This is a genomic window from Trinickia sp. (assembly GCF_051953405.1).
Taxonomy (GTDB): domain Bacteria; phylum Pseudomonadota; class Gammaproteobacteria; order Burkholderiales; family Burkholderiaceae; genus Trinickia.
In genome coordinates this window covers 173,014-229,370 of record NZ_JBQCIV010000125.1, presented here as the reverse complement: position 1 = coordinate 229,370, position 56,357 = coordinate 173,014, and the positions used below count along the sequence as shown (strand labels likewise).

Annotated in this window: 54 protein-coding genes (2 of these 54 only partly in view); 33 read left to right on the top strand and 21 right to left on the bottom strand. The window is 61.5% G+C overall.

Annotated elements, in window-relative coordinates; all coding sequences use genetic code 11:
• The 5 genes from ACTHN9_RS22750 to ACTHN9_RS22730 all read left to right on the top strand — a co-directional run.
• Positions 1-937 carry the 3' portion of an MFS transporter gene (locus tag ACTHN9_RS22750; protein WP_440539030.1) on the top strand. The gene continues 263 nt to the left of window position 1, outside the view, so only the last 937 of its 1,200 coding nucleotides appear in the window; its start codon lies beyond the left edge, outside the window; it ends in the stop codon at positions 935-937.
• A gap of 915 nt (positions 938-1,852) precedes the next feature.
• The gene (locus ACTHN9_RS22745) at positions 1,853-2,530 is read left to right on the top strand and encodes a hypothetical protein (protein ID WP_440539029.1); all 678 of its coding nucleotides are present in this window, start codon (positions 1,853-1,855) and stop codon (positions 2,528-2,530) included.
• Between the two features lie 132 nt (positions 2,531-2,662).
• Positions 2,663-3,232: a hypothetical protein gene (locus tag ACTHN9_RS22740; RefSeq protein ID WP_440539028.1), complete on the top strand. Its 570-nt coding sequence runs from the start codon at positions 2,663-2,665 to the stop codon at positions 3,230-3,232.
• Between the two features lie 181 nt (positions 3,233-3,413).
• Positions 3,414-4,010 (top strand): hypothetical protein, encoded by a 597-nt coding sequence (locus tag ACTHN9_RS22735; RefSeq protein ID WP_440539027.1) that lies wholly within the window; start codon positions 3,414-3,416, stop codon positions 4,008-4,010.
• A 13-nt stretch (positions 4,011-4,023) separates the two neighbouring features.
• On the top strand, positions 4,024-4,434 hold the full coding sequence (locus ACTHN9_RS22730; RefSeq protein WP_440539026.1) for a hypothetical protein: 411 nt from the start codon (positions 4,024-4,026) through the stop codon (positions 4,432-4,434).
• 342 nt (positions 4,435-4,776) lie between these two features.
• On the opposite strand, the gene ACTHN9_RS22725 is transcribed toward ACTHN9_RS22730, so the two are convergent.
• Positions 4,777-6,144 carry an aspartate aminotransferase family protein gene (locus ACTHN9_RS22725; protein WP_440539025.1) on the bottom strand — a complete coding sequence of 456 codons (1,368 nt, stop codon included), beginning with the start codon at positions 6,142-6,144 and terminating at the stop codon, positions 4,777-4,779.
• A gap of 105 nt (positions 6,145-6,249) precedes the next feature.
• Here ACTHN9_RS22725 and ACTHN9_RS22720 point away from each other — a divergent pair, with 105 nt between their 5' ends.
• The gene (locus tag ACTHN9_RS22720; RefSeq protein ID WP_440539024.1) at positions 6,250-7,191 is read left to right on the top strand and encodes a LysR family transcriptional regulator; all 942 of its coding nucleotides are present in this window, start codon (positions 6,250-6,252) and stop codon (positions 7,189-7,191) included.
• Between the two features lie 16 nt (positions 7,192-7,207).
• Here the strand turns inward: ACTHN9_RS22720 and ACTHN9_RS22715 are convergent, their stop codons facing one another.
• Genes ACTHN9_RS22715 through ACTHN9_RS22700 form a run of 4 tightly spaced genes read right to left on the bottom strand, consistent with a single transcriptional unit; the run spans position 7,208 to position 11,749 of the window.
• Positions 7,208-8,017 carry a hypothetical protein gene (locus ACTHN9_RS22715; RefSeq protein ID WP_440539023.1) on the bottom strand — a complete coding sequence of 270 codons (810 nt, stop codon included), beginning with the start codon at positions 8,015-8,017 and terminating at the stop codon, positions 7,208-7,210.
• 58 nt (positions 8,018-8,075) lie between these two features.
• A complete protein-coding gene (locus ACTHN9_RS22710) occupies positions 8,076-9,437 on the bottom strand; it encodes an SEL1-like repeat protein (protein WP_440539022.1) in 1,362 nt (453 codons plus the stop codon).
• A gap of 46 nt (positions 9,438-9,483) precedes the next feature.
• Complete coding sequence (locus ACTHN9_RS22705) at positions 9,484-10,284, bottom strand: 4'-phosphopantetheinyl transferase family protein (RefSeq protein ID WP_440539057.1); 801 nt, start codon at positions 10,282-10,284, stop codon at positions 9,484-9,486.
• Between the two features lie 40 nt (positions 10,285-10,324).
• Positions 10,325-11,749: a class I SAM-dependent methyltransferase gene (locus ACTHN9_RS22700; protein ID WP_440539021.1), complete on the bottom strand. Its 1,425-nt coding sequence runs from the start codon at positions 11,747-11,749 to the stop codon at positions 10,325-10,327.
• Positions 11,750-11,946: 197 nt separating this feature from the next.
• Between ACTHN9_RS22700 and ACTHN9_RS22695 the strand changes: the two genes are divergently transcribed.
• On the top strand, positions 11,947-12,216 hold the full coding sequence (locus ACTHN9_RS22695; RefSeq protein WP_440539056.1) for a DUF1778 domain-containing protein: 270 nt from the start codon (positions 11,947-11,949) through the stop codon (positions 12,214-12,216).
• A complete protein-coding gene (locus ACTHN9_RS22690) occupies positions 12,213-12,701 on the top strand; it encodes a GNAT family N-acetyltransferase (RefSeq protein WP_440539020.1) in 489 nt (162 codons plus the stop codon). Before ACTHN9_RS22695 ends, ACTHN9_RS22690 begins: the two co-directional genes overlap by 4 nt.
• Before the next feature lie 65 nt (positions 12,702-12,766).
• Here ACTHN9_RS22690 and ACTHN9_RS22685 read toward each other — a convergent pair whose 3' ends face one another.
• The 4 genes from ACTHN9_RS22685 to ACTHN9_RS22670 form a co-directional block, all read right to left on the bottom strand.
• Entirely contained in the window at positions 12,767-14,653 is a 1,887-nt protein-coding gene (locus tag ACTHN9_RS22685) for a methyl-accepting chemotaxis protein (RefSeq protein WP_440539019.1), read from the bottom strand.
• Positions 14,654-14,849: 196 nt separating this feature from the next.
• A complete protein-coding gene (locus tag ACTHN9_RS22680) occupies positions 14,850-16,142 on the bottom strand; it encodes a DUF3422 family protein (protein ID WP_440539018.1) in 1,293 nt (430 codons plus the stop codon).
• 177 nt (positions 16,143-16,319) lie between these two features.
• Positions 16,320-16,658, bottom strand: coding sequence for a ferredoxin FdxA (gene fdxA, locus ACTHN9_RS22675; RefSeq protein ID WP_440539017.1), 339 nt, complete (start codon positions 16,656-16,658; stop codon positions 16,320-16,322).
• 79 nt (positions 16,659-16,737) lie between these two features.
• The gene (locus tag ACTHN9_RS22670; protein ID WP_440539016.1) at positions 16,738-18,141 is read right to left on the bottom strand and encodes a KamA family radical SAM protein; all 1,404 of its coding nucleotides are present in this window, start codon (positions 18,139-18,141) and stop codon (positions 16,738-16,740) included.
• Between the two features lie 299 nt (positions 18,142-18,440).
• Here ACTHN9_RS22670 and ACTHN9_RS22665 point away from each other — a divergent pair, with 299 nt between their 5' ends.
• The 7 genes from ACTHN9_RS22665 to ACTHN9_RS22635 all read left to right on the top strand — a co-directional run bounded on the left by ACTHN9_RS22665 (position 18,441) and on the right by ACTHN9_RS22635 (position 25,580).
• Positions 18,441-19,349, top strand: coding sequence for a LysR family transcriptional regulator (locus ACTHN9_RS22665; RefSeq protein WP_440539015.1), 909 nt, complete (start codon positions 18,441-18,443; stop codon positions 19,347-19,349).
• A 138-nt stretch (positions 19,350-19,487) separates the two neighbouring features.
• Positions 19,488-20,744: an MFS transporter gene (locus ACTHN9_RS22660; RefSeq protein ID WP_440539014.1), complete on the top strand. Its 1,257-nt coding sequence runs from the start codon at positions 19,488-19,490 to the stop codon at positions 20,742-20,744.
• A 416-nt stretch (positions 20,745-21,160) separates the two neighbouring features.
• Positions 21,161-21,874, top strand: a complete 714-nt coding sequence (locus ACTHN9_RS22655; protein WP_440539013.1) for a class I SAM-dependent methyltransferase — start codon at positions 21,161-21,163, stop codon at positions 21,872-21,874.
• Between the two features lie 303 nt (positions 21,875-22,177).
• Complete coding sequence (locus tag ACTHN9_RS22650) at positions 22,178-23,341, top strand: porin (protein ID WP_440539012.1); 1,164 nt, start codon at positions 22,178-22,180, stop codon at positions 23,339-23,341.
• Between the two features lie 401 nt (positions 23,342-23,742).
• Entirely contained in the window at positions 23,743-24,372 is a 630-nt protein-coding gene (locus ACTHN9_RS22645) for a cytochrome b/b6 domain-containing protein (RefSeq protein WP_440539011.1), read from the top strand.
• Between the two features lie 38 nt (positions 24,373-24,410).
• Entirely contained in the window at positions 24,411-25,205 is a 795-nt protein-coding gene (locus ACTHN9_RS22640; RefSeq protein ID WP_440539010.1) for a molybdopterin-dependent oxidoreductase, read from the top strand.
• Between the two features lie 156 nt (positions 25,206-25,361).
• Positions 25,362-25,580 carry a pentapeptide MXKDX repeat protein gene (locus ACTHN9_RS22635; RefSeq protein WP_440539009.1) on the top strand — a complete coding sequence of 73 codons (219 nt, stop codon included), beginning with the start codon at positions 25,362-25,364 and terminating at the stop codon, positions 25,578-25,580.
• Between the two features lie 72 nt (positions 25,581-25,652).
• Here ACTHN9_RS22635 and ACTHN9_RS22630 read toward each other — a convergent pair whose 3' ends face one another.
• Both ACTHN9_RS22630 and shiA read right to left on the bottom strand, forming a co-directional pair.
• Positions 25,653-26,423, bottom strand: a complete 771-nt coding sequence (locus ACTHN9_RS22630; protein WP_440539008.1) for an IclR family transcriptional regulator domain-containing protein — start codon at positions 26,421-26,423, stop codon at positions 25,653-25,655.
• Between the two features lie 77 nt (positions 26,424-26,500).
• A complete protein-coding gene (gene shiA / locus ACTHN9_RS22625) occupies positions 26,501-27,805 on the bottom strand; it encodes a shikimate transporter (RefSeq protein ID WP_440539007.1) in 1,305 nt (434 codons plus the stop codon).
• A 285-nt stretch (positions 27,806-28,090) separates the two neighbouring features.
• Here shiA and ACTHN9_RS22620 point away from each other — a divergent pair, with 285 nt between their 5' ends.
• Positions 28,091-29,227: a 4-hydroxyphenylpyruvate dioxygenase family protein gene (locus tag ACTHN9_RS22620; protein ID WP_440539006.1), complete on the top strand. Its 1,137-nt coding sequence runs from the start codon at positions 28,091-28,093 to the stop codon at positions 29,225-29,227.
• A 2-nt stretch (positions 29,228-29,229) separates the two neighbouring features.
• On the opposite strand, the gene ACTHN9_RS22615 is transcribed toward ACTHN9_RS22620, so the two are convergent.
• The gene (locus ACTHN9_RS22615) at positions 29,230-30,144 is read right to left on the bottom strand and encodes a LysR family transcriptional regulator (RefSeq protein ID WP_440539005.1); all 915 of its coding nucleotides are present in this window, start codon (positions 30,142-30,144) and stop codon (positions 29,230-29,232) included.
• A gap of 124 nt (positions 30,145-30,268) precedes the next feature.
• Here ACTHN9_RS22615 and ACTHN9_RS22610 point away from each other — a divergent pair, with 124 nt between their 5' ends.
• The 5 genes from ACTHN9_RS22610 to aroE are packed head-to-tail and all read left to right on the top strand — an operon-like array spanning position 30,269 to position 34,129.
• The gene (locus ACTHN9_RS22610; RefSeq protein ID WP_440539004.1) at positions 30,269-31,219 is read left to right on the top strand and encodes a ketopantoate reductase family protein; all 951 of its coding nucleotides are present in this window, start codon (positions 30,269-30,271) and stop codon (positions 31,217-31,219) included.
• The gene (locus ACTHN9_RS22605) at positions 31,216-31,608 is read left to right on the top strand and encodes a VOC family protein (RefSeq protein ID WP_440539003.1); all 393 of its coding nucleotides are present in this window, start codon (positions 31,216-31,218) and stop codon (positions 31,606-31,608) included. Before ACTHN9_RS22610 ends, ACTHN9_RS22605 begins: the two co-directional genes overlap by 4 nt.
• A gap of 2 nt (positions 31,609-31,610) precedes the next feature.
• Complete coding sequence (locus ACTHN9_RS22600; RefSeq protein WP_440539002.1) at positions 31,611-32,075, top strand: MaoC family dehydratase; 465 nt, start codon at positions 31,611-31,613, stop codon at positions 32,073-32,075.
• A complete protein-coding gene (locus ACTHN9_RS22595) occupies positions 32,075-33,286 on the top strand; it encodes a CaiB/BaiF CoA transferase family protein (RefSeq protein WP_440539001.1) in 1,212 nt (403 codons plus the stop codon). The genes ACTHN9_RS22600 and ACTHN9_RS22595 overlap by 1 nt, the downstream gene beginning before the upstream one ends.
• Positions 33,287-33,292: 6 nt before the next feature.
• Complete coding sequence (aroE, locus tag ACTHN9_RS22590; RefSeq protein WP_440539000.1) at positions 33,293-34,129, top strand: shikimate dehydrogenase; 837 nt, start codon at positions 33,293-33,295, stop codon at positions 34,127-34,129.
• Between the two features lie 4 nt (positions 34,130-34,133).
• Here the strand turns inward: aroE and ACTHN9_RS22585 are convergent, their stop codons facing one another.
• The 4 genes from ACTHN9_RS22585 to aroQ all read right to left on the bottom strand — a co-directional run bounded on the left by ACTHN9_RS22585 (position 34,134) and on the right by aroQ (position 37,689).
• Positions 34,134-34,802, bottom strand: a complete 669-nt coding sequence (locus ACTHN9_RS22585) for a TetR/AcrR family transcriptional regulator (RefSeq protein WP_440539055.1) — start codon at positions 34,800-34,802, stop codon at positions 34,134-34,136.
• A 122-nt stretch (positions 34,803-34,924) separates the two neighbouring features.
• Entirely contained in the window at positions 34,925-36,208 is a 1,284-nt protein-coding gene (locus ACTHN9_RS22580) for an MFS transporter (RefSeq protein ID WP_440539054.1), read from the bottom strand.
• Positions 36,209-36,346: 138 nt separating this feature from the next.
• Positions 36,347-37,219 carry a shikimate dehydrogenase gene (locus ACTHN9_RS22575; RefSeq protein WP_440538999.1) on the bottom strand — a complete coding sequence of 291 codons (873 nt, stop codon included), beginning with the start codon at positions 37,217-37,219 and terminating at the stop codon, positions 36,347-36,349.
• Positions 37,216-37,689, bottom strand: coding sequence for a type II 3-dehydroquinate dehydratase (gene aroQ / locus ACTHN9_RS22570; protein WP_440538998.1), 474 nt, complete (start codon positions 37,687-37,689; stop codon positions 37,216-37,218). The genes ACTHN9_RS22575 and aroQ overlap by 4 nt, the downstream gene beginning before the upstream one ends.
• Positions 37,690-38,002: 313 nt before the next feature.
• On the opposite strand from aroQ, the gene ACTHN9_RS22565 reads away from it, so the two are divergent.
• Both ACTHN9_RS22565 and ACTHN9_RS22560 read left to right on the top strand, forming a co-directional pair.
• Positions 38,003-39,922: a bifunctional sugar phosphate isomerase/epimerase/4-hydroxyphenylpyruvate dioxygenase family protein gene (locus tag ACTHN9_RS22565; RefSeq protein ID WP_440539053.1), complete on the top strand. Its 1,920-nt coding sequence runs from the start codon at positions 38,003-38,005 to the stop codon at positions 39,920-39,922.
• A 136-nt stretch (positions 39,923-40,058) separates the two neighbouring features.
• Positions 40,059-41,249 carry a porin gene (locus tag ACTHN9_RS22560; RefSeq protein WP_440539052.1) on the top strand — a complete coding sequence of 397 codons (1,191 nt, stop codon included), beginning with the start codon at positions 40,059-40,061 and terminating at the stop codon, positions 41,247-41,249.
• 72 nt (positions 41,250-41,321) lie between these two features.
• Here ACTHN9_RS22560 and pcaC read toward each other — a convergent pair whose 3' ends face one another.
• The 3 genes from pcaC to ACTHN9_RS22545 all read right to left on the bottom strand — a co-directional run bounded on the left by pcaC (position 41,322) and on the right by ACTHN9_RS22545 (position 44,305).
• Positions 41,322-41,708, bottom strand: a complete 387-nt coding sequence (pcaC, locus tag ACTHN9_RS22555; protein WP_440538997.1) for a 4-carboxymuconolactone decarboxylase — start codon at positions 41,706-41,708, stop codon at positions 41,322-41,324.
• A 35-nt stretch (positions 41,709-41,743) separates the two neighbouring features.
• On the bottom strand, positions 41,744-43,105 hold the full coding sequence (locus tag ACTHN9_RS22550) for a 3-carboxy-cis,cis-muconate cycloisomerase (RefSeq protein WP_440538996.1): 1,362 nt from the start codon (positions 43,103-43,105) through the stop codon (positions 41,744-41,746).
• 219 nt (positions 43,106-43,324) lie between these two features.
• Positions 43,325-44,305, bottom strand: a complete 981-nt coding sequence (locus ACTHN9_RS22545; RefSeq protein WP_440538995.1) for a LysR substrate-binding domain-containing protein — start codon at positions 44,303-44,305, stop codon at positions 43,325-43,327.
• 149 nt (positions 44,306-44,454) lie between these two features.
• On the opposite strand from ACTHN9_RS22545, the gene pcaH reads away from it, so the two are divergent.
• The 5 genes from pcaH (at position 44,455) to pcaD (ending at position 48,251) form a co-directional block, all read left to right on the top strand.
• Complete coding sequence (gene pcaH / locus ACTHN9_RS22540) at positions 44,455-45,222, top strand: protocatechuate 3,4-dioxygenase subunit beta (protein WP_440538994.1); 768 nt, start codon at positions 44,455-44,457, stop codon at positions 45,220-45,222.
• Positions 45,219-45,884 carry a protocatechuate 3,4-dioxygenase subunit alpha gene (pcaG, locus tag ACTHN9_RS22535; RefSeq protein WP_440538993.1) on the top strand — a complete coding sequence of 222 codons (666 nt, stop codon included), beginning with the start codon at positions 45,219-45,221 and terminating at the stop codon, positions 45,882-45,884. Before pcaH ends, pcaG begins: the two co-directional genes overlap by 4 nt.
• 134 nt (positions 45,885-46,018) lie before the next feature.
• Positions 46,019-46,708 (top strand): 3-oxoacid CoA-transferase subunit A, encoded by a 690-nt coding sequence (locus ACTHN9_RS22530; RefSeq protein WP_440538992.1) that lies wholly within the window; start codon positions 46,019-46,021, stop codon positions 46,706-46,708.
• A 10-nt stretch (positions 46,709-46,718) separates the two neighbouring features.
• The gene (locus ACTHN9_RS22525) at positions 46,719-47,357 is read left to right on the top strand and encodes a 3-oxoacid CoA-transferase subunit B (RefSeq protein ID WP_440538991.1); all 639 of its coding nucleotides are present in this window, start codon (positions 46,719-46,721) and stop codon (positions 47,355-47,357) included.
• Positions 47,358-47,471: 114 nt separating this feature from the next.
• Positions 47,472-48,251 carry a 3-oxoadipate enol-lactonase gene (pcaD, locus tag ACTHN9_RS22520; RefSeq protein ID WP_440538990.1) on the top strand — a complete coding sequence of 260 codons (780 nt, stop codon included), beginning with the start codon at positions 47,472-47,474 and terminating at the stop codon, positions 48,249-48,251.
• Here pcaD and ACTHN9_RS22515 read toward each other — a convergent pair.
• Positions 48,237-49,121, bottom strand: a complete 885-nt coding sequence (locus ACTHN9_RS22515) for an IclR family transcriptional regulator domain-containing protein (RefSeq protein WP_440538989.1) — start codon at positions 49,119-49,121, stop codon at positions 48,237-48,239. The genes pcaD and ACTHN9_RS22515 overlap by 15 nt on opposite strands.
• Before the next feature lie 203 nt (positions 49,122-49,324).
• Between ACTHN9_RS22515 and pcaF the strand changes: the two genes are divergently transcribed.
• From pcaF to ACTHN9_RS22500, 3 genes are all read left to right on the top strand, one after another.
• Positions 49,325-50,527, top strand: coding sequence for a 3-oxoadipyl-CoA thiolase (pcaF, locus tag ACTHN9_RS22510; protein WP_440538988.1), 1,203 nt, complete (start codon positions 49,325-49,327; stop codon positions 50,525-50,527).
• A 225-nt stretch (positions 50,528-50,752) separates the two neighbouring features.
• Positions 50,753-51,985, top strand: coding sequence for an AAA family ATPase (locus tag ACTHN9_RS22505; protein ID WP_440538987.1), 1,233 nt, complete (start codon positions 50,753-50,755; stop codon positions 51,983-51,985).
• A 6-nt stretch (positions 51,986-51,991) separates the two neighbouring features.
• Positions 51,992-52,552: an RloB domain-containing protein gene (locus ACTHN9_RS22500; protein WP_440538986.1), complete on the top strand. Its 561-nt coding sequence runs from the start codon at positions 51,992-51,994 to the stop codon at positions 52,550-52,552.
• A gap of 234 nt (positions 52,553-52,786) precedes the next feature.
• Here ACTHN9_RS22500 and ACTHN9_RS22495 read toward each other — a convergent pair whose 3' ends face one another.
• Positions 52,787-53,983 (bottom strand): hypothetical protein, encoded by a 1,197-nt coding sequence (locus ACTHN9_RS22495; protein WP_440538985.1) that lies wholly within the window; start codon positions 53,981-53,983, stop codon positions 52,787-52,789.
• Positions 53,984-54,356: 373 nt separating this feature from the next.
• Between ACTHN9_RS22495 and ACTHN9_RS22490 the strand changes: the two genes are divergently transcribed.
• Positions 54,357-55,724, top strand: a complete 1,368-nt coding sequence (locus tag ACTHN9_RS22490; protein WP_440538984.1) for a TolC family protein — start codon at positions 54,357-54,359, stop codon at positions 55,722-55,724.
• Positions 55,725-55,727: 3 nt separating this feature from the next.
• Positions 55,728-56,357 carry the 5' portion of an efflux RND transporter periplasmic adaptor subunit gene (locus ACTHN9_RS22485; protein WP_440538983.1) on the top strand. 420 nt of this gene lie beyond the right edge of the window, so the window shows 630 of its 1,050 coding nt (coding positions 1-630); it begins with the start codon at positions 55,728-55,730; the stop codon falls past the right edge of the window.

The following is a 56,357-nucleotide window of genomic DNA, read 5'->3' as shown; positions in this document are numbered from 1 at the left end:
CTATGCGATGGGCGCGCTGTCGAAGCCGCTATTCGCGGTTGCGCCCACGATCGGCGTCGTCGTGACGGCGCGCGTGATCGATCGGGTAGGCAAGGGCATACGCGGGGCGCCGCGCGATGCGCTCGTCGCCGATGTCACCCCTTCGCATTTGCGTGGCGCCGCGTTTGGCTTGCGGCAATCGCTCGATACGATCGGTGCGTTTCTGGGGCCGCTACTGGGCGTGATCGTCATGCTGCTGTGGGCCGATAACTTCCGGCTCGCGTTTTGGCTGGCGTTGATTCCGGGGCTGCTTGCGGTGGCGCTGTTGGCGCTGGGTATCCGTGAACCGGCACGCGATGCCGGCGCCAAGCGCACGAATCCGGTCCGCTGGAGCAACTTTAGGCAGATGAGCCGTCACTATTGGTGGGTCGTCGCAATCGGCGCGGTATTTGCCTTGGCGCGTTTCAGCGAAGCGTTTCTCGTGCTTCGGGCAATGGGCAGCGGTGTGCCTATCGCGCTCGTTCCGCTGGTGATGGTTGCGATGAATGTCGTCTACGCCTTGTCGGCATACCCATTCGGCAAGCTGGCCGATGAGGCGAGCCACAATCGAATCCTTCTCGGCGGGCTCGCCGTGTTGATCGCGGCCGATATCGTGTTGGCGCATGCCGTGCATTGGCCCTTCGTCGTGGTGGGCGTGCTGCTGTGGGGGCTGCATATGGGGATGACGCAGGGCCTGCTGGCGGCGATGGTGTCGCATACCGCGCCGGCGCAACTGCGGGGCACAGCATTCGGGTTCTTCAATTTGCTCAGTGGGGTGGTGACGTTGGCGTCGAGCGTTATTGCGGGGGCCCTATGGGATCGCGTCGGCGCGATGGCGACGTTTTATGCGGGGGCCGCGTTTTGCGGGGCGACGATGTTGATTTTGGTGGTGGCGCCCGCGCCGGGTGGGAGGGGGTAGGGAGTGTGGGCGGCTTACAAAACAACACACCCCACGAGCCGTCACCCTACACGAATTACGTTGATCACGTTAAATCACTATTTAACCAGAAGAGTTTTTAATTAATCGACTCGTTGCTTAGTGATTGCGATAGGATGGTTCGACTGTGCATAACGGGTCTGAGATAAATGGAACGGGGTGGGCTTTAGATGTGTCTTCTTAAATTTGGAAACTGTGCGAGAAGATTGGCTCGCTTGACTGCGATATCGGTGCTCCTTTGCAATTCCACAGCATTTTCCCAAGAGATGATTTCGTCGAAGGAAAGCTTGGAGCATGCCCTGGAGGGCGCGGTGACATGTCACTCAGATGCGCTCGGGGCGTTCGCTGGAAGCGAATATGCCGATGTTTCAGGCGAGACGACGCGAGGGATCGAGGTGTTAGGGGGAGCGGTCGTCCGCGATCCAGAGCAGGTCGGTGCGATCATATTTCGCTTGCCACCTGGTACGAGGGTTTTTTGGTTATGAAGCGCGCGAGGCGACGTTCTTTTCAGAGAGTACAATATTGTTTTTCGTAAGTTTGAAGGCTAATTCATCAGGGTTGAATAAATTGAACGCAATTCTAAAATTGCGTCCGATTCGAAGGGGGAATCCGGATGGGTATGGATATTTTGATAAGATTGACGTTGAATATATTAGAAAGTTGAAAAATGGCGGTGAGGATGAGGATTTTCCGTGCACAATTTTTAGTGGCGTGGAAAAGGGCGGTGGGGAGAATAACATTATAGCTGCCTGCCAAAATCTCGCCTGGTAAGGTGCTGTGAACCTGTTTGGCGTGTGTTCCGTTTTGCGGTCGTGGGCTGACCGGCATCACGTGCGCAGTCCTGTGTGAAGTCTATCGGAAGTTGCATCGTTTTTATTCCTCAGTGCGAATATTATAGTGACGTTCGAAATCAAATTTTCCGCCGTTGTGCTGCTTTTGGCGACGATCTTGTCGGCCCCAGCCCACGCGGCGGATCGTTCGGTAGCAATCGGGCCTATCCCCTCAATCGCTGGCGCATCCCCGGCCCTCCTGAAGACACTCCGCGCTTTGCGCCAGCGTCTTGAGTCGGATGCGCAAGACTGTATGGAAAGCGCAAGCGCGATGGAGGGACCGGGAAACTACCGGGGATCGATAAAGAAGGTGTTGGAAACCTCGCGACTGGTCTCGCTGGAGATCTCTGGCGAGACGATGTGCGACGGTGTGCATCCTTCCAGTTTTCGCTATGGAGTTGCGATCGATAAGAAAACGGGAGTGCGGATCAATTTGAGTCGAATTTATAATGTTGCAACTCGGGAGGATAAGCGAATTTTTCTTCGATCTGAACTTGTTGAATCGGTCAGGGAAAGCTATAAACGGCAAAACGCGACCGATGTCTCCTGTCTGGATGATTCGGATTGGGAAACGGGATTGACGAATTTTCCGTTGACCTTTTTACCCGAGCCCGATGGTTCGCTCGTTTTATATTATGCTGCCCCCGATATTTCGGGCGCATGCTTTCCGCCGCTGCATTTGAGTCGACGTGACATTGCGCCCTATCGCAATGCCGTCCGTGCCGGCAAGTACAATCTTCCTTGATGATCGGTTGGAATATGCGGGAGCGACGGTTTGCTTGCAGGGCTTAGATAGGGATGGTGTCGTTCGAGGAGTGGCATGACTACGTTCGGGTCTCACACGGGGCGGCAACGCGGCCGATCAAGGTGGAAACTAATGAATCTGTTGCGGCAAATCTCGTCCTGCTTGATATCTGTTTTCGTCTTTCTGTGTGGTGGGAACGGCTATAGTCAGGAGCCGAGAAAAGTATTTTCCGACGAGCATGTGGCGTTTTCCTATCCGGAGATTCGCTATTCAAATGTGCAATTTGGAGAGGTAACGGAGGACGGTTTCTATACCTACTACTTGAGCGTGAAGGGTTCAGACGCAGTGGATGTCCTGACCGTTTGTCGAGCGAGCCTTAGTCGGTGCGGTCAGGATACTGGCGCGGTCAAGCCGTATTGGTATAGCGGCGAGGGATCGTTGATGCTGTTTAGCGCGACAACGCCGGTCGAGGAAGTCGCGGTCGGGTTTGGCGAAGCGGCATACGAGGCCTTTCCTGGGTGTCCGGCGAGCGACAATGAGGGGCCGTCAGCCTATGGTGGCGATTGCTATGAGTTGGTTGAGGGGAGTCGCAATAAAACGCTGTCCATAACGTATTGGATCGGGGCACAATCGCTTCATCTGTCGAAATCGGAAGCCGTTAGGCGAGCAAGGCTGATTTTAAAGTCGGTTGTGGTGAAGTGAATTCAGTGGGGCTCGCGCCGTCCCCGCTGCCAATGACATCTATTCGCCGATCGGTGCGGCCGGGTTGACGTGCGGGGCACGTACGCGCCCGTTGCGGTAAGGTGTGACTAAAGCGCTCGCTCGCGCAACTGATAATGTGGGGTTTGTTGTTGTGTTGAACCTCGTCTGTACAAGGTGTCTCATGGGCTTCATGTCGGATTCGAGTAGGGTGACGGGGCCCCTTGGTTGGGGGCTGCTCTTGATGTTGTCTTTTAGCTCGTTTGTATATTCGAAGGAGACGATTCCATCGCGGAATGATTTAGGGCATACGCTAGAGCGTGCGGTAATGTGTAATGTGGGCGCTCTCGGAGTTTTCGACGGAAGCGAGTTTTCTGGTGGTCCAGGCGATGCATTGCACCAACTCGAGACGCTGGGTGTCGATGTTTCTATCGGCGGCGAAGACGATGGCGGCGGAATCCGATACCATTTCCCCGATGAAATAGACGTGTTCGGCTATCACGCAGTGAGCGCTCGTTATTTCTCGGAAAGCACTACTTTATTTTTTGTAGTCTTGAAGGTTGACGCGAAGAATTTTTCGGAAATTAACAAGATATTGAAATTGCGTCCGATCGAAAATGGAAATCCGGATGGATATGGGTATGTCGATGGCGTCGATGCCCGGTATGTAAGGAAATTGCGAGAGCCAGGTGTTGATTTTCCGGATACGATTTTTAGTGGACTGAAAAATAGCGGCGGACACAACTACATCGTTGTTGGCTGCCAAAATCTTGCCTGGTAGCGAGGCAATCAACATGAAAGAAAGTCACGTGTGGTTCTTGGCGCCGGTGCTCGCGTGGGTCAGCCTCGGTGTGTGCGCGAAGCCGACGTTGTCGTGCGATGCTGACAAGGGCAGTACCTCGCATTCGCTCGAAATTACCGAGAAGGACAGTGGGGCACCCGATTTCTCCTATCTTTCGAGTACGCCATCGCAAGGCGTTGCGCTGAATTGCATGATCGACTCGTCCCTCGTGAGCGGAGCACCCACGGTGTCCGGCAATACCATTATTTATTCCCTTGCTGGCGGTGACTCCTTGCGTATCACGAAACAATCGCACGGATACCGCCTCGATATGTCGAAGCTGGACGCGGCCAACTATTGCAGCGGCATCGTAGCCAAGCAGGTAATAGTTCTCGCCGGGAAGAAAAAATGCGAGGTTCAATGATCGGCGTCGACGGTCGTTCGCTGCACGGCACTGATAGACTACCGGCGCACTTGCAGGCAGTGGAAAGAAGGCGATTGTCGGCGTCAGCTTCGGCGGTCATTGGGCGGCCAAGCTTGCTCTGCGCGGCGAGGTGGATGGCGCCGTCGATTGGGGCGGTCCGATCGGGGCAACGCAGATGGACGCGAACCATGCATTGCGGCCACCCAATGGCATGACAGGAATCGGTGCCAATGCCGCACGCTTATCCGATATGCCGGACGTGGCCACCACGACGCGTCTGCTGGAGACGATTTTGCCCCGGCGCGTGTCCCGAACATCCTCACGCGCCGGGTGAACGCTTTATCAATCGACCTTACCCAACGCATCCGACAGCGCGCTCACCAAGTCGTCGATTTGCGCCCGTTCGGCGATGAACGGCGGGGCCAACTGAATCGTGTCGCCGCCGAAGCGGACATAAAAACCTTTCTTCCAACACTGCATCGCGATTTGGAAAGGCCGCAGCGCCGGCTCCCCGGGCTTGTGCTCGATCGTAATGCCCGCAGCCAAGCCGCAGTTGCGGATGTCCACAATATGGCGTTGGCCTTTCAGCCCATGCACCGCCGCCTCGAAGTGCGGTGCCAGCTCGCGCACTCGGCCAACGCCGTCTTCCTTCGCTAGCAGATCGAGTGCCGCGACGCCGGCCGCGCAGGCGATGGGATGCGCCGAGTACGTATACCCATGCGGGAACTCGACCAGGTATTCGGGCCCGCCCGCCGCCATGAACGTGTCGTAAATCTCTTTGTTCGCCACAACCGCGCCAAGCGGTTGGGCGCCGTTGGTCACCTGCTTCGCAAAATTCATGATGTCGGGCGTCACGCCGAAGAACGCCGCGCCCGTCATCGCACCCGTACGGCCAAAGCCCGTGATCACTTCATCGAAAATCAGCAAGATGTCGTGCGCCGTACAAATCTCGCGTAGACGTTGCAGATAGCCCTTCGGCGGCACCACCACGCCCGCCGAGCCGGAGAACGGCTCGACAATGACGGCCGCGATGTTCGAGGCGTCATGTAGCGCGATCAAATCCAGCAGCCGGTCCGCCAATTCGGCACCGTGCTCGGGCAAGCCGCGCGAGAACTTGTTTTCCGGCAACTGCGTATGCGGCAGGAAATCGGCATCGATCCCTTGCCCGAACAGCTTGCGGTTCGGGCCGATACCGCCCACCGAAATGCCGCCGAAGTTCACGCCGTGATAACCCTTCTCGCGGCCGATCAGGCGCGTCTTCGTCCCTTTACCTTTGGCTCGCCAATAGGCCCGGGCCATCTTGAGCGAAGTGTCGGCCGATTCCGAACCCGAGCCTGTGAAGAAAACATAGTCCAAACCCGCCGGGGTCAATGCCTTGATCTTGTTGGCCAGCTCGAACGATTTCGGATGCCCGAACTGAAAGGCCGGCGCATAGTCGAGCTGCGCGGCTTGGCGGCTGATCGCCTCGGTGATTTCGGTGCGTCCGTGGCCGAGCCCGCAGCACCACAAGCCCGACAGGCCGTCGAAGATTTTCCTGCCGTCGACGTCCGTGTAGTAGGCCCCTTGGCCCGCGACGACGATCCGCGGATCGGCTTTGAACTGTCGATTCGCGGTAAAAGGCATCCAATGCGCCTCGAGCCACGCAGCATCGGTGCGAACTTCGCCAGCGTCTTGCGCCAGCGCGTTTTTGATCTCGGTCAGATCGGTCATGTGCGGTCGGCGCGATGCGCCCCTCGAAAGTGGTGTGTGTTGCATATTGTCGATCCGCCGATTAGTCTCTTCGATATCGCAATATCAATCTTTACTTTCCAATCCATGCAAGTAAAACAAGCCAAGAGCCGCGCGTTGCTCGGACAGCTCAGCGACATGGATCTGCGGCTCCTGCGCGTGTTCAAGGCGGTGGTGCAATGCGGCGGTATGGCGGCCGCGGAACTCGATTTGAACATCGGCATTTCCACGATCAGCCGCCACGTGAAGGATCTGGAAACGCGCCTCGGGCTCGTGTTGTGTAGGCGCGGGCGGGCAGGGTTTACGCTGACGCCCGAGGGGCAGACGGTGTACGAGGAGACGCTGGTTTTGCTTTCGTCGATCGAGGCATTCCGCAGTCGAATCGACGGCATCCACGACAGGATGGGGGGCGAGCTGCATATCGCTGTATTCGACAAAACCGCCACGAATCCGCGTGCTCGGATCGGCGACGCGATCCGGCAATTCGTCGACGATGCCCCGGACGTCACCTTGAACTTCCACGTCGCCTCTATCAACGAGGTGGAACGCGGCGTGATCGACGGGAGTTATCAAGTCGGGATCATTCCGGCGCATCGTAGCTCAAAAAGCCTCGCCTATACGAACCTGTTCGATGAGCAAATGCTGCTCTATTGCGGCAAGGCGCATCCGCTTTTCGATACGTCGCATAGTCGATTGACGTGGAATGCCATTCGTACGCATGCGTTCGCGGGCCTCGGTTTTCATTCGCCGAATATGGAATTCAGCCACCGCGCGAAGCTGACGCGCCGTGCGACCGCCTTCGATCAAGAAGCGATCGCGACGTTGGTCCTATCGGGGCGGTTTTTAGGTTTTTTACCCGACCACTACGCGGAGAGTTTCGAGCAGAAGGGATTGCTGCGCGCCGTCGCGCCGCAGCGCTTCCATTACGAGTGCCGATATGTGGGACTTACGCGCCGCTCGCCGCGTCCGTCGCGCGCGGCGTTGCTGTTTCAGGCCTGCCTGGAAGCGGCGCATGCGGGATCGGGTTGAGTGCTGGCCGGTTGCCCTAACGTGCCGCTATTTCATCGGTGCGAATGCGGTCCCGCCGGCCCAGATGCATCGACGCACGCGCGAGCCCTAGCCCCAGCGCCGCAACGATGACGGTGACGCCCAATGCTTGTTCGAGGTCGACGAGCGCTAGCGACTCGGGGCTCGCGATGCGGAGCAAAAGCCACTTCGCGAGAAATTGAAATAGCAGAAACAACGCCGTCGCAACCAGGACGATTGCGCCCTCGCGGTACGCGACGGACAAATTCTTGCGAACCGCCATGCCTAGCGAGAGAAAAGGCACGGGCAGCCCAAGCAATACGATAAGCGTTAGCCAGAGCGGACTCCTATTCAAGAAGCAGAACAGCGTTAACGAATAGATGATGAGCGCACCGGTGGCATAGAACACCCCCGCAAAAAAGCCGCGTAGGGAGATCGGGGCCTTTTCCCTGCGCGGAAGGGAAAAATAGAGCCTTGCCGAAGGCGCCAGGAATAGCAGGCTCAATAGGATCGATCCGAACAGCAGGGAGGCGAGATACAGCGGGATCCCTTGCATATTGCGAACCGGGACAGCGACTATCCAACCCGCAAGTGCCCCGATCAGGAGGAGCCAACGAGACCCATTGCGTCCAAGCATCAGGCCAACCGTCGCGATTATCGTGACGATGACCTCAATACGGTAGTACGCCCACTGACCATGGGGCGATAGCCAGGAGCCGAGGTAAAGAGGGGTTCTGCCGACAAGCGGCGTGTCGAACGTCTTGATCATGTTCCAGATCGTCAGGAATTGGATGTATGCGATTCCTGTTACGGCGGCGGGTTTGCGCATGGGTGTCAACGAAGGAAGGAAGTGTCGAAGCCATCTACGGGCAGGGTCTGCCGATCGACTACGGGCCAAGGCCAGGCAGAAACGGCGCGTTTAAACTTAACGCCCGGACGAGTCCCGCCCGCCCTGGCGGTTCGGGCGCCAAATCGACGTCCTCGCCCACTTTCCAACGCTCGGCCGCGGCCTTCGCTTGCATGTACTCTTCGGCGGTCAGGTAAGCCGCATTGCCATCCAAGTTGCTTTCAGCGAACTTGTACCCTCGCGCGGCCGCAATCGATTCCCATGTGTAGCCGAGGCGCTCGTCTTTTTTGATGCCGAGGCCGGTCATGTAGGCCCAGCCCAATCCGAATTGCGCGTGAACATCGCCGGCCATCGCGGCGGGCTTGAGCCATTTGATTGCCGCGGCATAGTCTTTCGGGACGGCGATCCCTTGCTGGTAGATCAGACCGTACACCGATTGCGCATGTGCATCGCCGCTCTGCGCGGCTTGCCGGATCCACTTCAGGCCCTGTTGCGCGTTTGCGGTAACGCCTTCTCCCCTTATCAGGAGTCGGCCCACCGACACTTGCGCACCCGCGTTGCCATGTTCCGCGGCCAACAGGTACCAACTGTAGGCGGTGCTCAGATCCTTTTCGACGCCCGCGCCATGCTCGTAGAGAAATCCGATACCCGCTTCCCCAGCCGGCAGACCGCGTGCAGCCGCGCGTCGATACCACTGCATGGCAGCGGCATAGTCGGGCTTGCCGTCGACGCCTTCGTACAGGAGTGCCGCGAGATCGGCGAAGGCATTAGGTTCGCCTAAATCGGCGGCTTTGCGATAGGCCTGATAGGCCAGCTTCTTATCGACGGGGACGCCCAAGCCGCCGGCATAGCAGTGGCCTAGGTTCGTGAACGCTTGCGCAATGTTGGCTGCGGCCGCCTTGCGAAAATGAAGCACTGCCTGCGCATAGTCGATCTTGACGCCGGGCCCGCCAGTTTGATAGACGGCACCGATACTGTTTTCCGCCAACACGGAGCCAAGCGATTGCGCTTTATCGAAGTATTCAAGCGCTTTCGCCGCGTTGCGCGGCACGCCATTCCCGGCTTGATAAATGGAGCCGAGCAAAAATGCCGCCGAGGCATCCTTATCCGCCGCAAGACTGAGCCAATGGACCGCCGCGGTGATGTCGCGCGGTACGCCGAGGCCACGCATGTACAACATGCCCAAGCTCGTTTGCGCCGTCGGGTTGCCCGCGGCGGCAAGCGATCGATACTGCGCGATCGCCTGCGCGGTCTTGTTTTCTGGGAGCGCGTGTTGCGCGGCGTCGACGTCCGCATGCGCGAGTCCCGCGCCGACGAAGCCGGCAAGCGAAAGCAGGGCGGCGGCGAAACGACGCGAACCCTCGCGGAGATTGCGGTAACCCATAGCGCGGGAGACAGGCACGGTCATTCTTGTTGTCATGAGTGAAGTTAGACGGTCGTCCCTTCGGTCAAAGGGATTTCCGTACGACATCGAAGCCAACGTTTTCGTCGCAGACAAAGGGAATCGATCGCCGCACAGTGACGCGAGCGGTTGCATTCGGCCGGTTTTCAACGCAAAGCGCCGCGAGGCAATCCGCCGTGGGACGCCATTGCCAGAACGTCCAATGCCCGGGCGTATCGTCGAGATCGGCGTCGAACCGCACCCGCACCGGGCCATCGCCGCGCAAATCGAAGCCGAACTGATCGAGCGGCAGCGAAAGCCCCTTGCCGCGCGCCTTGATATAACTCTCCTTCAGCGTCCAGAAATCGAAGAAACGTCGAGGCTGTGCATCTGCCGGCAGCGATCGCAATTGACTCGCCTCGTCCGAGGAGAAGAAGCTATCGGCGATATCGAGCGGTGCTCTGCGGCTCAGGTCTTCGACGTCGATTCCGATATGGCGGTCGCGCGTCACGGCCAGTACGATCACGCGATCGGAATGCGAGATGTTGAAACTCAAGCCCGCGACGCCGGGATGGACGTTGGCGATGACGGGGCGGCCGAAAGACGTCGCGTCGAAGCGCCAATCCACCGGCCGGATCGGAACATAGCGGGACAGCACATAGCGGACGAGCGAGCGCGTTGCCAAGTAGCGGCGCCGGTCCTTGTCGAAGAAGAATTTCGCGTGCTTGTTGCGCTCCTCCTCGGTCAATAACGTATCGAATCGAGCGGCGAGGTCGGTGTCGGCCACTTGCTCGACTAAAGCGACCCAGATATCGACGTCGCCCTGAACGAGCGGCAATTGTTCGAGAATGCGGCAGCCTAATTCCATTAGCACTATGGGTTCGATCGATCGTTATTTGCCCGAGAGGTCAAGCGCCGCACAGCATGCGCAGTCGTGCAAGCCGAGCGGGGCGTTCCACCTGCTCGCCGGCGAGCCAACGCTGGGCCTGCGTGGCTTCCGTGCGGCTGACCGAGACGCCGTTTCCCAACGCCTCGCAGGGCACGAGTGTCGGGGCCTCGTCGCCGACGCAGCACGCTAGCGCGGCGGCCACCGCGGGGCTGGCGGTGCGGCGCGCGCCTTCCTCTACATAGCCGCCTGCCTGTGCGAACGGTGTCAGGGCACCGCTTGCGACGAGGTACAACAGATTCTGCAGGATGTCTCGCCGGTTATGGCCGCCGCTGCCGAGGCGCGCCACGATGTCGCCGATTCGCATCGAGCCGCTTTGCATCAACGTGCGCAAGTCGGCGATGAATTCGGTCTGGAAACTCAGCATGCCGCGCGGTATCGCGACGCGCGTGTCGATCTGCTCGATGTCGGACACGCAGCCGATCGGCAACGCTTCGAGATGGCGCAGCGCTTCGGCTTGCGACTGGCCCGCACGCGCACCGCGCACGAACACGTCGCGGCGAAATCGCCGATTGACGGCGTAGTCCTCAGCCAAATGCCGCAGCCGCGCATTCGGCATGGCTGCGATCGTCTCGGCGGCTTGGCGGTCCATCAGGAGTGCTGGGTGATTGTCCGCTAGCGTCGCACTGCCCGCGTAGCCAAGACCCGCCTCGGCCATTTGATCGATGACATCCACCGAATAATGGATCTCCCACGTGCCGTTCAGATATTCGTGGGCGAGGTAATCGATGGGGCTTTTCGCGAGCGCCGTCAGCGCGTCCGTGACGCTCGGATTGTCGCGAAAGTAGCGAAAGCTCGGATTGCCGAGCGCTTGCATGGCGGCAATCGCGCTGCCCGTGCGCGATTCGATTCCCCCTTGCGCCGCCTGCGCCAATTCGAGCATCAACTTGCGTAGCGGCGCTTCGGCCGACCAGCCCGGCTGGCAGTTGTAGCTCAGGTAGACGAGCCCGTTCTCGGCAAGCCGGCGCGAGATCAATGCCCGAACCACGCGCCGAACGTCGGCGTCTACCCAGCTATAGATGCCGTGCATGACGATGAAGTCGAACGTCGGCAGGTCTTGTTCGAGCAGCGCCTCGAAGCTGGCTTCGTGGAAGACGACGTTGCCGGCCCCGAGCTGGGCCGCGCGTCGCTGGGCCGCTTCGATGTGGGCCGGATTGAAATCGCAGGCGTGAAACTCGGCGTGCGGGAAGGCGGCCGCGTTGACGACGGTCGAATGGGCGAAGCCGCAACCGAGGTCGAGGTAGCGGAACGGCCGGTCCAGCGCCTTCGGCCGAGCGCCGCCCAGTACGCTGGCGTAGTTCAGCCACGCGGGGGACAACTCGCGATGGAAGCGGTCCGGGAACGTGACGTCGCTGAGGTAGCCGGAGGAAGGGGCGGGTGCGTGCATGAGAGGGAGGTTTCCGTTCCGGGCGAGCTTAGCATGGTGCGACAGACGGCAAGCGCGGCGAGGTTTGCCGGGTGGCGCGATGTCGGCAAATCGGGCGCCACGAGCGCGGGTGACAGACGATGATCCGGCAAATTTCCGTACGGGCCTTGACGGACCCGGCAAATTTCCGTACAGTCGCGAATGGGAGGTACAGAATTGTGACTACTACTCGTTTTGAGGCTCGGATCGAAGCGGAGATCCATGCAGTGATTCGGCGTGCCGCTGAAATTCAAGGGCGTACGATGACCGACTTCGTCGTATCGGCCGCCCGTGAAGCCGCGCAACGCGCGATTGCCGATGCCGAGGTCATTCGCTTGTCGCTAGTGGATTCACAGCGCTTTGCCGATGCTATTCTGTCGCCGGCCGAGCCTGTCGATGCGCTTAAGCGAGCACTTACCAATCACGATCGATTGTTGCGCAACGAATGAGTGCGGGACAACTTGTTGTTGCCGCACTCGGTTCTCTCCACGATCGTTCCCGCTTCGATTGTGGGACGCCTGCCCTCGACCGCTACCTCCGCGAAGTTGTTACGCAGGATGTCCGGCGACGCCTGGCCGCATGCTTTGCGATGCTCGACGATAACGTGGTTGTTGGCTACTACACGCTTTCGGCTGCCAGCGTGGCGCTCGCGGACCTCCCCCAGGCAGTGGCGCGCAAGCTGCCGCGGTATCCATCGATCCCTGCGATTCGCATGGGGCGACTAGCGGTCGACGCGAAGTACCGGGGGCGAGGATTAGGGGCCGCATTGCTCGCTAACGCGCTGCAGAGGGCCGCGAAGTCGGAGATTCCCGCGGTTGCCTTAATCGTCGACGCGAAAGATGAATCGGCGGCCGACTTTTATCGGCATTTCGGATTCATGCAATTGCTTGACGATCCGTTGGCGTTGTTTTTGCCGTTGGCATCGATCAAGTAGTCTTCACGCTAACGACCAATCTGCGCCACGGGAAGTCCCGTCGTGCCTCCCGTGGCGAACGCGAGTCAATCCAGCTTGAAGAAGCTCACGGTGGTATGCAGTTCGCGCCCCTGTGCTTTCAGCGACTGCGATGCGGCAGCGATTTCCTCCACCAGCGCGGCATTTTGCTGCGTCGATTGATCCATCGACGAGACCGCCTGATTGATCTCGTCGATCGAACGGCTTTGATCGTGTGCCGAGGCCGAGATGTCGGCAGTGATCGAGGCCACGTTGTCGATCGCGTGCGTCAGTTCCGCAATCGTACGGCCGGCCACATCGACCTGCTGCGCGCCGGCTCTCACGTTCTGCACCGATGCATCCAGCAATACCTTGATTTCCTTGGCGGCATTGGTCGAACGCTGTGCAAGATTGCGGACCTCGGAGGCCACGACGGCAAACCCGCGACCGCTTTCGCCCGCGCGCGCCGATTCGACGGCGGCATTCAACGCCAGAATGTTCGTCTGGAAGGCGATGCCTTCGATCATCGCGACGATACCCTCGATGCGGCCGGACTGCTCGACGGCGGTGCCCATCGTCTTCGCCGCGGTGGAGACGGCTTCGTTGCCGCGGCGCGCGACTTCCACTGCCCCTGCCGCGACGTTGTTGACGTTGGTTGCCTTCGCGGCCGTTTCGCGTACCGTGCTGGCGAGCTGTTCCATCGTTGCCGCGGTTTGTTGAATCGAAGCGGCTTGCTGCTCCGTGCGCGCAGACAGATCGCCGTTGCCCACGGAGACTTCGCTAGCAGCCACCTCGAACTCGCGGCTGCTCGCCATGACCTTGACCAACACGCCATGCAGTTTCTCGACGAAGGCATTGAACTGCGTCGCGAGAAGGCCGACTTCGTCGTGACTGTCCTGCGGCAAGCGTCGAGTCATGTCGCCGTCGCCGCTAGCGATCTCGCGCATGGAGCCGGCCAGGTGGCGCAACGGCGACGTCATGCGACGACCCAGCGCAATCGTGACCGCAAGCGCGATGGCCAATATCAGCAGCCCGCTACCGATCAACATGAGGGTCAGGCGATTGGCGCCCGCCATCATTTCCGCGTTCGGAACCAGTGCGTAGTACTTCCAGCCATTGTGCGGCGACGTGTAGACGTACGCGCGATAGGCTGTACCCTCCATGTCCACCGACGCCAAGCCATCGGGCGCATCGGCAAGTTGCTGATAGCCTCCGCCAAGACTCTTGAGTTCCTTGAACCCATGCGATTTGTCGCGCGGATCGAGTAAAACCTTTCCACTGCTATCGGCCACCATGACGTATCCGGTTTTGCCGAAATGGATGCTGCTCATCGCCTTCGCGAACGCGTCGAGCGTGATATCGGCTTCCACTACGCCGATGATTTCGCCTTGCGGGTTCTTCAATGTCTTGGAGAACGAAATGCACACTCCGCCCTCGCTCGCCGCATTGAGGTAGGGCGCGGGCCGGACCACCTTGTCGGGCGTGGCCATCGCCAACTGGTACCAGGGGCGGACGCGGGGGTCATAGTGGCCGCTCGGAAAGCTTTCGATCGGCCATTGCACGTAGCCGCCCGATTTTGTGCCGACATCGAGGTAACGCAAGCTCGGATGGCTGTCGCCGAACTGTTTGAACGTATTGAAGATCGCCGTTTCGACCGGGCCATGACCGTCCGCAGTCATTTCGCCGTGCGTGAAATAGTTCGTGAGACTGTCGTCTGCCGCCTGCAGCGGCGCGAGTGCCGTGATGTAGTTGAGATTGTCCTCGAAGTCGTGGAAGGTCATGTCCAACGCCTCGTCGGCTTGACTGATCTTGGCGCTGCTCGAGCTTTCGAAGGCGTCGACGGCTTGCTGACGAACATTGATCGAGCCTACCGTCGTCAACATCACGACGGTAATCGCCAGCGAGACACTCGATGCCGCGCTGATCTTAAATGCAATCGATGAGGGAAACTTCATGGTTTGGGAACGCTCGCCGCAGGGTAATCGCAAGCCGGTGGAGGTGAATCGCACCACGCTGCACGGGACAATACATAACGGGTTATCGGCAGATCCAGGCGGCGGTTGAGCGCGCGTTGCCTCGTCCGCGGGTTAACCCGAGACAGCCGATGGAATGAGCGAGGGTGGCAGGACTGCGGCGATCCTGTGGGGGCGGTTAGTTGCGCTCCGTTCGTTGGGGCACGTCGTGACCGAGGCGGCGGATCCGCCCGGTGAAGAGCACGACCGCCGCCACCACGGGGATGATCAAAAGGCCTTCGAGGATATCCGGGTCCAGAGACAGATGGGCCGCGTGGAGCGCCCGCAGCGCCGCACCGGAAAGGTTCAGGACGTAGTAAGAGATGGCGGCCACCGAGAGGCCTTCCACTGCGTGCTGCATGCGCAGCTGCGTCCGCGCGGTGCGATTCATCCCTTCGAGCAGGGCGGTGGTATGTTCTTCTTGTGCCAGATTTACTCGGGTGCGCAAGAGGTCGACGGCCCGCGCCACGCGCGTCGCGGATTGCTGGTGGCGAGTCCAGACCGAGCTGCATGTTTGCATGGCGGGCAACAACCGGCGCTGCATGAATTCCGCGATCGTCGGAAAGCCCTCGATTCGCTCTTCGCGAAGCTCGGCAATGCGGGCGAGCACAAGCTTTTCATAGGCCGCCGATGCGCTGAAGCGCATTTCCAGGCCCGCATGCGCTTCGATTTGGCCGGCAAGCCGAGTCAGTTCGCGGAGCAGATACGCGTCGTCGTGATCGTTGCCCGGTTGTTCCATCCGCCGCATGAAAACGGAAAGCGATGCATCGAGCTTGCCGAGAAACTGGCTGTGACCGCGTGCGTCGGGCAGGGCGAGCAGCGCCATCATCCGGTAAGTCTCGATCTCGAACAGCCGTTGAATGAGCCGGCCGGCTTGTGCCTCGCGAAATCCCAGGTCGAGGACGAGGAAGCGCGCGAAGTGATCTTCGTGTACGAGCCAGTCGCAATAGACTTCGCCTCCCGCGAGCACCTTGGTGCCGACGAGCACAGGCCCGGGCAACCATTCGCCCACGCGTTCGCGGGCTTGCTCTGCTTGTTCGCCGCAGCGCAATTCGGCATGAACGGCGACAAGGACGCTTTCTTTCAGCGAAGCGAGCCACGACTCGGGAAGGTGCCTCATCGCGACGCCGGAGAATAACTCGCCGTGAGGCGCGGTTTGGACAAACGTGAAAGTGGAGAACTCGGTGTGCTTCTCCCACTTCAGTTGCCAGTCGCCCTTGTTCGCCGTGTAGTGATTGTTGTGCGGTGCCGGCGGGGGGAGCCCCATGGCCGCGGTCAATGCCGCCAGCAGGCGGATATGAATCTCTTCGTCACGCTCGGAATAGATCGCGAGATGGCTCAACGAAGCGGGCCCGTCGATGCGAAGAAACGGGCGGGCGTGCAGTTCTTTCGAGAGCGAATCTCTGAGCGGGTGATTGAGGGACGCGAACATGAAATGCATCGATAGCCGGGCGTGACAGTGTAGCGCGGCAAAATGACAAATGGGAATGCGAGACGGCCGCGCGGCGGCCATTGCTCGCGTTCCCAGGCGGCGCGCTCGCGGGCGACGATGCTCGAAGGCCGCGCGCATAGGGGAGAGTCGTGCGGCCATTCGGTTTCGGATGAGCGGCTAACCGGCAACCGGTTCGGTAACGAGATGCTGCAGCTTGTCGCGCACCGCTTTCCAATCGTCGGCGTCGGGCAACGGTGCCTGCCTGCCGACAATGACGGGCCATTGTTTCGACAAAGAAGCATTCAACTCGACGAAGGACTGCTGAGCCTCGGGCAACTCCTCCTGCGAAAAAATGGCGTCGGCCGGACACTCGGGCACACAGACGCCGCAATCGATGCACTCGTCCGGATCGATCACGAGAAAGTTGGGACCTTGGCGAAAACAATCGGTTGGACATACTTCGACGCAATCCGTGTAGCGGCAACGGATACAGCTTTCGGTCACGACATAAGTCATTGAGCCACCTGATTAAGCGAAGGGCAATTAAAGAGGGGGCCGCCGCCGGCAACGGCGGCCATGTCGAACGAAGCGCGTGTCATCCGTTGGATGCGATCGCGAAGCTAGATTCGGTCGGCGTACCGGAGACGTGCCGACCCGAGTGGTCGAAGTGGCGAGCCACCGCGATGCTTGCGATGCCTTCATCTTCGAAGAAGAACTTCTTTTCGCCGAACGCAGGCTTCAGATCGTGCAGCCACGTTGCGGTCGGATCGAACTTCGCGTAGAAGGGCCGGCGCACCCAATCGGGGTTGCGTGCTTGCAGAAACTGAAGGGCGAACACTTTTTCGCCGCCGATCTCGACGATACCGTCGATCACCACTTTGCCGGGGAAGGCGCTCATCGACGGCCCGCGAACCGTGCGAGCCAGCCCGGATACGCGTTGATAGGCTGCCTGGAAAATCTCGTAGGCCTTGGCCAGAGGCAACTGAAAATAATGGCTGGGGCCGGTGTCGCGTTCGACAAATAGGTAATAAGGGATCGCGCCGAGCCGCACGCCCGTCGTCCACAATTCCGCCCATCCCTTGGGATCTTCGTTGATGTGGCGGATCAGCGGTGCTTGCATCCGAAGGGTCGCGCCGGACGAGACGATACGCTTGACCGCGCGTTGCGCGATCGCCGGACGCAGTTCCGCCGGGTGATTGTAGTGACCCATGATTGCGAGATTCTTGCCCGACGCGACCACTTTATCGAACAGGCGCATCAAGTCGTCCGAGTCCTTGTCCGTCACGAAGCGTTGCGGCCAATACGACACCGACTTAGTGCCGATGCGAATGTTTTGGATATGCGATAGCTCGGGCGCCAGCAAGGGCTCGATATATCCGGCGAGCGAGCGCGTGTTCATGATCAGGGGATCGCCGCCGGTGATCAAAACGTCGGTCACTTCATGGTGTTGCTTCAGGTATTCGACTAACTCGTTCGATTCGCGCGCGTCGAACTTCAGGTCGTCCATGCCCACGAATTGCGGCCAGCGGAAACAGAACGTGCAGTAGGCATGACAGGTCTGTCCAGCGCTCGGAAAGAACAGCACCGTTTCTTTGTATTTGTGCTGTAGCCCGTTCACCGGTTGGCCATTCAGAAACGGGACATTGTGCGTCATCTGGCCCGCCGGGTGCGGATTCATGCGCATGCGGATCGCGCGCACGGCTTCTTCGATCGCTGCCTCGTCCTTCTTCTCCAGCACGAGGTCGCGTAGATGGGAATACTCCGTAGGGGAAAGCATGTCCCGATGCGGAAACGTCAGACGATAAATGGGATCGTCGGGAATGTCGGTCCAATCGATCAGTTGGTCCATCACGTATTGATTCGTCCGGAACGGCAAGACCCGAGAGACGACCTGCACCGCTTCGCGCAGTTCGTCCGACAGCAACTGCCATTGCGGAGCCTGGCTGATCGTCTGACGCGTGTAGGGCTTGAACTTTTGGGGAGGCGTGTCGTTGGACATGATGCTCCTTCAATTCGAAAGTAGACGTTGATCTAAAAAATAAGGAGTACGAATGAAATCGTTACAACTCATTTGAGGACTGGCATGTGTCGACCGGGTGCTACGAGATTGCGCGAGAAAACGGGCGGACAGCACCCATCGGCGCGGGCGAGACGAAGCCGCCGGCCTATTACCCGGGCTGGCGATTTCCTGCGATGCGACTTGAACGATCTACCGCGATGTGAAGGACATTGTTGCGATATGGTTTGCCGGGAGCAAACGATATAAACTCGCGACGTTGTGCGTTTGAGGAAGGATCCGTGAGACGAAAGATTCCGAGCATCGAAGCCCTGATCGCATTCGAGGCGGCCGCCCGCCACCTCAGCTTCACCCGCAGTGCAGACGAACTCGCCTTAACGCAAAGCGCCGTCGGGCGACAAGTGGCCATGCTCGAGCAGTATCTGGGGGTCGCGCTTTTCAATCGGATCAAGAAGCGGCTCAGTCTGACGGAGGCTGGCCAGCTTTACGCGAAACAAGTTCGAGACAATCTCGAGCGGATGGAGCGGGCGACATTGGCGGCGATGGCGCATCGGAATGCTGGCGGCATATTGGAATTGGCGGTCATTCCTACATTTGCGACACGATGGCTGATACCGCGGCTTCCTCAGTTTTACGAGGCACATGCGGACATCGTCGTCAACTTGGCGACACGAGCCGAACCATTTTTGTTTACCGACACGCCGTTCGACGCCGCGATTCATTTCGGCGATCCCATCTGGCCGGGCGCCATCGCCAAATATTTGTTTGGGGAGGAGATGACGGCGGTATGCAGTCCGCGGTTGATGAAAGGGCAGACCTGCCTTGCCCCGCGCGAGGTCGCGGATTTTACGTTGTTGCATCAGTCCGCCCGCCCCGATGCCTGGCGGCAATGGCTCGCGCAGGCCGGCGTTCACGACGCCGACGGCATGAAGGGGCAACGCTACGAACTCTTTTCGATGCTCGTGGAGGCGGCGCGTGCGGGATTGGGCATCGCGCTCGTGCCGCGATTTCTCGTCGCCCATGAGTTGGCCACCGGCGAACTGATTTGCCCTTGCGATTTGCTGTTGCGCAGCGAGAAGGGCTACTACCTCGTCTATCCGGAACATAAGCAGAATTCGCCGTGGTTGCAGGCATTCGAAATGTGGTTGTCGTCGGCAGCGAATGCCTATGTGGAGCGCGGCGGCCTGTAGGCCTATAGCGGGCCGCAAGGCCGTGGGCACGAGGCATGCTGGATCGCTTGCGCAAGCGCGCGCGTGCGCCGGGCCGAGGCACGAGACCAGCGGATCGGATGCGCCCGCGGATGAAAGGACAACACGCAACGCGTTCGAGTGAAGCCGACCATTCCATTGCTGGCGGTCAGTTTTTGCGCGGCCGATGTCCAGGCGGGCGCTGGCCCCTTTCTAGGCATCTATCTGCAAGCGCACGGGTGGCACGCCGATACGATAGGCACGATCCTCACGATAGGGGCTATCGTGGGCATGGCGGTGACCGCTCCCGCCGGTGCGCTTGTCGATGCCCTCTACCATCGGCGTGCGGTTGTTGTCGGCGCTAGCGCCATGACGATCGTGGCCGCGGCGCTGATGTGGCTCTCCCATGGATACTGGCCGATCATGGCCGCGCAAATCGCGACGGCCGTTGCGGGCTCGGCAATGGGACCGGCGCTGACGGGATTGACGCTGGGCATGATGGGGCGAAGAAGTTTCGACCGGCAATACGGCCGCAATCAAGTCGCCAACCATGCCGGCAACATTGCGGCGGCAGCGTTATCGGGGGCGGCTGGATGGTGGCTCGGCATGTCCTATGTATTCGTGTTGAGCGCGATCTTCGGTGTGGTGTGCATTGCGTCCGTGCTGCTGATCCCCGCGCGTGCCGTCCATCGACACTATGCTCGCGGCCTCGCGCACGAGGACGAGAAAGATCGATCGGAGGCGCGCGCCCAGAGCGTGCGGGTGTTATTGCAAAATAGGCCGCTGTTATTGCTGGCCATCGCGCTGGCCGCATTCAGCCTCGGCAATTCCGCCATGCTGCCGCTCTACAGTCTAGCGGTCGCTGCAACCCATCGCGGTTTAGCCAGCCAGATCACGGCTGCCAACATCGTCACGTCCCAGATCGTCATGTTGATCGCCGCGATGTTCGCGTGTCGCCTCATTCGTCGCTGGGGTGTCTGGTGGGTCATTTTCGCCACGCTTGCCACGCTGCCGCTACGCGGGTTGACGGCTGCCTGGCTGACCACGCCATGGGGTATCGCGCCAGTGCAGATTTTTGACGGCCTGGGCTCGGGGCTGCAAAGCGTCGCGGTCCCCGCGCTCGTCGTGCATCTATTGCACGGTAGCGGGCGAGTGAATCTCGGTCTGGGCACGCTGCTCGCCATCGAAGGTGCGGGCGGTTGCCTGAGTCCGTTGCTCGGGGGCTGGCTCGCAAACCGCTTTGGATTTTCGGTCGCGTTCCTGGTGCTAGGCGGCCTATCGGTGGTGTCCTTGGCCGTGTGGATCGCGCAAGGCCCGGCCATCCGTCGCGCCTGCGATAGCCGCCGCGACGAACTGGAGCGGATGACCGACGTCGATGCGTCGGCGCTGTTTCAGTGAAGCGCGACACGGCCGAATACGTTTAAATAAAGTTAAATTGTTTACTAAAAGATAGTAAACGGATCAATTTCGCAGCGGCGCTAATTCCATTGATCGAAATAAACTTGCCGGCGATCCGGTTTGCCACGCCGTTTTAAACGTTGCGAGCTATCATCCGCGTGCGCGTTGGCAATGTCCGTTCCGCGAACATTCCGTTATGGGCAGGCGCGAAACCGGCCGGTTGACGCGTAGATCGTTTTCATCCACTTTCACCACGCATTCGTTCAAATAAAATGATCACAGAGCTTGCGACCATCGAGAACTTCAGTGAGTTGGGTTACTTGCTAGCCAACCCGGATGTTGCTCAGGAAGTGTTACGAAATCCTTTGATTACGGGGTTCATCCATTTCTCACAGTTTGGACAGAACGAGAAAAGGTTGCAATTCAAGCCGACCATGTCGGATGTCGAGATAGCACGTGCCTTGTTGGACAACAGCGTTCCCTCGCCCCGAAGGCTGAAAGATGCGCATCAGAACCAGGGGAACCTGTGCGTCGAGCTGGGGAATAAAGAGGGCATGCGCGTACTCGAGATCGGTAGCCGGGAGGTGACCGGCGCGTCGACGCTGCGAGAAAAGCTGACGAAAGCCACGTATGTCGGCTTCGACTACTACCCGGGACGAAACGTCGACGTGGTAGGCGATGCCCATCGCTTGTCGCACTACTTTCGCGAGGACGAGAAGTTCGATCTCATTTATTCGACAGCCGTATTCGAGCACTTGGCCATGCCTTGGGTGGTCGCCTCGGAGATATCGAAACTGTTGAAAGTGGGCGGCACGCTCTTCGTGGAAACGCACTTTTCCTTTTCATCGCACGAGCGCCCCTGGCACTTCTTCCAATTTAGCGACATGGGGCTGCGCGCGCTCTTTTCGCCCGCGCTAGGATTCGAGTGTATCGAAGCGACGATGGCCAATCCCATCGCCGGCAAATTCTCGGCGCTGGCGGATCCGTATCTGCGCGGGCGGTGGGTTCACGGGCTGTATTGCCACAGCCAATATCTGGGCGTGAAACGCCGCGACGTCGAATCGTTCGCATGGGGCGATGTTTCGGTCGACGACGTCGTGGGCGATACGTTTTATCCGACGCCGGTCTAAGCGCACCGGCGCGCGCGGCGCAAGAGCCGAAGCCTACTTGCGCCGCATGGGCCGGCGCACCTTACTCCCACCGCGTCGCATAGCATTCGCGCGACACGGCGCGACCCATGGGGGCCGACGTCACGCAATCGGCACTTTACCTCGATAAGCCGAATGACGGCATAGGCGGCTATGTCGCGATCGAGTATTTGCGCGTCGCAGTTTGACAATTGGGCCTTGGGTGTCGCGGATACAGTGGGTGGTTGTTCGAAGGTGTAAGTAGGGCGTTTAATCAGAAGAACGGATTACGATTTGGAGACTTCGATGAAATTAGATCGTACGAATAAGTTGGTACTCCTAACTAGCGTCTGTGCCGGATGTTTGCTTCCGGGCATCGCCGCGGCGCAGTCGTCCGTCACGTTGTACGGCGTGATCGACGAGGGGATCGACTACGTCAACAACAGCGGCGGCAATCATTTGTGGCGCATGCGCGACGGCACCTACGACGGTATGTACGGCAGCCGCTGGGGCTTGAAAGGGAGCGAGGACCTCGGTGGCGGCCTGAGTGCGATCTTCAAGCTCGAAGCGGGCTTCAGTTTGGAAAACGGACAAATGCGCCAAGGCGGTAGGGAGTTCGGCCGCCAAGCCTTTGTCGGCCTGTCGAAAACGAATCTCGGTACCGTGACCTTCGGACGCCAGTACGACTCCGTTGTCGATTTCGTTCAGCCAGTGACGGCCGTGGGCCAATTCGGCGGGCCGTTCGTGCGCGGCGGCGACATCGACAACACCGATAACTCGTTCCGCGTCGACAACTCGGTCAAGTACGCGAGCCCGTCGTTTGGCGGCTTTACGTTCGGCGGCATGTATTCGTTCACGAATTCGAACGCACCCGGCGTGGGCACGACCGGCATGTGGAGCCTGGGCGCAGCCTATTCTCATGGCGGTTTCAACGCGGGTGCGGCGTATTTCTACGCTAAGAATCCGGCGGCCCGCTTCACCGACGGCGACTTTATCGGCAATACCACCGGCGCGGCGATCGGTGCGAGCGGCCCGTTCAGCTATGTCGGCGCGCCGCATAACGAGCGCATCATGGGCATTGGCGCGGACTATGCCTTCGGCCCGGCAACGGCCGGTGTCGACTACACCAACGCCAAGTTCGACGATGCGAATGGGACGACGAGTTCCGTGACGTTCAGCAATTACGAAGTGTGGGGGCAATACAAGCTGACGCCGGCAGCCACGCTGGGTGCAGCCTACGCCTATACCGACGGCAAGGTGGACTACAACGGCACGAAGCCCAAATACCATCAAGTTTCGTTGATGGGGAGCTACGCGGTGTCCAAGCGTACGTCGTTCTATGCGATGGCCAGCGTCCAGCAGGCCGCGGGGGATGCCAAGCAGGCCGACATCTTCGATTTCTCGATCGGCGATGCGTCCACGACGAAGCGGCAGGCGATGGTTCGGCTGGGTATGTTGCATCAGTTTTAAACGCGTGTAAGAACCGCCCCACCGTTCACCGAACTAAGGCTGACAATAATGTAGACCTTTCGGCACCTACCCATCGCAGGAGGGATAGAGGTTGCATGTGCGAGTGTCATTGCAGTCTTCGCGGTGAGCGGGGGGCGTCTTCAGCGCTCGCCCGAATTGCATTGCCGGTTGCGGAAACATCAACGACTGCCTAAGCTGCACTGCGTGAAGAGTGCGGCGAATTGTCTTGCAGCGCGCATCCGTACCGGCTGTTCACGCGTATATCTCTTCGATGGCCGACCTCGATCACTGGAACCGGTTGTTTCCGCGTGGAAGCCTGCTGGGTGGATGACGTCCCTTCCGGGAAACCGGTGAGGTATGAAGTGTGGCGTCTATTGCGCATCGGTAACGGGAGCGACGCGATGAAGATTTCGCAATCTCGGGAAGCACTTCGCCCGCGCAGGATAGGGCTTGTCCATCCGATGTGGGTTCGTGCCACGCATTGGCTGAATGCGCTCGCGGCCATCGCGATGATGCTTTCAGGGTGGCAGATCTACGACGCGTCGCCGATTTTCCCTCACTTCATGTTCCCGATGTCGATCACGCTTGGCGGCTGGCTCGCCGGCGCGCTGCAATGGCACTTCGCCGCGATGTGGCTGCTGCTCGCCAACGGCATCGTCTATTTGGCTTTAAACGTCGTCACCGGACGCCTGTTCACTCGATTCTTCCCGCTCTCGCCGCGCACGGTTTGGCGCGACCTCGCGAGTGCGCTGACCGGCAAGCTTGCGCATGCCGACCTGTCGCGTTATAACGCCGTGCAGAAGCTCGCCTATCTGGTCGTGATCGTGGACCTCGTCGTGCTCGTGCTTTCCGGACTCGCCATTTGGAAGTCGGTCCAGTTCCCTTTGCTGCGCGGTTTGATGGGCGGCTACGACGACGCCCGTATCGTGCATTTCTGTGCAATGTCGCTTCTTGCGGCGTTTATCGTCGTCCATTTGGTGATGGTCGCGATCGTGCCACGCTCGCTCGTTGCAATGCTGCGGGGCCGATAGCCAGTCCTGCCTATCGACTCATCGAATAGGAGGTCGCCATGCAATTCCCACGCGTCCAGGCCGATTCCGGCGTGCGACCGGCGTCGCTCGATACCGAAGCGATTGCGGCCGATGCGTTTCGCGAGTTGGCGCTCCCCGCACGTCGCGCGTTCGGCAAGCGGCTATTGACGCTCGGCGGCCTGTTGATGCTGACCGGCTGTTCGCTGACCGATGAAAAATCCGTCAATGCGTTCTTGATGAGCGTCTCGCGTATGAACGATCGCGTTCAGGGATGGCTTTTCGACCCGACGCGCCTCGCGCCTACGTACAGCGAGGCCGAACTCACGCGACCGTTTCCGTTCAATGCCTATTACGCCATTGATGACGTGCCCGAAGTCGATGCCGAGGACTATCGGTTGAAACTGAGTGGGCTGATTGCCGGCAAACGCGACTGGACGCTACCGGAACTCTATGCGCTGCCCCATGCGGAGCAGATTACACGGCATATCTGTGTCGAAGGATGGAGTGCGATAGGGCACTGGGGCGGGACACCGTTCGGAGATTTCCTGCGCCGCGTCGGCGCGGATACGAGTGCCAGGTATGTCGGCTTCAAATGTGCGGACGACTACTACGAAAGTATCGATATGCCGACGGCGCTGCATCCGCAGACGCTCCTTGCCTTCGAATACGACGGTAAGACCTTGCCGCCCAAGTACGGCTTTCCTATGAAACTGCGCATTCCAACGAAGCTCGGCTATAAGAATCCGAAACATATTGTGGAAATTTACGTTACCAATACCTACCCTGGCGGTTACTGGAGCGACCAGGGATACAACTGGTTCGGCGGGTCGTGACGCTAGACGGCGGTATGGCGGTCCGCCAAGCGACGGCTGCATCGATCGGCACCCGGTCCGGCTCGGTAGTCTACGCCATCCTTGCGGCACCCAAGACGAGCGGTGCTTTTGCCCAACTCGTCGAAGCAACTTGACCTTCACTGAAGGAGACATCTCATGGGTAAGTTTGCGATCGCGGCACTCGTTGCCGTGCTGAGCTTAGGTATGTCGAGTGCATTCGCACAGCAGGCGAGCGACGCGATGTCGCAAACCGAAATGGCGAGCGGCACGATGGCAAAAGGTCCGATGACGAAGAAGCCAATGAAGCGTTCGCACGCGAAGAAAGGCGGCTCGATGGGTATGAAACACGAGGCTTCCGGTACGATGGGGCAGTGACGTGCCTCATACGGCATAGCGTTATAGCGGGAACGGGCTGATCGGCTGGGCCCAGCCCTTGGCTACGCCGGCTCAAAGCACGTTCAACATCGCGACGGCCGCTTCCTGCAGATGGGGCAGGACCCGTTTCAACGCAGCGTCGCCGCTTTCGTTCTTGATCGGCATGTTCGTGCTCAGCGCGGCAACGACTTCGCCGTGCCGATTTCGGAGCGGCACGGCGATTCCGCGCACGCCGACCTGCAACTGTTGCTCGACCAACGCATACCCGTCGGTGCGTGCCTGTTCGATCTGTTCCCGCAGGCGCGTTTTGCTCGTCAGCGTATGCGGCGTGTACGGCGCGAGGTCCACCCGCTCGAGCCACGCCGAGACCGCATCCTGATCTTGCTTGTGAGCGAGCAGCACGACGCCCGGCGAAATGAGCGGCGCCGGCACTCGGGCTCCCAGCACGAAGCCTGTCGTCATCACGCGCGAGACGCCGTTTCGAGCTATCACGACGAGTTCCCAATCGTCGAGCACGCTGACATAGGCCGATTCGTTGATCGATGCGCTGACCTGCTGCAAGTACGGCTGAACGGTTCGCGGCAACCGCGCCGAATCGAAGTAGGACCAGCCGACGCGCAGCACGCGCGGTGTCAGGCCGAACAGGCGGCCGTCCGTGTAGACATAGCCGAGCGATTCGAGCGTCAGCAGGTAACGGCGCGCGGCGGTGCGCGATAGCCCGGTTCGCTCGGCCGCCTGTGTCGGTGTCATGCGCGCGTGCTCGTTGTCGAAAGCCTCGAGGATTGCGAGTCCCTTTTCGAGCCCCGCGATCCAGTCGCGCTTGTCGAGGGCGGTCTTATTCATGTCGATGGGGTTTCGCCTTCATTGGCATGGGCGGCCTCGCGCGTCATACGGCTCGATCGACGCCGTTCGTTGTGGCCTCATTCGGGTTTGATCCGCGCGCCGACCATCAGCGAAATCAGGCAGCCGATTGCAAGGTAGCCCGCGACGAGATGCCAAGAGCCGCCCGCGAAGCCCGTGAGCGCCACCGCGATGAACGGGGTGAAGCCCCCGCCGACCACACTAGCGAACTGATAGCCGACACCGGCGCCGCTATAGCGATACTCGGCACCGAATAGTTCGGTAAAAAGCGGTTGCTGCACGCTGACGACCATGTCGTGCGCCACGTTGGCGAGCATGACCGCGAAGATGACGATCCACACGGTCGCGCGGGCTTCGAGGGCGACGAAGAACGGCACCGCGCAGGCCAGCCCGACGGTGGCGCCGATGAGATAGATCCGCTTGAGCCCGAAGCGGTCCGCGAGCCAGGCGAAGCAGGGGATGGTGACGCAACTGAGCGCGCCGACGAGCAGCCCGATATTGAGGAACAAGTCGCGCGACATGCCGAGGTTGGTCGTCGAATAGCTCAATGCAAATGCGGTGACGATGTACATCGAAAACAATTCGGCGAGCCGTAATGCGATGATGTACGCGAACGCCTTCGGATGACGGGTGAGCGCTTCGATGACGGGAAGCTTCAACTTGCGATGCTGATGCTCGACCGTCTCCACGAACTCTCTCGACTCGTCCATGCTCGCACGGACCCAGAGGCCGATTCCTACGAGTACGACGCTGAACACGAAAGGCAGCCGCCATCCCCACGAGCGGAAGGCCGCGTCGCCGAGCCAATGGCTGAGCAAAGAGACGAAGCCGGTGGAAAGCACGAGACCGACGCCATAGCCGACCTGAACGCCGCTGCTGTAGAACGCTTTGTTGCCGCGCGGCGCGCTCTCGACTGCCATGAGCGCCGCGCCGCCCCATTCGCCGCCGACGGCGAAGCCTTGTATCGCGCGCATCGCGACGAGCAGGACAGGGGCCCACCAGCCGATCGTGGAAAATGTCGGCAGCAGCCCGATTGCGGCGGTCGATAGACCCATCAGCATCACGGTCAGGACGAGCATCCGCTTGCGCCCCAGCCGGTCTCCATAGTGGCCGAAGACGATGCCCCCGAGCGGGCGGAAAAGAAAGCCGACACCGAACGTCGCGAAGGCGGCAAGCGTGCCCATCGTCGGGCTGACCTTCGGAAAGAAGGCGGTGTTGAAAACGAGCGCGGCAACAATGCCGTAGAGCAGAAAATCGTACCAATCGACGACGGCGCCCACGAAGCTGCCGATGGCCGCTCGTTTGGCCTGGCTCTTAGGCTGGGAATGGGCCGCGGTATCTGCGGTATCGAAACTCGGGGTCATGGGGTGTCTCCTACTGTGTTCTCGTGCTTGAGCGCGATCGTCAACGGAACAACGTCCAGCGCTGCGCATGTGTCATGGGGTGTGTGATCGCAGCATAGGGCTGTCGTTGTCCGCCGCGCAATGCAATTTCCGCATGCGCTGCGCGATTAGCGCGCAAATGTGTGCGCTAATCGCACGGATTTCGGGTTTGCCCGGACGCGTTTCGGTGCGTTCGGATCGCGTCGAATGCAGCGCCGCGGTGTCCCATTTGGTTAAAATTGGCACAACGCTGCCAGGAGGTTTCGCATGTGCCCTGTCGTTTCACCGTCCGACGATGCGTTTGCGTCAACTGCCGATTCGGCCAATCCGCTCGGGCTTGCCGGACTCGAATTCGTCGAATTCGCCACGCGCGCGCCGGAGGATCTCGGCCGTCGGTTCGAGCAGCTCGGCTTCAAGGCGATCGCGAGCCACGTCAGCAAGGCCGTGACGCTGTACCGGCAAGGCGACATGAATTTTCTCGTCAACGCCGAACCCGATTCGTTCGCGGCACGGTATGCGCAAATCTACGGGATGGGGATCTGTGCGCTCGGCATGCGCGTTCAGAACGCCTCGCGCGCGCTCAAGCGTGCGATCGGGCTGGGCGCCTGGCCGTTCGAGGGCGAGCGCGTAGGCGATTTCGAGCTGAAGATCCCGGCCATACAAGGCATTGGCGATTCGCATATCTATTTCGTCGACCGGTGGCGCGGACATGCCGGCTCGCGCGGCGGCGTGGGCGATATCTCCATCTTCGACGTCGATTTCCGACCGATCGATCTGGCGACGGCGCGCGAGGACCTGACGCACGCGGGCATCGGCTTGCGATGCGTCGACCACATGACGCAGACGGTCGGCGCCGGGCGCATGCAGGAGTGGCTCGATTTTTACCGAACCTTGCTGCATTTCCGTGAAATTCACGAGATCGCGCCGGATGGACACATTGCCGGTGACTCCCGAGTGATGGTGTCGCCTTGCGGGCAAGTGTGTATTCCGCTCTACGAGGAAGGGACGGCGCGAACCGAGCAGATGCACGCTTATTTGCCCGATCATCCGGGAGAAGGGGTGCAGCATATCGCGCTCGCGACCGACGATATTTTCGCGTGCGTCGATGCACTCGTCGCCAACGGCGTCGACTTCGTCGAGCCACCGCGTGCCTATTACGATGGGATCGATGCACGCTTGCCCGGTCATGGTGTCGATATCGACGCGCTGTGCGCACGCCGCATCCTGATCGACGGCGAAATCGATGCCGACGGCACGCCCCGCCTATTTTTTCAGACCTTCGTCAAACGCCGGCCCGGCGAGATCTTCTTCGAAGTCGTGCAGCGCAGCGGCCATCGCGGATTCGGCGAGGGCAACCTCGGTGCGCTGGCGAGCGCGCGATCGGGCGCGCTTCGACCGTCTTGACGCTATCGGCGGCCCTCGGCCATGCCGAAAAGCTGAACCACGACGCCGCGCAACCATCGATTGCCGGCCTCGTGGTGATACCGCGCATGCCAGTGTTGTCTGACGGAGAAGCCGTCCACTGGAACCGGACACGGATGGACTGCCAGGCCGTTCGCGGCGGCTAGCATTTCTCCGATATGGCGTGGCAGCGTGGCGATCAGATCGGTGGTCTGGATAATCGTGCCCAGGCCAAGAAAGCCCGGCAATTGGAGGACGACCTCCCGTTCGATGCGCGCGCGCACGAGCGCCTGTTCGAGCAGTTGCGCGCCGGTGCCCGACTCGATCGCCGCATGCCCTTCCGAGCAATACTGCTTCAGCAGGAGCTTCGCGCGAATGCGCGGATGGTGCGCGTTGACGAGGCACACCCAGTCCTGTCGATAGAGCTGCTGCTGATAAATGCCGCCGCTCAGCCAAGGAACATGGCCGATCGCGAGATCCGATTCCCCCGATTCCAGCGCACGTTCCGTATTGCCGTCGATTCCCGCCGCCTCGAGCCGAATGCCCGGCGCTTGCGCGCGCACGTGTGCGAGCAGTCTCGGCAGCAGTGTGATGTGACTCGCGTCGGTCATGCAGATGCGAAAGCGCCGCTGCGCCGTGGCCGGATCGAAAGCCGTTTCCCAGGCGGCGAAGCGCCTCAACGATTCCAGTATTTCCCGACAAGGCCCGATCAGTGCGTCTGCCTGCGGCGTCGGCGCCATGCCCCCGGGCGTGCGGATGAACAGCGGGTCGTGCAAGTACTCGCGCAAGCGCCCGAGCCAAATGCTGACGGTGGGCTGGCTTTGCCCTAGCTGTTCGGCCACGCGCGTCACGCTGCGCGTGTCGTAGAGCAAATCGAAGAGCTGCAGCAGTTTCAGGTCGGGCAAATCCGGCGAAGTCATGGCCGCCTCGAATGGGTGATGCGTGAGGGGATGTATTGCGTGGTGCAATGATGCCATTGCCGTCATTGAATTGCGAGTATGACGCCGATTGCCTATCGTGGGGCCACACTTCAAGGAGAAACCAGTGAAGATTGCGATTCTCGGCGCCGGCGCCCTCGGCTGCGCGATCGGCGCTAGCCTCACGGAAGGCGGCCATGAAACCTGGCTGCTGGACCGCTCGCCCGTTCATGTGGAGACGATGCGTCGCGACGGTTTGCGGGTCGATGACGCCAACGGCTCCCGACGCGTCGCGGTGCGCGCCACGATGGAGGCTAGCGACGTCGGCGTGGCCGACTTGGTGGTCGTGTTGGTCAAGTCCTTTCATACCGATGCGGCGATGCGCGGCGCGCGTACGTTAGTCGGACCCGATACGGCCGTGCTGTCGCTGCAAAACGGACTCGGCCACGAGGACATCCTCGCCGATATCGTCGGCCGCGAACGCGTGCTGGCGGGCAAGACCTACGTGGGCGGCGTGCTGCGCGGGCCGGGGCACATCGAGTCGGGCGTCGCCGGCAAGGCGACGTACATCGGCGAACTCGACGGCCGGCTCACGCCTCGCGTGCAGGCGATTGCCGCAGCGTTCGAGGCCGCCGGCCTCACGACCGCGATCAGCGACAACATCGTGGGCACGATGTGGGACAAGCTGCTCGTGAATGTCGCGACGGGCGCGCTCGCGGGCATCACGCGGTTGACGTACGGTCAACTCTACGACGAGCCGCTGCTGGAAGCGACGGCCCTCGCTGCCGTATCGGAGGCGATCGCCGCGGCGCGGGCGGCTGGCGTCACGTTATCGATGACCGATCCCAAACAAGCCTGGTCGCTCGCGCGAGAGGGCCTGCCTGCCGCGTTCAAGACTTCCATGCTGCAAAGCCTGGAAAAGCGGTCGATCACGGAGGTCGATTTCATCAACGGCTCGGTGGTGCGTTGGGGCGAACGGTTCGGGGTGCCCACGCCCGTCAATGCGACGCTGGTGGCGTGCGTCAAAGGCATCGAACGCGCGATGGCCGACGAACGGATCGCGGAGGCCGCGGCATGAACGGTACCCAAGCCTATCTCGAACACGCCGCGATCTGGGTGAGCGACATTCACTGGCATATCCGCTTCTTCGAACACGTGTTCGGCATGACGATGCGAGAAATCGACGGACCCGTCGACGCGCCTCGCCAATACTGGACCCTCGGCGGTCTGCAGTTCATTCATGCCCCCGAGCACGCAGGCCCGGAAGGGCGCTTGGCTCACCTGGGCGTCATGTGCGAAGACCTGGAAGCGGCCCTGGCGGCGGCCCGATCGTATGGCGTGAGCGAAATGCCGCAGGGACGTAACTGGCTGCGTTTGCCCGATGGTCTCGCGATCGAGCTGATCCAAGCAAAACCGGCGTCCTGCGTGGCCCGCGCACGCGCTATCGACCCGCGCGCGGAGGCATGACGATGGTTACGACGTTCAATGAGAAGTATTGGGACGACGCCCGCGAAGGCGACGAGTGCATGAGCCCCACCTACACCGTGACGAAGGAACGCATCGTCGCCTATGCCGATCTGACGGGCGACCACACGCCCGTGCACGTGGACGAGGCCTATGCCAATGCGAGCCACTTCGGTTGCCTCGTTGCGCACGGGCTGTTCGGACTCTCGATCGCCGACGGGCTCAAGACGCAAAGCGACTATCGCTTCGTGCCGGGGATGTCGCTCGGCTGGACGTGGGACTTCCTGTTGCCGATCAAGGTCGGCGACGTGCTGCACGTCAAGTTTCGTGTCGGTACCATGCGGCCGAGCAACAGTCGGCCCGGTTGGGGCATCGTCGTGCTGCCCTCCGAATTGATCGATCAACACGGCAATGTGGTGCAAAGGGGCGAGCACCGTCTCATGGTGCCGCGCCGGCCGGGAGCGTACTAATGCAAGCGCGTCCTCTCGAAGGCATACGGGTGGTCGACTATAGCCACTTTCTCGCCGGTCCCTACGTCGGGCGCTGCCTCGCGGCACTCGGCGCCGAAGTCATCAAGGTCGAGCGCCCCGGCAGCGGCGACGCCGGACGTCAGCACGCGACGGTGCTCGACGACGAGCAAAGCGGCTATTTTCTGCAGCTCAACATGGGCAAGCGCGGCGTTAGCGTGAACATGAAGGACGCGCGCGGCAGGGCGTTCATGCAGCGGCTGTGCGACTCGGCGGATGTATTCGTCGAGAACTACCGGCCCGGCGCGCTGGACAAGCTGGGATTGGGTTACGCCGAACTCTGCGCACGTAACCCTCGGCTCGTCTACTGCTCGATCTCCGCCTACGGCCACACGGGCCCCGATGCGCATCGCGCCGGCTTCGGCCTCATCGCGGAAGCGAAGAGCGGCATCATGCAGATGGTGGGCACGCCGGGGGAGCCGCCGCCGTTGTTGCGCATTTCGCTCGGCGATATGTACACGGGCATCCACGCGGTGGCCGCGATTAACGCGGCGCTGCTTGGGCGCGAGAAAAGCGGGCGCGGTCAGCATATCGACATGGCGCTGTACGACACGCTGTTTTCGATGCACGAATACGCGGTGCAATGCTATACGCTGCGCGGCGTGCTGCCGGAGCAGACCGGCCACGACATGCCGACATCGACACTGTATGGCGTGTTTCGCGCTGCGAACGGCGATGTCGTGATCGCGGCGCAGGTCGACGATGCATGGAAGCGTCTGGCCGCATTGATCGAAGCGCATGGCGGTCCGGCAGGGTTCGGCGGCGACGCGCGTTTCCACGATAGCGTGGGACGCAATGCGCATCGTCGCGAGATCCTGGCTATCGTGCAGCCGTGGGTCGCCGCGCGCCCGGTGGGCGAGGTGCTGTCGTTGCTCGATGGTATCGACGTGCCGTGCGCTAAGGTGCAGCGCATCGACGAGGTGCTCGACGATCCGCAGATCCAAGCGCGAGGCATGGTGCTCGAGCAGCAGCACCCGCGCTACGGCACGTTGCGTTTGCCCAATTTGCCCTTTCGCTTTTCCGATTGCGACACGACCGTCCGCGATTTTGCACCGGACCTCGGACAACACAACGCCGAGGTCGCGCAATCGCTCGGGTTTTCGGCCGCGGAAATCGAGGCGATGCAAAGGGACGGCGTTCTTTATTCGAAGTGAGACATCATGACTGACCGCTTTGCAGTGATCGGCAATCCGATCGGCCACACCAAGTCGCCCTTGATTCACGGACTCTTCGCCGAAGCGATGCGACAGGCCATCTCCTATGTCGCGATCGAAGGCCCGCTCGAGCCCGAGGACGGCTTCGAGCGCGTCGTACGCCGGTTTGCAGCCGAAGGGGGCAAGGGCCTGAACGTCACGGCGCCTTTCAAGCTCAAGGCCTTTGCGCTGGCCGACGTGCGTAGCGAGCGCGCGGCGTTGGCGGGTGCCGCCAACGCGCTGAAGTTCGAGGGCGGCCGGATCGTTGCCGAGAATTTCGACGGCATCGGACTGCTGCGCGATATCGAAGCGAACCTCGGCGTGCCGCTCGCACGCCGGCGCGTATTGCTGCTCGGGGCGGGCGGCGCGGCGCGCGGCGCGCTGTTGCCGTTTATCGGTGCGGGTCCCGCCGAACTGGTGATCGCAAACCGCGACTTATCCAAAGGCGAGGCGCTCGTGGCGCAGGTCGGTGCGCAAGGCGGGGCGCTGCACGCGTGCGGCTATGGCGAGCTGGCCGCAATGGGCCGTTTCGACGTCGTGGTCAACGCCACCTCGGCGAGCCTCACGGGCGATCTGCCTCCCGTGCCTCCGAGCGTATTCAGTCCCGCTGGAACGGCTTACGAGCTTGCCTATGGCAAGGGGCTCACCCCGTTCTTGCGGCTGGCGCGCAATGCCGGCGTGCATGGCGTGGCCGACGGCGTGGGCATGCTCGTCGAGCAGGCGGCCGAAGCCTTCGAATGGTGGCGCGACGTGCGTCCGCCCACGAGCGCGGTGATCGACCGCTTGGCTGTGCCGCTCGATTGAAGCGTTACTTCTTGAGGAATCGCAGCACCGCATCGACGACCATCTCGCGATGCCTGACACGCAGGCGCGGATGCGAGGGGTCGCGCCCAAACGCGGCGCCGAACGTCGATCGGTTGCTGACGCGATGAAAGCAGAGCGAACTGATCATGAGGTGAAGATCGATCGGGTCGATGTCGTCCCGGAACGCGCCCGACGCCACGCCGCGCGCCAGCAGATCTTCGATCGTGACGATCACGCTCGCGTTGCGGCTGCGGAACGTCTTCATCTGCTCGAGATATTTCGCGCCGTGAATGTTTTCGATCGTGATGAGGCGGATAAAATCGCGATGCCGGTCGTGGTAATCGAACGTGAATTCCACGAGGCGGCGCATGCCTTCCACGGGTTCGAGTTCGCTGACGTGCAGATCTTGTTCGAGCGCGCGGATATCGCCGTAGACCTTATCGAGCACCGCTTCGTATAACCCTTCCTTACTGCCGAAGTAGTAATAGAGCATGCGCTTCGTGGTATTCGTGCGCTCGGCGATGGCGTCGACGCGCGCGCCCGCGAGGCCCATTGCCGAGAATTCGGCCGTCGCTACCTCGAGAATATTGCGCTTGGTCTCTTCCGGATCGTACTTGCGTCGCGCGTCGGCGCCGACGCGACTGCTACCGCCCGCGGCCGCCGGTCTTCCCATGTCGTGTTGCGTTTCCAGAGTGAATGCGCGCGATTCTAGCATGGCGACTTATCGAGACTTTGACGAAAGGGGCCCCGCCGGGCGGCGGGGCCATGGATCGCTTGCCGTTGCGTTACATTGCGTTACAGCTCGATCCGCTTGATATCGCCGACGACAAAGATGTAGGCCGCCGCGCCGATCAGCGCGACCACGCCGATGAACGCGAGCGCCCAGACGAAGGAGCCCGTTGCACTCACGATCAGCCCAATGACGAGCGGCGTGATGATGCCGGCGAGATTGGCCGCGACGTTGAAAATGCCGCCCGTCAATCCCAGCTTGCCGTCCGGGGCGATATCGGAGACGAGCGTCCAGCCGAGCGCGGCCATGCCTTGAGCGAAGAACGCGAGCGACAAAATGGCGATGACGGCGACATTGCTCTGGACGAAGTTCGCGAGCACGATCGTCGACGCCAGCAACAGCCCGGCAATGATCGGCAGTTTGCGCGCGACGTTCGCCGATTTGCCCCGGCGCAGCAGCCAGTCGGAGAATGCGCCGCCGAACAAGACGCCGATCGAGGCCGCGATGAAGGGCATGACGGCGAAGAAGCCGATCTTGAGCCAGCCCATATGACGCTCGGTGGCGAGATACGTCGGAAACCACGTCAAAAAGAACACGAGCGTGGAGTTGCCGGCGAATTGGCCCAGGCAAATGCCCGCGAGCTGGCGATGCTTGAGCAGCCGGCCGATATCGCGCCAATCCACTTTGGCCGGCTTGCCGACGCGCTCGCCCGGGCTGTGCCGCGTGAGGCCGCCGCCGGCTTCGATGTATTCGATTTCGGCGTCGTTAGCGGCGGGATGGTCGAGCGGCTCGCGATAAAAGCGCCACCAAATCAGGCCGAAAATTACACCGGCGGCGCCGACGACGTAGAACAGCGAACGCCATCCGAACGCGCCCATCAACGCAAACAGCAAGGGGCTGAAGAACGCGAGGCCGATGTATTCGCCGACGGTGTAAGTGCCGGTCGCGAACGCGCGCTCCGTCTGCGGAAACCAGGTCGCGACGATCCGGCTATTGGTCGGAAAGCAGGGCGATTCCGTTACGCCGAGCCCGAGCCGGCAAGCGAAGAGGGCGCCTACGCCGGTGACGAGCCCTTGCGCTAGCGTGCAGAGCGACCACAACGTCATCGCCAGGAAATACGTCAGCTTGCTGCCGAATCGATCCAGGAAGACGCCGCCCGGAATTTGTGCAACGACATAGCTCCATGAGAACGCGGAAAAGATCAGTCCCATCAACGCCGCGTCGATCCCGAGTTCCTTCGTCAGTTGAGGCGCCGCAATGCCCAGCACGGTGCGATCGAGGTAGTTGATCATCGTGCCCGCGGCCAATAGACCGAGAACCCGATAGCGGGCACGCGAGCGTCGGACCATGGACGGTTGCGCCGCGTCTTGCAGCGAGGCCGCGCTCAGCGACCGAGGTGAAAGGGGAGGGGCCATGTCGTCGTGTCTCCTGTCGACCTGAATGGTCGTGGTAGTTGAATGAGGCCGGGCGATTGCTGCCGCTATTGGCTAGCGGGCGAGCAACGCTTGCAGATGCGCGAACATCCGTGCGGCGTCCGGCTCGACGCCCGCGAAGAGGCGAAATGCGTCGACCGCTTGGTACACCGCCATGCCGCCGCCTGTCAGCGTGCGACATCCGATCCGTTCGGCGGCCTCGATGAGTGCCGTGCGAATCGGGAAATAAACCACGTCGGCCACCCAGAGCGCGCGATGCAGGAATTGAGCGGGCAACGGCATGCCTGGAAGCTTTGCCATGCCGGTCGGCGTTGCGTGGATGAGGCCGGTAGCATCGCGTAGGGCGGTTTCCAATGAGCCACCCGAATCCACCGCGGCAGCGGGGAATCGAGCCTGCAACTCCGCGGCGAGCGAGGCGGCGCGCGCTTCGTCCACGTCGAACAGCGTCAAACGGGCGGCACCCATGGTCAGGGCGGCGTGGGCAACCGCGGCACCGGCACCGCCGGCGCCGAGCTGCACCACCCGCGCGAGCGATGCACCGGGCAATCCATGCTCGAACGAGCGCTTGAAGCCGGACCAGTCGGTGTTGTGGCCGATTCGTTTGCCGCCCTCGAAGCGAACCGTATTGACCGCCCCCAACGCGCGCGCGTCATCCGATAGTTCGTCGAGCAGGGGGATCACCGTTTGTTTGCACGGATAGGTGATATTCAGGCCGTCGAAGCCCATGCGTTCGGCGGCCGTCAGCAGATCGGGCAAGGCGCTCGGGGAGAGGTCCAATGCCTCGAGATCGATACGCCGATAGACGTAAGCGAGCCCCTGTTGCCGCCCTTCTTCTTCATGCATCGCGGGACTGAGCGAGCCCTTGATGCCCGAGCCAATCAAGCCGACGAGGATAGAGCGCGTGCTCCGTTGCGTTGCCGCGCTCATTGCCCGGCCTCCCGCTTGCGCGCCTCGTTCGCCTTCAGCACCTCGGCCATCCGTTCCAGCGCCAGCACATAGCCTTGCGTCCCGCAGCCGACGATGATCGCTTCCGCAATCGGAGAAACGTACGAGTGGTGCCGGAAGGCTTCGCGCTTGTGCACGTTCGAAATGTGAACCTCGATCACGGGCTTATCGATCGCCTTCAACGCGTCGGCCAGCGCAACCGACGTATGGGTGTAGGCGGCGGGATTGATGACGATGCCGTGCACGCGCTCGCGCGCCTCGTGCAGCCAATCGATCAACTGATGTTCGGCATTGGACTGCCGAAAGTCGATGGCGAGACCGAGCCGTTCGCCGGCTTGCCGGCAGCGCTCGGCAACATCGGCCAGCGTCTCGCTGCCATAGATGGCCGGCTCTCGTGTGCCGAGCAGGTTGAGATTCGGTCCGTTGAGGACCAGCACCGAAGCGAATGTCATGGCAATGACTCCATTGCATTGTTAAGGGAACGCTGTACGAAGGACCCGTGCGGTGTTCCGAATGAAACGAAGTGTGCCGCCGGCCGGGTCATAAGTCATTCTGGGGTTTTCGCTAATTTGTACCAACTAGTTAGTTCACGTAAAGTGCGCCGTATTCGTGCCGGCATCCGCCGCATCGTCCGTGCGCCTGTATTCGTCCGATCAACGGGCGGGGAAGCGGCGCCTGGAACTTCGTTTGTTTGTTCATTCGCACCGAGCACAGCGCTCTACACCGCCCATGCAGAACCGACCTGTCTCTCCCGCCGACGCACCGCTGCAGCGGTCGATCGCGACTGTCTCGATCAGCGGCACGCTGGCCGAGAAGCTGCGCGCCATTCGCACCGCCGGGTTCGGATGCGTCGAGATCTTCGAGAACGATCTGCTTTACTACGACGGCACGCCGGCCGATGTCCGTCGGATGTGCGACGATCTCGGGCTGAAAATCGTGCTGTATCAGCCGTTTCGCGACTTCGAAGGCGTCGACGCGCAACGCCTGAATCGCAACGTCGAGCGTCTCAAGCGCAAGTTCGACGTGATGCATGCGCTCGGCACGGACCGCTTGCTCGTGTGCAGCAGCGCATCGAGCGATACGATTTGCAACGACGCGTTGATCGCGGATCAACTCTCGGTATTGGCGCACGAAGCGCAGGCAGCGGGTGTGACGGCTTGCTACGAGGCGCTGGCATGGGGACGACACGTCAAGACGTACGGTCACGCATGGCGACTCGTCGATGCCGTCGATCATCCGAACCTCACGCTGGCGCTCGATAGCTTCCACACGCTCTCGCTCGTCGATTCGCCGGTGCACATCGAGTCGATACCCGGCGAACGGATCGGATTCGTGCAGATTGCGGATGCGCCGCGCATCCAAATGGACGTGATCGAATGGAGCCGCCACTACCGATGCTTTCCGGGGCAGGGCGATTTCGCCCTAGCTGAGTTCACCGCCCACGTGATCAAGAGCGGGTACCGCGGGCCGCTCTCGCTCGAGGTGTTCAACGATGGCTTCCGCGGTGCGCCGCCGGCGGCGACGGCGGCCGATGGCTACCGCTCGTTGCTGTTGCTGGAGGCCCATACGCGGGCCTTGTTAGGGGGCGAGACCGCTGCCGATACCGCTACCGATACGGAGACATTGCCGCTTTATGCGCCGCCTCCGGTGACGGAGCATCTCTCGACGCAATTTTTGGAATTCGCCGTCGATCCGCTCTCGCGCGGCCATCTTGTCGATTGGCTCGAAAAGTTGCGCTTTAGGCGCGCGGGGCGGCACCGGTCGAAGGATGTCGCGCTATACCAGCACGGCGCGGCGGCGATCGTGCTGAACGCCGAGCCCGATTCGTTCGCCAGCGCGTTCTTTGAGCAACACGGGCTCTCGCTTTGCGCATCGGCGTTTCGTCTCGACGATGCGGAGCAGGCGCTCGAGCGCGCCGCCGGTTTCGGCTATGCACCGTTTGCCGAGCGCATTGGCCCGCGAGAACGCGTCGTACCTGCCGTGCGTTCCCCCGACGGCAGTATTAACTACTTAGTGAATGAAACGTCGGGCCAGCCGACCCTGTTCGAAGCGGATTTCATATTGACCGATGTCGATGGGCCGAGCGAAGTCGGACCGTTAACCGGCATCGATCACGTGTGCTTGGCCTTGCCGATGGGCGCGCTCGATAGTTGGACCTTGTTCTTGAAGGCCGTGTTCGGGATGGATGCGCAGCCGACCGTTACCGTGCCGGATCCATACGGGCTGGTGCGTTCGCGCGCGTTCAGTCACCCGGGCGGTTCACTGCGCATTGTGCTCAACGCGTCGGCGGACGGGCATACGGCGGTGGCCGAGGCGGTGCATGTATACGGCGGAACGGGGCTGAACCATGTCGCGTTCGGCACGGACGATATCTTCCGTGCGGTGTCCGAGTTGAAGGCGGCGGGTTTGCCGCTGTTGCACATTCCGCGCAACTACTACGACGATCTCGAAGCCCGCTACGGGCTAGCTGAAGCGTTCCTCGCGAAGTTGCGCGCGCACGATCTGCTTTATGACCGAGACGAGCGCGGTGGCGAGTTTATCCACGCGTACACCGAGACGCTCGATCAACGGTTCTTTCTCGAAATCGTAGAGCGGCGCGGGGGATACGACGGCTATGGCGCACCGAACGCCGCGGTGCGCTTGGCCGCTCAGGCACGCCAGCGTCAAGGCAGCGGGGTGACCTAGTTCCCCCTATCCGCTATCGCTATGCCATCGCGCAACTCGTACGCGCCGCTGGGCCCGGCGCATTCCTTCGCTTTATCACAAAGACCGCGGGCACCACTCGCGGCGATGACCCTTGGAGATTGGAGAAAGACGCATGATGAATACTTCCGGCACTCAAATCGGCCGCACGACGATCGCGGTGGCTGTCGCGGCAGCGGCGCTCTCGTGGACGCCCGCCTTCGCACAGAGCAGCGTGACGCTATACGGCGCCGTGGATGACGCGTTGACGTACGTCAACAACCAGAAAGGCCACTCGAACGTTTATCTGCGGCAAGGCAACTTGTATGCATCGAAGTTCGGGCTGCAAGGCAAGGAAGACCTCGGCGGCGGAACGCTCGCGATTTTCGATCTCCAGAACGGCTTCGACTTGAATACCGGCGCGCTTTCGTCCTCGGGCCTCATGTTCAATCGGCAAGCCTACGTCGGGCTTCAAAACGCTCGCGTCGGGACGTTGACGGCGGGACGCCAATACACCCCGTACTACATGTTCGTCGGCCCGCTCACCGGCAGCTCCTGGCTCACCGGCGCAACCGGTGCGCATCCCGGCGATATCGACGGGCTCGACACGACGGTGCGGATCAACAACTCGCTCGTCTATACCTCGCCAAGCTGGGGCGGCCTGCAAGCGAGCGCCATGTATGCATTCGGCGGCATTGCCGGCAGTACGGGGCTCGGGCAAACCTACAGCGGTGCCCTGCGTTATTTGAATGGCCCGATCACCCTCGCACTTGGATACTTGCGCATGGACAATGCGCAGCGTACGACCGGTTTCGATCCGTCGTCGACGGGCAGCTTCGGCGTGTCGGCACTGAATACGGGCTACGCTTCGGCGAACGCGGTGCAGCACATTGCGGCTGCCGGCAACTACACGCTCGGCAATCTCGTTTTAGGGCTGTCGTATTCGAACGTCGAATATCAGGCGGGCGGACATTCCCTGTTCCACTCGACCGCCGTGTTCAATACCTACGCCGCGCTCGCGTCCTATCGCTTCACGCCCGCATTCGACGTCGGCGCTGGCGTGGCGTACACCGCGGCATCGAAGGCCAATGGGATTAGCAGTGCGGCGCGCTACGCACAATATTCGTTGAAGGAGGCATATCACTTGTCCAAGCGCACGACGCTGTATGCGCTGCAGGCCTATCAGCACGCAAGCGGGCAGACGCTCGGCAGCGCTGGGGCCGGCAATATCGTCGACGCGGCGCCGTCGGTCGGCGATTCGCAAAACGGCACGCCGTCGTCCACGCATGCGCAGTTCGTCGGCATGTTCGGTATCGCGACGTTGTTCTGACGATCGATTAAGCGGCTCGGTTTTCGCGCATCGGAACGAAGGTTTCGATGCGCGAAACCGGCGTTTAGCGCTTTAAACCGTGCCGTCCTCTTCGCGGAAAATCCGCTCGGCAAGATGGAACGCGGAATTGGCGGCCGGCACGCCGCAATAGATCGCGCTCTGCATGAGCACCTCCTTGATTTCGTCGCGCGTCACGCCGTTGTTCTTCGCCGCGCGCAGATGCAATGCCAATTCTTCCGAGCGATTGAGCGCCACCATCATCGCAATCGTCAATAAGCTTCGCGTATGGCGCGGCAACGCTTCGCGCGTCCAAATCTCGCCCCACGCATAGCGCGTGATCAGATCCTGGAACTCGCTCGTCAAATCGGTGCGGTTGGCCAGCGCACGGTCCACATGGGCATCGCCGAGCACGGCGCGCCGCACTTGCATACCTGCTTCGTAACGCTCTTCGTCTTTCATGGATAGGATTCTCGGATCGATTCGAAAACGGGAGATCACGCACGCGCCGCACGATACCGTTCGAGGACGGCATCGACGAACCGGCATGCCTGTCCGCTGTAATTGGCGGGATCGAGCAGGGCGTCGAGTTGCCGCTCGTCGAGCACGCGCATGACATCGGGGATATCGGCGAGCACCTGGCGCAGAGGCCGGCCGCTATCGACCGCTTCGCGCGCCGCGTGTTCGACGAGTTCGTGCGCCCGCAAACGCCCCAGCGATCCGCCCAGTGCGAGCATGACGGCCTCGCCCAAAATCAGGCCCTGCGTGAGGTCGAGGTTGGCCGATAAGCGCGCGGCATCGATCTCGAGACCCTCCACGATCTCCGTGATGCTCGCGAGCGCGCCGGCCGTGAGGCGAGCAATGTCGGGCAGCGTTTCCCACTCGGCTTGCCAGCCGCCCAGGGCGCGTTCGTGTTCTTGCACCATGGCACTGAGCATCGTCGCAACAAGGGGCGGCACGCGCGCCGCGGCCGTCAGGACCGCCGCGCAGCCCACGGGATTGCGCTTGTGCGGCATGGTCGACGATCCGCCCTTACCCGACGCAGACGGCTCGCTCAACTCGCCGACTTCGGTTTGCATTTGAAGCGAAATGTCGCGCGCGATTTTTCCCAGCGTGCCCGTCAGCAGGCCGAGCACGCTGGCGGCTTCGGCGATGCGGTCGCGTTGCGTATGCCACGGCACGCTCGGCAACGGCAACGATAGCGCCTCGGCCAGCGCTTGCGCGACGCGCTGCGCCGCATCGCCCAGGCTCGCTAATGTGCCGGCCGCGCCGCCGAACTGCAGGGCAAGCGCGCGCGCTCGCAACTGACCGAGCCGCTCGCGGTGCCTTTCCATCGCATCGAGCCATTGCGCGAACTTCAAGCCCAATGTGATCGGCAAGGCCTGCTGCAGCCAAGTGCGACCGACCATCGGCGTCTCGCGGTATCGCATAGCTTGCTGCGCGAGTGCGGCGCATAGCGCATCGACACCCGCTTGAATCAAATCGAGCGCGTCGCGCAGTTGGAGCACCGAGCCGCTATCGATGATGTCTTGACTCGTCGCGCCCCAATGCACGTATTTCGCCGCTTCGGCCGATTGCGCGCCGACGCACGCCGTCAATTGCTTGACGAGCGGGATGGCGAGATTGCCGGCCCGCGCGGCACCTTCCGTCAGCGCGCCAGCATCGATTCGATCGGCGTGGCACGCCGCGACGATCGGCGCGACGGCGTCGACTGGAATGACGCCGGCTTGCGCGAGCGCGCGGGCGAGCGCGGCTTCGACATCGAGCATGCGCTGCACGGTCGCTTTCGGCGCAAACACTGCGAGCATCGCCGCGGTCGAGGTCAGTCTGTCGTTGAGTCGTCCTTCGTACGCGAACATGGGAGCGGATTGAAACAAGCAAAGGGAGCGTGTGAGGGGGCGGGCGATCGATTCCCGCGCAAGATCGGGCTCCGTTCGATCCGTATCGTTGTGCGATTATCGAACATTCTTATCGATATCGAACGAATTTCTCGATCCTATGCTTCGGCGTGACCGGGGTCAAGCCTACGCGCTATACCTACGCATAGTACCGGCGCGTTGTATCGAGGCGGGACGCCGTCACCGCTTGCCTTTGCCTGATGGGGCGGAACGCTTGGGCGATGTCTTCGTCTGGGGCTGGCCTTTTGGCGCGCCTGCACGAGTCAGTTCGCGCAGAATGTCGGCCAATGCTTCCACGGCTTCCGACGGTTTTCCTGCGCTGCGGCGCAAGAGGCCGACGGGTTCCTCGGCATTGGGAAGCGCAAGCGGCAGCCTCGCCAATTCGCCGCGCATGAGGTCGTCGCGCGCCGCGAATGCCGGTGTGATCCAGATCGCGTCCGAGCGTCGCGCTAGCAAGCGTGCGACGGAGACGGACAGCGTTTCCGTGCAATTGGCCGGGACATGCAACGCATGGGCGTCGAAGAACGCGTCGATATGGACCCTCGGGACGGTGCCGGCGGGCGCCACGACGAGCGGAAACTCGAGCACCGCTTGCGGCGACGCCCGGCGAGCCGCGAGCAGCGGGTGCCGTGGGCGGACGGCCATGACGAGCGGCTCCGCATACAGCAATTCGAAGGATAGCCCCTGCATCGTCGCGGGCTCGGTCATTCGTCCGACGACGCAATCGAGCTGCCCCGCCTTCAGCGCGGAGAGCAGCGGTTGATTCGTTGCGGTATGAAGGCGCACGCCCGTTTGCGGATGAAGCTCGCGAAGGCGCACGAGTGCGTCGGGCAAGACGCCGCTCGCAACGGTCGGCAGTGCGCCCACCGTCAGAATGCGCACGGGCGGCGCCGCGGGGCCCTGCAGCGCCGCGGCGGCCGATTCCATCGCTTGGGCAACGCCAACGGCGTAGCGAAGGAAGTGCTCGCCGGCGGGTGTCAAGCGCGCGCCGTGTCTGCCGCGTTCGACGAGCCGCACGTGCGCAAGCGATTCGAGTTCGTTCAACGTCTTCGATACGGCCGGCTGAGTCAAATTCAGTCGCTCGGCGGCCCGCCCGAGATTGCGCTCGCGAGCGATCGCGAGAAAGCAACTGACATGACGAAAGCTGATTTTGGTTTCCATTACTACAGGTTATGGATCGGCGGAACAGAAGTCAATTTACGCGCGCGGGCTGGGGCAATACAGTGGGCGTCGAGCATAGCCGGCCACGCTAAGCGCAAATCCCGCGAGCTTGGCCGCATCCACCCATTCAGAGGAAGAGGAGAGCGACGATGTCGGATCCACAACCGGCCGCTTTAGGCGGCACCTATGGCGATTTCGCCCAACGCGATACGGCCTCGCATCCCGCGGCCTATACGCCGGGCTACAAAACGAGCGTGCTGCGCTCCCCGCGCAACGCGCTGATTTCGACGCTGAACACGTTATCGGAGCGGACGGGTCCCGTCTTTCGCGCCGACGAGCTGGGGCCGCTCGACAACGACCTCATCTTGAACTTTGCGAAGGACGGCTTGCCGATCGGCGAACGCATCGTCGTGCACGGTTATGTGCGCGACGAATTCGGCCGCCCGGTTCGGAACGCGCTGGTCGAAGTCTGGCAGGCGAACGCCGGTGGCCGCTATCGGCATCGCAACGACAAATACATTGCGCCGATCGATCCGAACTTCGGCGGCTGCGGGCGCATGCTGACCGACGAGAACGGCTATTACGTCTATCGGACGATCAAGCCGGGCCCCTATCCGTGGCGCAACCGCATCAACGACTGGCGCCCGTCGCATATTCACTACTCGCTGAGCGGCGACGGCTGGGCGCAGCGCTTGATCACGCAGATGTACTTCGAAGGCGATCCGTTGATCGCGCAATGCCCCATCATCAAGACGCTCCCGAGCGAAGAACAGGTACGCGGGCTGATCGCGCTGTGCGACACCGGTAACAACATCGCGCTCGATAGCCGTTGCTATCGCTTCGACATCACGTTGCGAGGCCGGCGGATGACGTACTTCGAGCCTTCTAAGCAAGGCGCCCAAGGAGCCCAACGATGAATCGTCCACTCTTTCCCGCAGTGCCCGCTTTTGGGCCGGTTCGTTTTCCCGAAACAGCGTCGCAGACGGGCGGCCCCTATGTCCATATCGGACTTGCGCCGCAGCAGGCCGGTTTCGACATCTTCGAAAACACGTTCGGCGACGTACTGGCGACGCCCGAGACGCGAGGCGAGCGCATCGCGATCGAGGGCCGCGTGTTCGACGGCTCGGGCACGCTTGCACGCGACGTGCTCGTCGAACTATGGCAAGCCAACGCGGACGGCCGGTACGCGCATCCAGGCGATGACCGCGCGTTGCCTCTCGATCCGTCCTTTCGCGGATGGGGACGGGCCGGCGCGGATTTCGAAACCGGCGTATTCCGTTTCGACACGATCAAGCCCGGCCGCGTGCCCGGGCCGGCCGGCGCGCTGCAAGCCCCTCATGTCTGTCTTCTCCTATTCGCACGCGGCATCAACGTCGGCCTTCATACGAGGCTTTATTTCAGCGACGAAGCCGAATCGAACCGCAGCGATCCCGTCCTGACGGGCATCGAATGGGAAGTGCGGCGCAGCACGTTGATTGCGCAACGCGGCGAGCGCGATGGCACCGCCGTGTATTCGCTCGATATTCGGCTGCAAGACACGCCGGACGGGGGCCGAGAGACTGTGTTCTTCGACATCTGAGGCCGTCTCGGACGAAGATGGTGTGCTCGATAATCGCACAGTATTTCGATAATCGGCGTTGACTGCGATGGAGCGGACCTCTACATTGGTCGTCAACCCGATGCCGGAGGCGCTTCCCGCAGGCGCAAACACCGATGATTGATAAGACTTTTTCCTCGCTCGAAGCCGCCGTTGCCGATATCGCCGACGGTGCCACCGTCATGATCGGCGGCTTCGGTTCGGCCGGCCAACCGGCCGAACTCATCGACGCGCTCATCGCCCAGGGCGCGCGCGAACTCACGATCGTGAACAACAACGCGGGCAACGGCGAAGTGGGCCTCGCCGCGCTGCTCAAGGCACGGCGTGTGCGCAAGATCATTTGCTCGTTCCCGCGCCAAGCCGATTCGCAAATCTTCGATGCCCTGTTCCGCGCCGGCGAGATCGAACTCGAACTCGTTCCGCAGGGCAATCTTGCGTTGCGCATTCAAGCAGCCGGTGCCGGCTTGGGTGCGGTGTTCACGCCGACCGGCTACGGCACGCGTTTGGCCGAAGGCAAGGAAACGCGCGTAATCGACGGCAAGCCCTATGTGCTCGAATATCCGATTAAGGCCGAATTCGCGTTGATCAAAGCGCATCGCGGCGATCGCTGGGGCAATCTCGTCTACCGCAAGGCGGCGCGTAACTTCGGCCCGATCATGGCGATGGCCGCGACAACGACGATCGCGCAAGTCTCGGAGATCGTCCCGCTCGGTTCGCTCGATCCCGAAACGATCGTCACGCCGGGGATTTTTACGCAACGCGTCGTGGCCGTCCCGCAAGCGGGCGCACTCGCCCATGCCGCATGAGGAGCTTGCGATGAACAAATGGACCCGCGATCAAATCGCCCAACGCGTTGCTCGGGACATCCCGGAAGGCGCCTACGTGAACCTCGGTATCGGCTTGCCGACGAAGGTCGCCAATTACTTGCCGGCCGAGCGCGAAGTGTTTCTGCATAGCGAGAACGGCCTGTTGGGCATGGGCCCGGCACCCGCCCCTGGCGAGGAAGACGCCGAACTCATCAACGCGGGCAAGGAGCCTGTGACGCTGCTCGAAGGCGGGGCGTTCTTCCATCACGGCGATTCGTTCGCGATGATGCGCGGCGGCCATCTCGACATCTGCGTGCTCGGGGCTTTCCAGGTATCGAGCACGGGCGATTTGGCCAATTGGCACACGGGTGCGGCGGACGCGATTCCGGCCGTGGGCGGAGCGATGGATTTGGCGATCGGCGCCAAGCAGGTGTTCGTCATGATGGATCATCTGACGAAGTCCGGCGAATGCAAGCTCGTGCCAGCGTGTACGTATCCGCTGACGGGGATCGGCTGCGTCGATCGCATCTATACGGATTTGGCGGTGATCGATGTGACGGAAGCCGGCCTAGTCGTCACCGATATGGCTGAAGGGCTCACATTCGAAGCGTTGCAGGAAGTGACGCCGGTGCCGCTCTTGCGGTCGTAAGCGACAAGCGCATCGATAGAAACGCGATGCAAAGGCGGCTCGGATGTCGAGCGATTCCGCATCGTTTCGCACCCTTCGTACCCTTCGCATTTCAGTTCATTGGAGACGGCCAGCATGCAACAGGCGCAAGGTATCGCCTATACGGTCGCGGGCCCGGATGGCGCACCCGCTCTCGTCCTTTCGAATTCGCTCGGCACGACGATCGAGATGTGGTCGCCTCAACTCGACGCGTTATCGAAGCACTTTCGGGTCGTTCGTTACGACACGCGCGGGCATGGCGCTTCGATTGCCCCGGCGGGCGAATACACGCTCGATACGCTGGGGCGCGACGTGCTTGCCGTGCTCGACGCGCTAAACATCGAACGCGCGCATGTTTGCGGCATTTCGATGGGCGGGTTGACAGGGCAGTGGCTCGGCGTCCATGCCTCGGACCGCATCGATAAGTTGATCGTCGCCAATACCGCGGCGCGCATCGGAACGTTGCAAGGGTGGCGCGATCGGGCGGCGCTCGTGCGCGAGCGCGGCATGGACGAGGTGGCGAGCGGGGCGGCGGGGCGTTGGTTCACGCCGGCGTTCGTGCAGCGGCAGCCCGAGGTCGTGCAGCGCATGACGGATCGATTGCGAGCAACACCGAGCCAAGGATATGCCGGGTGTTGCGATGCCTTGTCGGTAGCGGATCTGCGTGACGAGATCGCGAAGATAACCGCGCCGATGCTCGTGATCGCAGGGGCGAGCGATCCGGTGACGACGCTCGACGATGCGCGCTTCATCGTCGAGCGCGTGCCGGGCGCACGAATGGCGACGCTGGAAGCCTCGCACCTGTCCAACATCGAGGCGGCGCAAGCGTTCGACTCGACCGTCCTCGCGTTTCTGATGGAATCAGACGGCCAGTAGCGCGAGTTCCTGCGCCCCCTCGCGCAATACGGGAAGAATCCGGCTCTCCATTTCCGCGATCGATATGCGCGCCGCTTGCACACCGACGTTGAGCGCGGCGCTGACCTGGCGACCGGTGCCGATAATGGGAACGGCAATCGAGCGCAGGCCGATTTCCAGTTCTTGATCGACGAGTGCATAGCCGTTGGCGCGCACGGATTCGAGCGTGCTGCGCAAGCCCTCGCGCGAGACGATCGTGCGGGGCGTGTATTGAATGAGTTTCGTGCGATCGAGATAGGCGTCGAGCGCTTCGTCGCTGAAGTGGGCCAGCAGCACGCGACCCATCGACGTGCAATAGGCGGGCAAGCGGCTGCCGATATGCAGGTCGATCGACATGATGCGCGAGGTGGATGCGCGCGCGATGTAGAGGATTTCGTCGCCGTCGAGAATGGCCACCGAACTCGATTCGTTGAGCGTGGTGCTGATATGGCGCAGAACGGGTTGTGCCGCGTGCGCGAGCGGCGTCGTAGCGAGGTAGGCGTGGCCGAGCTTGAGTACGCGGGGACGCAGCGAGAACAGACGATTGTCTTCCTCGGTCACGAAACCCAGCTTAGTCAAGGTATAGAGGCAGCGTCTCACCGCGGCGCGAGGAATGCCGGTGCGCTGGCTGATCTGAGAGGTGGTCAAGACGCGACGCTCTTGCGAGAACGCTTGCAGGACAGCCAGGCCGCGTTCGAGCGAGGTCATGAAATTCGGATCGCCGGCCGATGTCGATGTCGATGCCGCTTCCGATGCCGACCGCGCTTCAGAGGGCGAAGGCTCGATCGCTTCCGACGGCTCGACGCTGTCCGCGTGCGATGGCAGTTCGTCGCGGCGGCTCGTTCGTTTCATGGACATTCCTTGAAGTGTGCGGGTGTTGCGAGACCCATCGTGCTTTGGCGCGGTGTTGCCGGCCGCTGCCGTGGGATGTCGGTGCTGTGCTGCGTGTGCTGCGTATTGTAGTTCGATAACCGCACCAAATTCTGTTAATCGCACTCGGACGAACGGGCATCGATCCGATCGCGAGTCGAAGTCTCATTAGCCAAGGAGTTGCAATGGAAAACGCTTTTATTTGCGATGCGATCCGGACGCCGATTGGCCGCTACGGCGGCGCGCTGGCGCCGGTGCGCGCCGACGATCTCGCTGCCGTGCCGCTCAAGGCGCTGATCGCGCGTAATCAGGACGTCGATTGGGGGGCGGTCGACGACGTGCTCTTCGGCTGCGCCAATCAGGCCGGCGAAGACAATCGCAATGTCGCACGCATGGCAACCCTGCTGGCTGGCTTGCCGGAAGGTGTGCCGGGAAGTACGGTCAATCGCCTTTGCGGCTCGGGGCTCGATGCGCTCGGCCTGGCTGCGCGCGCGCTCAAGAGTGGCGAAACGCAATTGATGATTGCGGGCGGCGTCGAGAGCATGAGCCGGGCGCCGTTCGTGATGGGTAAGGCGGAGAGTGCATTTTCGCGGGCGGCGAAGATCGAAGACACGACGATCGGTTGGCGATTCGTCAATCCGGCGATGCGCACGATGTACGGCGTCGATTCGATGCCCGAAACCGCGGAAAACGTCGCCTTCGAATTCGGCATCGGTCGCGAAGATCAGGACGCATTCGCGCTGCGCAGCCAGCAGCGGGCGGCAGCGGCACAGGCAAGCGGCCGCTTCGACGAAGAGATCGTTCCCGTCACGATCGCGCAGAAGAAGGGCGATCCGGTCGTGGTGGCGAAGGATGAGCATCCGCGTGCGACGACGATCGAGGCGCTGGCCAAACTCAAGGGCGTGGTGCGCCCCGACGGCACGGTGACGGCCGGCAACGCGTCGGGCGTGAACGACGGCGCGTGTGCGCTTTTGCTGGCCAATGAAAAAACGGCTGCGCGGTTCGGGTTGACGCCTCGTGCGCGCGTGGTGGCGATGGCAACGGCCGGTGTCGCGCCGCGAATCATGGGCGTAGGGCCGATCGATGCGGTACGCAAAGTGTTGAGCGTAGCGCGGCTCACGCTGGACCAAATGGATGTGATCGAGCTGAACGAAGCGTTCGCCGCGCAAGCGTTGGCCGTTGCGCGAGCGCTCGATCTCGCCGATACCGACGAGCGGCTGAACCCGAACGGCGGCGCGATTGCGCTGGGTCACCCGCTCGGGGCATCGGGGGCGCGTCTTGCCACGACCGCGATGTATCAACTTGCCCGGACTGGGGGGCGCTACGCGCTGTGCACGATGTGCATCGGCGTGGGGCAGGGGATCGCGGTGGTTCTCGAGCGGGTTTAGGCTCGCGGGCACCATCGCCCGATGGCGGCGCACGTCGATTCCCCCGGCCTGCGCGCGCCTCGAACCGCCGGCCACCTGCCCGACGGACAGCGTTTTCATCGTCGAAGCGGCGTATTCGTCGAATTTTTGCAAAATGTGACGATACATCCTTGTTTTTATCAATGTAAGAGACAAAAAACAACATTTTTTTGTTGTAACATGCTCTCCACGAACTAGGAGAGTGCAGTGATCCACTGCTTGACCATTGAAAACTTCATGTCGATTCGCGAGCGGCAGGTGATCGATCTGACGATCGGCGCAGCGGTCAACGACAATCCCGAGCGTTATGCAGAGACTTGGAGCGGCTCGGGCAAGCGCGTTCCGAAGGTCATCGCGCTGTTTGGTCCGAACGCCGCGGGTAAGTCGACCGTGCTGCGCGCAATACAACACGTCACGTGGTTCATCAACGACAGCTTTCAATTCGGCGCCAGCGCTTCGCTTCCCTTCGAGCCGTTTTGGGGGGGGGAGCATGTTGCCGCGCCGACTACCTTGGCCGTCGAGTTTGCCGGTCATGAGCGCATTTTTCCGGCGCTAGGGCAAAACCGGAGCGCTTTTGTTACCGACACTCGCTGCCGCTACGCATACGAACTGCAAATTCAACTGAAGGAAGGTCGACGAACGGTGCTTAACGAAGCACTGTATGCGTGGCCGTCGTTTGCGAAACGCCGCATTCGTCTGTTCGAGCGAAATGGTGCTGGCGATGTGACTGCGTCGACAGAGTTCGGGATGTCGAAGCATAAGGCTGTCTTGAAGCAGATTTTGCGCGACAATGCGAGCGTGATATCGACGCTTGCGCAACTCGATCATGAGCCGTCGAAGCTGATTCAACAGATGGCGCGACAGATTTCGTCAAACATTTTTGTCGAAAAATCCGCGTTCAATGAACCGGCTATGCTGCAATTTTACCAATCGAATCCTGACATTCTGGCCTCGGTAAACAAGGATCTGGCGAACGTCGACCTCGGTATTCGCTCGATGTCCATCGGGACGGGAAGCCAAGGTCTTGTCGCATCTTTTCAGCACGAGGGCCTCTCGCGCGATGTCCCGTTAGTACTAGAGAGTCACGGCACCCGTCAGTTCCTGTACATATACCCTCACTTGGCTTATGTGCTGAAAAACGGAGGTATTGCCGTGATCGATGAGATGGATCTGGCAATTCATCCATTGATATTGCCGGAGATTTTGCGATGGTTTTATTCGGAGACGCGCAATGCTCGAAATGCTCAGCTCTGGATGACGTGTCAGAACGCGTCGTTGCTGGAAGAGTTGTCTAAAGAGGAAATTTATTTTTGCGAGAAAGACGCGAGCGGAGCGACCGAAATCTATGGATTGAAAGACATTCAAGGGGTGAGGCGGGTCGATAACTACTATCGAAAATACATGGGCGGCGCATTCGGCGCGGTTCCGATGATCGGATAAGACAACGTGCCAAAAAGCATACGACAACGACGCCGTGTATTCGTCGGTTGCGAAGGCGAGAGCGAACGCAGCTACGTCGCGCTGCTGCAGCAATTGTTGGGCCGACAACCTGCGCATCAACTCGTTGCGGATGTGCTGAACGGCGGGGATCATTTGGCGAATATCGAATCGGCTCAGAAGGCGCTGAGGCGACAGGCCATGCAAGGGCGCGATAAATTCGTCGGAAAGTATGTGCTTCTCGACAGCGATCAACGAGGTAGGAACTTGCAACGCGACGCCGATTGCGATCGGCTCGCCGGAAAGCTAGGGCTACGCCTGATTTGGCAGGATCCCTGTCACGAAGCTTTGTTGCTACGCCACTTGGAGGAATGCACCTTTCGAAGGCCGCCAACGTCGGCAGAAAGCGAGAACCAACTGCGAGCGGCTTGGCCCGGGTACGAAAAGAATTCGGGCAGAGAGAGGTTGGGCGCGAAGATCGACATCGTCGCATTGAGTCGTGTTTGCCGGGTCGAGCCCGCGCTCGAGCATTTGCTGGTGCTGATCGGCCTCGCGAGTCCTGATCGCTAGCTGGCGCCGTTCGGGACATCGCAACGTTGTGGGAAGTCAGCGTCGACGTGTCGAATCCCATAAGCATTCCACCGGTGGGCACTACGCGCTGTGCACGATGTGCATCGGCGTGGGGCAGGGGATCGCGGTGGTTCTCGAGCGGGTTTGAGCGCGCTACCGCGTGATAGGTAGGCGGATGTCGATTGCCATCCGCCTATGCGTGCAGCGCATCGCGCAGCCGCTCCATTGGCGCCCTTACTGAAGGAACAAGATGCCGTGCGGCGACGTCATACCCGTCGCGATCGGCGTCATATTGCCGGTGGTGGCGTCGTCCTGAAGCACGGTCCCTTGACCGGAGCTGTACATCGAGCCGGACGTGAAGCCGGACGCGGCCGTGATCTTATAGATCAACCCCGCACCCGTATCGGTGACGAGCATGGATTGGCTCGACGCCGGCGCCCAACGCGTATCGTCCACCGGCCACGGATTCGTGTAGAGCGTGAGGAACAGTTCCTTGACCGATTGGTTCGCGGCGCCGGGGTTGCTCACGAACACGAGTTCGGAATCGGCCTGGCTATCGAGCACCAGATTCCCGGCCGAATCGATCGCCATCGAGTCGGGGTCCTGCAACCCGCCCGGATTGTTCGTCGACCCGTTCGGTACGAGCGGATTGCCGAGCATGGCATTGCCCGACGCATCGACGGTCACGCCCGCGGCGCTCGGATTGATCACGTGCGCGGTTGCATTGCCCATCATCACCGGCGTCAGATGATACGTCGAGCTGCCGGCATTGAGCGTCAATGTGTAGATCGCGGGCTTGTCGAAAAGATTGGTCGTCGTGTTGAGCGACGGATTCGAGGCCGACGCGAAGACTTGGCCGCCGATCATCTGCATGTCGTCGAGGCCGCCCCCGTGCGCCGGCGCGGCATCGGCCGTGTATGTCGTCGTCGTGCCTGCGTTCGTGTCGATCACGACGAGCGTGGGGCTGGAGTCCTCATTGGACATGGCCCAGATCGTATGGCTGTCGAAAGCCATCAAGCCGTCGTTGTGGCCCGGGACGGTGTATGTCTTCAACACGTTACCGCTCAAATCGTACTGCACGATCTGGTTGGTGCCGCTTGCCGCATTCGTGCTCGAGACAGCGCCGTTAGGTTGGACAGCGTCGCCGTAGGCGACGAACACGGTCGAGTTCGACCCGGTCCCGAGTTGGACGATCGAATCGGGCTTCGTGTAGCAACTCGGCGAGGTCGCATCGCATGCGGGCGGAGTCGACGATTTGCCGGGGGCCTGGGCGAATACCGAGACGATGTAGCCGGACGTCGTCTGTACGCTCGACGGTACGGCGATGGATGCATGCGTTGGCGTGGTAATGACGCTGGAGTCGCTTCCGCCTCCGCAAGCGGCGAGCGCTGAGCAAAGTGCGACGGCAAGCAGGGTCTTCTGACGTTTCATCGTTTTGTCCTCGGTGCTAGGTGCCGGCAGTATTCAAAGCACCGGTGACAAGTCGATGAATTTGTTTCGTCAGATTCGACCGCGTACCGAACCGCAACACTCGATTGGAATCATTTTGCGGGCGGTGACTCTTTTAAGCATGCCTTAAGCATTTCCGAGGTAAGCCGTCGACGGACGTTGTGCCGCAGGTTGTCCATAAGCATTTCTTAAGCCATCGGCGACGACACTTGGCCGGATATCTCGGATGCGGCAAGGGTTTTCGATCGAGCCGTTAGCCAATGACGACTGAATCTAACAAATAGATAACGTCTCGGTCAAACTCTACACTTTACGCAAGATTGCGGAAAGTAATTAGAAAGGCGGGCGGCATGAAATGAAGAATCGATTCCTACCCATTCTCGGCGCAGCGGCCAGTGCGCTAGCCATCGCAGGGTGTGCCTCGTATCGCCCGCTACCGCTAGCGGAGCACGCGCAATTGGCCGATCGCATCGACGATATCGTGCATACGGTGCCTCCCGCGGCACCCGGGGCGAAGGCGGTCGTCATCGATGTCGGCCAGCCCTTGAGCGTCGATCGGGTTGGCCTGCTCGCCATCCTCAACGATCCCGAGCTGCGGACAGAACGCGGCGAGTTCGATCTCGCACGCGCGGATGTGACCCAAAGCGCGACGCTGCCTAATCCGTCCGTCAGCCTAAGCTATGCCGCGTTGCTAGGCGGGCCCGGCACCACGGGCGCGTTCACCGCATCGCTGGCGCAAGACGTCGCATCGCTCGTGACCTATCGGAGCCGCGTCTCGGCCGCGCGCGCGCATGTGTCCGAGGTGAATGCCAACCTGCTTTGGAACGAGTGGCAGGTCGCGCAGAAGGCTCGTCTTTTGGCCGTCGATCTCTATTGGGGCGAACGTTCGATCCAAAGCAGCGAGGCCGCCCTCCAATCGATATCGAAAGAGGCGGCGGACGTGAGCCGCGCCGTGGAAGCGGGCAGCATGAGCCTATCCGATTTCAGTCCGATCGCGGCTTCGAAGGCATCGGCCGAACATACGCTCGCCTCGATGCGTCTCGACCAACTCAAGAATTGGCAAGATCTCGACGCGCTGCTGGGAATGAAACCCGGGATTCAGTTTGCGATTGCTGCGCCTGACCTTCCCGAGGTACCCACAGATCTCGATGCACAAATTGCGAGCGTTCCGGCGAGGCGCCCGGACCTCGTGGCACTGCAGCTCGGTTATCGCTCGGCCGACGAAAGCGTGCGCGCCGCGATTCTCGGGCAGTTCCCGGCATTCGTCCTGGGCGGCACCTACGGATCGGATACGTCCGACGTCCGGTCGGCTGGCCCAACGGCGACGTTCGATTTGCCCATCTTCAATCGCAATCAGGGCGAAGTGGCCAAGACCCGTGCCACACGGCGCTTGCTTCACGAGCAATACCAAGCTCGACTAGACGACGCCGTCTCCAGCATCCTCGCGCTCGCCGCGCGCAGCCGCGTTATCGCCGGCGAATTAGCACAGGCTCGTCGGAGCGCCGCGACAACCGAGTCGCAGGCGCAAGCGGCGCGAACCGCCTTCGCGCGAAGCGATCTCGATCAGCGTGCGCTGACGGATTTCGAATCGACAGCGTTGGATCGGCGTCTCGACGTATTCAGTCTCGAGCGGGGACTCGACGAGGCGCGCATCGCTCTTGCTTTGGAGCTGGGCTCGGGACTCCCGTCCACACGCATCGCTCCGCTCGACCCCGTGAGGTAACACATGAAAAATCGATGGATTCTGGGTGCCGTCGCGCTGACGGTATGGTCGAGCTATGCTGCCGCCGCGTCCGATGCCGGCACGCCGAGCGTGCTCGTCACACAAACGGCGTTGCGGCAGGGCAGCTTGCCGCGCACGATCGAGGCGTATGGGGTCGTTCAGGCTTCCGCAGCCGGGAGCCGAACCGTCATGGCGGAGACCTCCGCAACGGTGCAGGCGCTATATGTTCGAGACGGCCAAGAAGTGAACGCGGGTGCGCCGTTGATGCAACTCGTGCCGAGCCCGCAAACGACGGCCGCGTACGTGCAGGCGCAATCGGCATTGCGGGTGGCACAGCAACTGGCGACACGCACGCAGCAGATGTTCTCGCAACATCTGGCGACCGCTCAGCAATTGGCGGACGCGCAAAAGGCCGAATCCGACGCGCAGTCGAATCTGGCCGCGCTCAAAGCGCAAGGCGCGGGCGGCGTACAAGTCGTACGAGCGCCCTTCCGCGCGATCGTATTGCATGTGTCGGCATCGCAAGGAACGATTGTGTCCGCGGGTACGCCGCTGCTCGATCTCGCCAGCCCCGAGAAAGCGATTCTGAAAGTGGGCGCTGTCCCGGCCCAAGCCATGCTGGTCGGCAACGGC

Excerpts from the sequence above, each read along its gene's own strand:
- ACTHN9_RS22740 (WP_440539028.1), top strand. The coding sequence starts at position 2,663 with ATGAATCTGTTGCGGCAAATCTCGTCCTGCTTGATATCTGTTTTCGTC.
- ACTHN9_RS22735 (WP_440539027.1), top strand. The coding sequence starts at position 3,414 with ATGGGCTTCATGTCGGATTCGAGTAGGGTGACGGGGCCCCTTGGTTGG.
- ACTHN9_RS22730 (WP_440539026.1), top strand. The coding sequence starts at position 4,024 with ATGAAAGAAAGTCACGTGTGGTTCTTGGCGCCGGTGCTCGCGTGGGTC.
- ACTHN9_RS22725 (WP_440539025.1), bottom strand. The coding sequence starts at position 6,144 with ATGACCGATCTGACCGAGATCAAAAACGCGCTGGCGCAAGACGCTGGC.
- ACTHN9_RS22720 (WP_440539024.1), top strand. The coding sequence starts at position 6,250 with ATGCAAGTAAAACAAGCCAAGAGCCGCGCGTTGCTCGGACAGCTCAGC.
- ACTHN9_RS22715 (WP_440539023.1), bottom strand. The coding sequence starts at position 8,017 with ATGCGCAAACCCGCCGCCGTAACAGGAATCGCATACATCCAATTCCTG.
- ACTHN9_RS22705 (WP_440539057.1), bottom strand. The coding sequence starts at position 10,284 with ATGGAATTAGGCTGCCGCATTCTCGAACAATTGCCGCTCGTTCAGGGC.
- ACTHN9_RS22700 (WP_440539021.1), bottom strand. The coding sequence starts at position 11,749 with ATGCACGCACCCGCCCCTTCCTCCGGCTACCTCAGCGACGTCACGTTC.
- ACTHN9_RS22690 (WP_440539020.1), top strand. The coding sequence starts at position 12,213 with ATGAGTGCGGGACAACTTGTTGTTGCCGCACTCGGTTCTCTCCACGAT.
- ACTHN9_RS22685 (WP_440539019.1), bottom strand. The coding sequence starts at position 14,653 with ATGAAGTTTCCCTCATCGATTGCATTTAAGATCAGCGCGGCATCGAGT.
- ACTHN9_RS22680 (WP_440539018.1), bottom strand. The coding sequence starts at position 16,142 with ATGTTCGCGTCCCTCAATCACCCGCTCAGAGATTCGCTCTCGAAAGAA.
- fdxA (WP_440539017.1), bottom strand. The coding sequence starts at position 16,658 with ATGACTTATGTCGTGACCGAAAGCTGTATCCGTTGCCGCTACACGGAT.
- ACTHN9_RS22670 (WP_440539016.1), bottom strand. The coding sequence starts at position 18,141 with ATGTCCAACGACACGCCTCCCCAAAAGTTCAAGCCCTACACGCGTCAG.
- ACTHN9_RS22650 (WP_440539012.1), top strand. The coding sequence starts at position 22,178 with ATGAAATTAGATCGTACGAATAAGTTGGTACTCCTAACTAGCGTCTGT.
- ACTHN9_RS22645 (WP_440539011.1), top strand. The coding sequence starts at position 23,743 with ATGAAGATTTCGCAATCTCGGGAAGCACTTCGCCCGCGCAGGATAGGG.
- ACTHN9_RS22640 (WP_440539010.1), top strand. The coding sequence starts at position 24,411 with ATGCAATTCCCACGCGTCCAGGCCGATTCCGGCGTGCGACCGGCGTCG.
- ACTHN9_RS22635 (WP_440539009.1), top strand. The coding sequence starts at position 25,362 with ATGGGTAAGTTTGCGATCGCGGCACTCGTTGCCGTGCTGAGCTTAGGT.
- ACTHN9_RS22630 (WP_440539008.1), bottom strand. The coding sequence starts at position 26,423 with ATGAATAAGACCGCCCTCGACAAGCGCGACTGGATCGCGGGGCTCGAA.
- shiA (WP_440539007.1), bottom strand. The coding sequence starts at position 27,805 with ATGACCCCGAGTTTCGATACCGCAGATACCGCGGCCCATTCCCAGCCT.
- ACTHN9_RS22620 (WP_440539006.1), top strand. The coding sequence starts at position 28,091 with ATGTGCCCTGTCGTTTCACCGTCCGACGATGCGTTTGCGTCAACTGCC.
- ACTHN9_RS22615 (WP_440539005.1), bottom strand. The coding sequence starts at position 30,144 with ATGACTTCGCCGGATTTGCCCGACCTGAAACTGCTGCAGCTCTTCGAT.
- ACTHN9_RS22605 (WP_440539003.1), top strand. The coding sequence starts at position 31,216 with ATGAACGGTACCCAAGCCTATCTCGAACACGCCGCGATCTGGGTGAGC.
- ACTHN9_RS22600 (WP_440539002.1), top strand. The coding sequence starts at position 31,611 with ATGGTTACGACGTTCAATGAGAAGTATTGGGACGACGCCCGCGAAGGC.
- ACTHN9_RS22595 (WP_440539001.1), top strand. The coding sequence starts at position 32,075 with ATGCAAGCGCGTCCTCTCGAAGGCATACGGGTGGTCGACTATAGCCAC.
- aroE (WP_440539000.1), top strand. The coding sequence starts at position 33,293 with ATGACTGACCGCTTTGCAGTGATCGGCAATCCGATCGGCCACACCAAG.
- ACTHN9_RS22585 (WP_440539055.1), bottom strand. The coding sequence starts at position 34,802 with ATGGGAAGACCGGCGGCCGCGGGCGGTAGCAGTCGCGTCGGCGCCGAC.
- ACTHN9_RS22580 (WP_440539054.1), bottom strand. The coding sequence starts at position 36,208 with ATGGTCCGACGCTCGCGTGCCCGCTATCGGGTTCTCGGTCTATTGGCC.
- ACTHN9_RS22575 (WP_440538999.1), bottom strand. The coding sequence starts at position 37,219 with ATGAGCGCGGCAACGCAACGGAGCACGCGCTCTATCCTCGTCGGCTTG.
- aroQ (WP_440538998.1), bottom strand. The coding sequence starts at position 37,689 with ATGACATTCGCTTCGGTGCTGGTCCTCAACGGACCGAATCTCAACCTG.
- ACTHN9_RS22560 (WP_440539052.1), top strand. The coding sequence starts at position 40,059 with ATGAATACTTCCGGCACTCAAATCGGCCGCACGACGATCGCGGTGGCT.
- pcaC (WP_440538997.1), bottom strand. The coding sequence starts at position 41,708 with ATGAAAGACGAAGAGCGTTACGAAGCAGGTATGCAAGTGCGGCGCGCC.
- ACTHN9_RS22550 (WP_440538996.1), bottom strand. The coding sequence starts at position 43,105 with ATGTTCGCGTACGAAGGACGACTCAACGACAGACTGACCTCGACCGCG.
- ACTHN9_RS22545 (WP_440538995.1), bottom strand. The coding sequence starts at position 44,305 with ATGGAAACCAAAATCAGCTTTCGTCATGTCAGTTGCTTTCTCGCGATC.
- pcaH (WP_440538994.1), top strand. The coding sequence starts at position 44,455 with ATGTCGGATCCACAACCGGCCGCTTTAGGCGGCACCTATGGCGATTTC.
- pcaG (WP_440538993.1), top strand. The coding sequence starts at position 45,219 with ATGAATCGTCCACTCTTTCCCGCAGTGCCCGCTTTTGGGCCGGTTCGT.
- ACTHN9_RS22530 (WP_440538992.1), top strand. The coding sequence starts at position 46,019 with ATGATTGATAAGACTTTTTCCTCGCTCGAAGCCGCCGTTGCCGATATC.
- ACTHN9_RS22525 (WP_440538991.1), top strand. The coding sequence starts at position 46,719 with ATGAACAAATGGACCCGCGATCAAATCGCCCAACGCGTTGCTCGGGAC.
- pcaD (WP_440538990.1), top strand. The coding sequence starts at position 47,472 with ATGCAACAGGCGCAAGGTATCGCCTATACGGTCGCGGGCCCGGATGGC.
- ACTHN9_RS22515 (WP_440538989.1), bottom strand. The coding sequence starts at position 49,121 with ATGAAACGAACGAGCCGCCGCGACGAACTGCCATCGCACGCGGACAGC.
- pcaF (WP_440538988.1), top strand. The coding sequence starts at position 49,325 with ATGGAAAACGCTTTTATTTGCGATGCGATCCGGACGCCGATTGGCCGC.
- ACTHN9_RS22495 (WP_440538985.1), bottom strand. The coding sequence starts at position 53,983 with ATGAAACGTCAGAAGACCCTGCTTGCCGTCGCACTTTGCTCAGCGCTC.
- ACTHN9_RS22490 (WP_440538984.1), top strand. The coding sequence starts at position 54,357 with ATGAAGAATCGATTCCTACCCATTCTCGGCGCAGCGGCCAGTGCGCTA.